Origin of the sequence: Micromonospora sp. NPDC047548 (assembly GCF_040642975.1) — a bacterium.
In the GTDB taxonomy this organism is placed as follows: domain Bacteria; phylum Actinomycetota; class Actinomycetes; order Mycobacteriales; family Micromonosporaceae; genus Micromonospora.
On record NZ_JBEYTI010000041.1, the window covers coordinates 1 to 48,989 of the forward strand.

General features: G+C 70.0%; 33 protein-coding genes and 8 pseudogenes. 21 read left to right on the plus strand and 20 right to left on the minus strand.

Features of this window, described 5'->3' with window-relative positions:
• Positions 1-6: 6 nt before the first annotated feature.
• The 10 genes from ABZ807_RS27320 (at position 7) to ABZ807_RS27365 (ending at position 7,988) form a co-directional block, all read left to right on the plus strand.
• On the plus strand, positions 7-111 hold the full coding sequence (locus ABZ807_RS27320) for an SAM-dependent methyltransferase (protein ID WP_357163944.1): 105 nt from the start codon (positions 7-9) through the stop codon (positions 109-111).
• A gap of 730 nt (positions 112-841) precedes the next feature.
• Entirely contained in the window at positions 842-1,603 is a 762-nt protein-coding gene (locus ABZ807_RS27325) for a DeoR/GlpR family DNA-binding transcription regulator (RefSeq protein WP_357163855.1), read from the plus strand.
• The gene (locus tag ABZ807_RS27330; RefSeq protein ID WP_357163858.1) at positions 1,600-2,568 is read left to right on the plus strand and encodes a 1-phosphofructokinase family hexose kinase; all 969 of its coding nucleotides are present in this window, start codon (positions 1,600-1,602) and stop codon (positions 2,566-2,568) included. Before ABZ807_RS27325 ends, ABZ807_RS27330 begins: the two co-directional genes overlap by 4 nt.
• 40 nt (positions 2,569-2,608) lie before the next feature.
• Entirely contained in the window at positions 2,609-3,829 is a 1,221-nt protein-coding gene (locus tag ABZ807_RS27335; protein WP_357163861.1) for a PTS mannitol transporter subunit IICB, read from the plus strand.
• Between the two features lie 7 nt (positions 3,830-3,836).
• Complete coding sequence (locus ABZ807_RS27340) at positions 3,837-4,145, plus strand: PTS lactose transporter subunit IIB (protein ID WP_357114219.1); 309 nt, start codon at positions 3,837-3,839, stop codon at positions 4,143-4,145.
• On the plus strand, positions 4,138-4,608 hold the full coding sequence (locus ABZ807_RS27345) for a PTS sugar transporter subunit IIA (protein ID WP_357163864.1): 471 nt from the start codon (positions 4,138-4,140) through the stop codon (positions 4,606-4,608). Before ABZ807_RS27340 ends, ABZ807_RS27345 begins: the two co-directional genes overlap by 8 nt.
• Positions 4,605-5,645, plus strand: a complete 1,041-nt coding sequence (locus ABZ807_RS27350) for a zinc-dependent dehydrogenase (protein ID WP_357163867.1) — start codon at positions 4,605-4,607, stop codon at positions 5,643-5,645. The genes ABZ807_RS27345 and ABZ807_RS27350 overlap by 4 nt, the downstream gene beginning before the upstream one ends.
• Positions 5,646-5,676: 31 nt before the next feature.
• Positions 5,677-5,988 carry an HPr family phosphocarrier protein gene (locus tag ABZ807_RS27355; protein ID WP_357163870.1) on the plus strand — a complete coding sequence of 104 codons (312 nt, stop codon included), beginning with the start codon at positions 5,677-5,679 and terminating at the stop codon, positions 5,986-5,988.
• Positions 5,981-7,618 (plus strand): phosphoenolpyruvate--protein phosphotransferase, encoded by a 1,638-nt coding sequence (ptsP, locus tag ABZ807_RS27360; RefSeq protein WP_357163873.1) that lies wholly within the window; start codon positions 5,981-5,983, stop codon positions 7,616-7,618. The genes ABZ807_RS27355 and ptsP overlap by 8 nt, the downstream gene beginning before the upstream one ends.
• Positions 7,619-7,748: 130 nt before the next feature.
• Entirely contained in the window at positions 7,749-7,988 is a 240-nt protein-coding gene (locus ABZ807_RS27365) for a hypothetical protein (RefSeq protein ID WP_357163877.1), read from the plus strand.
• An 83-nt stretch (positions 7,989-8,071) separates the two neighbouring features.
• Here ABZ807_RS27365 and ABZ807_RS27370 read toward each other — a convergent pair whose 3' ends face one another.
• Complete coding sequence (locus tag ABZ807_RS27370) at positions 8,072-8,251, minus strand: hypothetical protein (RefSeq protein ID WP_357163881.1); 180 nt, start codon at positions 8,249-8,251, stop codon at positions 8,072-8,074.
• A 212-nt stretch (positions 8,252-8,463) separates the two neighbouring features.
• Here ABZ807_RS27370 and ABZ807_RS27375 point away from each other — a divergent pair, with 212 nt between their 5' ends.
• Positions 8,464-9,321, plus strand: coding sequence for an MBL fold metallo-hydrolase (locus ABZ807_RS27375; protein ID WP_357163884.1), 858 nt, complete (start codon positions 8,464-8,466; stop codon positions 9,319-9,321).
• A 46-nt stretch (positions 9,322-9,367) separates the two neighbouring features.
• Here the strand turns inward: ABZ807_RS27375 and ABZ807_RS27380 are convergent.
• A pseudogene (locus tag ABZ807_RS27380) lies at positions 9,368-9,583 on the minus strand (serine hydrolase); the annotation flags it as partial.
• 363 nt (positions 9,584-9,946) lie between these two features.
• Here ABZ807_RS27380 and ABZ807_RS27385 point away from each other — a divergent pair.
• From ABZ807_RS27385 to ABZ807_RS27400, 4 genes are all read left to right on the plus strand, one after another.
• Entirely contained in the window at positions 9,947-11,326 is a 1,380-nt protein-coding gene (locus tag ABZ807_RS27385; RefSeq protein WP_357163887.1) for a sugar ABC transporter substrate-binding protein, read from the plus strand.
• Positions 11,327-11,401: 75 nt separating this feature from the next.
• Positions 11,402-12,355, plus strand: coding sequence for a sugar ABC transporter permease (locus ABZ807_RS27390; RefSeq protein ID WP_357163891.1), 954 nt, complete (start codon positions 11,402-11,404; stop codon positions 12,353-12,355).
• A gap of 12 nt (positions 12,356-12,367) precedes the next feature.
• Positions 12,368-13,255: a carbohydrate ABC transporter permease gene (locus tag ABZ807_RS27395; protein ID WP_357163894.1), complete on the plus strand. Its 888-nt coding sequence runs from the start codon at positions 12,368-12,370 to the stop codon at positions 13,253-13,255.
• Positions 13,256-13,349: 94 nt separating this feature from the next.
• A complete protein-coding gene (locus tag ABZ807_RS27400) occupies positions 13,350-15,020 on the plus strand; it encodes a glycoside hydrolase family 13 protein (RefSeq protein ID WP_357163897.1) in 1,671 nt (556 codons plus the stop codon).
• A gap of 51 nt (positions 15,021-15,071) precedes the next feature.
• On the opposite strand, the gene ABZ807_RS27405 is transcribed toward ABZ807_RS27400, so the two are convergent.
• Positions 15,072-17,462, minus strand: a complete 2,391-nt coding sequence (locus ABZ807_RS27405) for a discoidin domain-containing protein (RefSeq protein ID WP_357163900.1) — start codon at positions 17,460-17,462, stop codon at positions 15,072-15,074.
• A gap of 83 nt (positions 17,463-17,545) precedes the next feature.
• Entirely contained in the window at positions 17,546-21,817 is a 4,272-nt protein-coding gene (locus tag ABZ807_RS27410) for a discoidin domain-containing protein (RefSeq protein ID WP_357163903.1), read from the minus strand.
• Positions 21,818-22,160: 343 nt separating this feature from the next.
• Between ABZ807_RS27410 and ABZ807_RS27415 the strand changes: the two genes are divergently transcribed.
• Entirely contained in the window at positions 22,161-23,246 is a 1,086-nt protein-coding gene (locus ABZ807_RS27415; protein ID WP_357163906.1) for a LacI family DNA-binding transcriptional regulator, read from the plus strand.
• Between the two features lie 111 nt (positions 23,247-23,357).
• Here the strand turns inward: ABZ807_RS27415 and ABZ807_RS27420 are convergent, their stop codons facing one another.
• From ABZ807_RS27420 to ABZ807_RS27430, 3 genes and pseudogenes are all read right to left on the minus strand, one after another.
• Entirely contained in the window at positions 23,358-25,400 is a 2,043-nt protein-coding gene (locus ABZ807_RS27420) for a glycosyl hydrolase family 28-related protein (RefSeq protein WP_357163909.1), read from the minus strand.
• Positions 25,401-25,521: 121 nt separating this feature from the next.
• Positions 25,522-26,568, minus strand: a pseudogene (locus ABZ807_RS27425) (transposase); the annotation flags it as partial.
• 73 nt (positions 26,569-26,641) lie between these two features.
• The gene (locus ABZ807_RS27430) at positions 26,642-28,888 is read right to left on the minus strand and encodes a M4 family metallopeptidase (protein ID WP_357163911.1); all 2,247 of its coding nucleotides are present in this window, start codon (positions 28,886-28,888) and stop codon (positions 26,642-26,644) included.
• Positions 28,889-28,980: 92 nt separating this feature from the next.
• On the opposite strand from ABZ807_RS27430, the pseudogene ABZ807_RS27435 reads away from it, so the two are divergent.
• Positions 28,981-29,527, plus strand: a pseudogene (locus ABZ807_RS27435) (IS6 family transposase); the annotation flags it as partial.
• Positions 29,528-29,581: 54 nt separating this feature from the next.
• Here ABZ807_RS27435 and ABZ807_RS27440 read toward each other — a convergent pair.
• The 5 genes and pseudogenes from ABZ807_RS27440 to ABZ807_RS27460 all read right to left on the minus strand — a co-directional run.
• Positions 29,582-29,767 (minus strand): annotated as a pseudogene (locus ABZ807_RS27440) (transposase); the annotation flags it as partial.
• Positions 29,768-29,875: 108 nt separating this feature from the next.
• Positions 29,876-30,322 (minus strand): hypothetical protein, encoded by a 447-nt coding sequence (locus ABZ807_RS27445; RefSeq protein ID WP_357163914.1) that lies wholly within the window; start codon positions 30,320-30,322, stop codon positions 29,876-29,878.
• A 4-nt stretch (positions 30,323-30,326) separates the two neighbouring features.
• Positions 30,327-36,629, minus strand: coding sequence for a DNRLRE domain-containing protein (locus ABZ807_RS27450; RefSeq protein WP_357163917.1), 6,303 nt, complete (start codon positions 36,627-36,629; stop codon positions 30,327-30,329).
• A gap of 530 nt (positions 36,630-37,159) precedes the next feature.
• Positions 37,160-37,636: pseudogene (locus ABZ807_RS27455) on the minus strand (gamma-glutamyltransferase); the annotation flags it as partial.
• A gap of 249 nt (positions 37,637-37,885) precedes the next feature.
• A complete protein-coding gene (locus tag ABZ807_RS27460) occupies positions 37,886-38,476 on the minus strand; it encodes a MauE/DoxX family redox-associated membrane protein (RefSeq protein WP_357163920.1) in 591 nt (196 codons plus the stop codon).
• 157 nt (positions 38,477-38,633) lie between these two features.
• Between ABZ807_RS27460 and ABZ807_RS27465 the strand changes: the two genes are divergently transcribed.
• Complete coding sequence (locus ABZ807_RS27465; RefSeq protein WP_357163923.1) at positions 38,634-39,086, plus strand: S26 family signal peptidase; 453 nt, start codon at positions 38,634-38,636, stop codon at positions 39,084-39,086.
• On the opposite strand, the gene ABZ807_RS27470 is transcribed toward ABZ807_RS27465, so the two are convergent.
• A complete protein-coding gene (locus ABZ807_RS27470) occupies positions 39,039-39,626 on the minus strand; it encodes a TlpA disulfide reductase family protein (RefSeq protein WP_357163926.1) in 588 nt (195 codons plus the stop codon). The two genes, ABZ807_RS27465 and ABZ807_RS27470, sit on opposite strands and share 48 nt — an antisense overlap.
• 80 nt (positions 39,627-39,706) lie before the next feature.
• Positions 39,707-39,892, minus strand: coding sequence for a hypothetical protein (locus ABZ807_RS27475; protein WP_357163929.1), 186 nt, complete (start codon positions 39,890-39,892; stop codon positions 39,707-39,709).
• Positions 39,893-40,056: 164 nt separating this feature from the next.
• Here ABZ807_RS27475 and ABZ807_RS27480 point away from each other — a divergent pair, with 164 nt between their 5' ends.
• Entirely contained in the window at positions 40,057-43,053 is a 2,997-nt protein-coding gene (locus ABZ807_RS27480; RefSeq protein WP_357163932.1) for a BTAD domain-containing putative transcriptional regulator, read from the plus strand.
• Here the strand turns inward: ABZ807_RS27480 and ABZ807_RS27485 are convergent.
• Positions 43,017-44,852, minus strand: coding sequence for an ABC transporter ATP-binding protein (locus tag ABZ807_RS27485; RefSeq protein ID WP_357163935.1), 1,836 nt, complete (start codon positions 44,850-44,852; stop codon positions 43,017-43,019). The two genes, ABZ807_RS27480 and ABZ807_RS27485, sit on opposite strands and share 37 nt — an antisense overlap.
• A gap of 71 nt (positions 44,853-44,923) precedes the next feature.
• On the opposite strand from ABZ807_RS27485, the gene ABZ807_RS27490 reads away from it, so the two are divergent.
• The gene (locus tag ABZ807_RS27490) at positions 44,924-45,385 is read left to right on the plus strand and encodes a hypothetical protein (RefSeq protein ID WP_357163938.1); all 462 of its coding nucleotides are present in this window, start codon (positions 44,924-44,926) and stop codon (positions 45,383-45,385) included.
• 77 nt (positions 45,386-45,462) lie between these two features.
• The gene (locus tag ABZ807_RS27495; RefSeq protein WP_357163947.1) at positions 45,463-46,002 is read left to right on the plus strand and encodes a site-specific integrase; all 540 of its coding nucleotides are present in this window, start codon (positions 45,463-45,465) and stop codon (positions 46,000-46,002) included.
• A 429-nt stretch (positions 46,003-46,431) separates the two neighbouring features.
• On the opposite strand, the gene ABZ807_RS27500 is transcribed toward ABZ807_RS27495, so the two are convergent.
• The 5 genes and pseudogenes from ABZ807_RS27500 to ABZ807_RS27520 form a co-directional block, all read right to left on the minus strand.
• Complete coding sequence (locus ABZ807_RS27500; protein ID WP_357163941.1) at positions 46,432-46,998, minus strand: YceI family protein; 567 nt, start codon at positions 46,996-46,998, stop codon at positions 46,432-46,434.
• 145 nt (positions 46,999-47,143) lie between these two features.
• Positions 47,144-47,626, minus strand: coding sequence for an IS30 family transposase (locus ABZ807_RS27505; protein WP_357163950.1), 483 nt, complete (start codon positions 47,624-47,626; stop codon positions 47,144-47,146).
• Positions 47,627-47,635: 9 nt separating this feature from the next.
• Positions 47,636-47,710: pseudogene (locus tag ABZ807_RS27510) on the minus strand (hypothetical protein); the annotation flags it as partial.
• Positions 47,692-48,297: pseudogene (locus ABZ807_RS27515) on the minus strand (transposase); the annotation flags it as partial. The pseudogenes ABZ807_RS27510 and ABZ807_RS27515, both read right to left, overlap by 19 nt.
• A gap of 85 nt (positions 48,298-48,382) precedes the next feature.
• Positions 48,383-48,652, minus strand: a pseudogene (locus ABZ807_RS27520) (transposase); the annotation flags it as partial.
• Between the last annotated feature and the right edge of the window lie 337 nt (positions 48,653-48,989).

Consider the following 48,989-nt stretch of genomic DNA (forward strand, 5'->3'; position numbering starts at 1 on the left):
CTGGACCTGGTCGAACCGGGGGTCGTGCCGATCAGCGAGTGGCGCCCGGACCGCGACCAGCATCCCGTGCCAGCCGAGGTGTCCATGTACGGCGCCGTCGCCCGGGTGTAGCCGTCCTCGCACAGCGACCCGGCGGCCAGTCCGGGGTGACAGTCGGTGACCCGTCCCTCGAATTCGGTCCGTCGATCGTCAATCCCTTGGCATACAGCGACAACACGACCTCGTCGACCCCCGACAGGCGGCGCTGCTGCTTACGCACGATCTGCGGCTCGAAGGTCCGGGCGCACTTCACCCAGGGCGCCGTGACCTGGGAGTGACGCGTCGTTGATTTTGCGGCCTGCCCGCTACTGCCGTCGATCAAGCCGTCGATCAGGTCAGAAGCTGTACGGACCGTGGTGAAGCGGGCCACATCGGCGGCATCGCCGAGGGTGCCCACGGCGCTGACCGGGCCGGTCGACGACCTCGATGGTCACCGAGTGCCTGCACTGTCCAACGTGTCCCCCCTCGCCAGCGCGCCTACGGTTCGGCGAGGTGGGCACCGCTACTTCGAGCTGGGCAAGCCCCTCTTGAGCCACATCTCGCCAACGGTGCCCGGCCAGAACGCACGCCATGAGTGAGCCACACCCGCAGCTGGGCAGCCACAGACAGAGCGTCCCGCCGGGCACCTGGTCAACACCCCGTCGGGCTTTGACGTGGCTCCATTGATCAAGTAGCCGCAGGCCTGGGTCGTGGCGGCCGCCCCCCCGGTCGAGATTGAGGTTCGTTCATGCGTGACCCTTGACACCTCACATAAACGGGCGTAAACAAAGGAGAAACCAAGTTGAAACGGCGGTGAGCCCACATGTATGCCGAGGAGCGGCAGCAGGAGATCGTCCGGCTGGCTCGGTCCAACGGGCGAGTCGAGGTGGGGACTCTCGCCGACGCCCTCGCCGTGACCGCGGAGACGATCCGGCGGGATCTGACGACTCTGGAGCGGGCCGGCGTCCTGCGCCGGGTGCACGGTGGCGCGATCCCGGTGGAGCGGATCGGCTTCGAACCCGCGCTGGCGGCCAGGGACTCCGTGCTGATCGACGAAAAGGAGCGGATCGCCAAGGCGGCGCTCGCCGAGATCCCCGCAGAGGGCGCGATCATCCTGGACGCCGGCACCACGACGGCCCGCCTGGCCGAGGCGCTGCCCAGCGACCGGGAGTTGACCGTGGTGGTCAACTCCCCGGTGATCGCCACCATTCTCGGCACCCGGGCCAACCTCAACGTGCTGCTGCTCGGCGGCCGGTTGCGCGGCCGCACGCTGGCCACGGTGGACGACTGGGCACTGCGGCCCCTCGCCGACCTGTACGTTGACGTCGCGTTCCTCGGCACCAACGGCTGCTCCGTCGAGCGGGGCCTCACCACCCCCGATCCCGCCGAGGCCGCGGTGAAGGCCGCCATGATCAGGGCGGCCCGCCGGGTCGTCCTACTCGCCGACCACACCAAGCTCGGCAACGATTACCTCGCCCGGTTCGGGTCCGTGTCCGATTTGGACCTGCTCATCACCGACATCGGCGTCGACGACGAGTTGGCCGGCGACGTGGAGGCGGCCGGAGCCCGGGTGGTGCGGGCATGATCGTCACCCTCACCCTCAATCCGAGCCTCGACCGCACGATGGAGATCACCGAGCTGGTCCGCGGCGACGTCATCCGCGCCACAGCGGTCCATCTCGAACCGGGCGGCAAGGGTGTCAACGTATCCCGGGCGCTGCTCGCCAACGGGGTGCCGTCGCGAGCGGTGCTGCCGTGCGGCGGCGACGACGGGGCGGAGCTCGTTCGACTACTCGTCGCGGCGGGCGTTGAGGTCCGGGCGATCCCGATCTCCGGCCGTACCCGTTCCAACATCACCATCGCCGAGCCGGATGGCACCATCACGAAGATTAACGAACCGGGACCGGAACTCACCGCCGACGAGGTCACCGGCCTCACCGACCGGGCGCTCACCGAGGCGGGCCCGGGAGGCTGCGTGGTGCTGTGCGGCAGCGCCCCGCCCGGGCTGCCCATGACGGACCTCACCGCCCTCTACGAGCGGGTGGTCGCCGCAGGTGACCGGCTCGTGGTCGATACGAGCGGGCCGGCGTTGCGGGCGGCCGCGGTGGCCGGAGCGGACCTCGTCAAACCCAACCGCGACGAGGTCGCCGAGGTCGTCGGCCGGTCGATGCGGTCCCTCGACGACGTGGTCGAGGCCGCGCGGGAACTGCGCTCGTGGGGAGCCGGCACGGTGCTGGCCAGCCTCGGAGCCGACGGTGCCGTCCTCGTCGACGACACCGGTGTGCTCGTCGGGTCCGCGCCGGTGCCGCGACCGCGCAGTTCCGTCGGTGCCGGCGACGCGCTGCTCGCCGGCTTCCTCACCCGCTGGGGTGCCGGCCCCGCACGCGGCCGGGATCTCGCCGCTGCGGCCCTGGCCGAGGGACTGGCCTGGGGCGCCGCCGCCGTCAGCCTGCCCGGCAGCCGGATGCCCGGCCCGGCGGACATCGAGCGCGACTCCGTCCGCCTCGACACCCGGCCGGAGGACCTCCGGCGGCTACTGACACCCAACTAATCCCCCATCCCCCACCCGTCTGGCGTTCAAGGAGCGAACCATGACGACCAACTACACACCTCAGGTCCAGGGCACCGGCGTCAAGGCCACCGTCCAGCGGATCGGTGGACACCTCGCCGGCATGGTGATGCCGAACATCGGCGCCTTCATCGCCTGGGGTCTGATCACCGCGCTGTTCATCCCCACCGGCTGGCTGCCGAACGAGAAGTTCGCCGCCCTGGTCGGACCCATGATCTCCGTCCTGCTGCCGGTCCTCATCGGCTACACCGGTGGCCGACTGGTGCACGGTCAGCGGGGCGCCGTCGTCGGCGCGGTCGCCACCGTCGGCATCGTGGTCGGCTCCGAGGTTCCCATGTTCCTCGGTGCGATGATCATCGGCCCGCTGGCCGCGTACGTCGTGAAGCTCGTCGACGGCCTGATCAAGGACCGGATCCGCCCCGGCTTCGAGATGCTTGTCGACAACTTCTCTGCCGGCATCATCGGTGGCGGCATGGCGTTGCTGGGCGTCCTGGGGATCGGGCCAGTGGTCCGCGCGTTGACCAGTGCGGCCGGTAACGGCGTGGACTGGCTGGTATCGAACCACATGCTCGGCGTGGTGTCGGTGATCGTCGAGCCAGCGAAGGTCCTGTTCCTCAACAACGCCATCAACCACGGCGTGTTCGGGCCGCTCGGGGTGGCCGAGGCGGCGGGGCAGGGCAAGTCCATTCTCTTCATGATCGAGACCAACCCCGGTCCCGGTCTCGGTCTGCTGCTGGCCTACTTCCTGTTCGGGCCGCGGGCGCTGCGTCCGACCGCCCCGGCCGCGATGATCATCCATTTCCTCGGCGGCATCCACGAGGTGTACTTCCCGTACGTACTGATGAAGCCCCGGCTGGTCCTCGCAATGATCGCCGGCGGCGCGGCCGGTGTCTCCACCTTCATGATCACCGGCGCCGGTCTCGTCGCCACACCCTCGCCCGGCAGCATCTTCGCCTACGCCGCGGTCACCGCCAAGGGCGGCTGGTTCGGGGTCTTCCTCGGCGTCCTCATCGCGGCCGCGGTCACCTTCGCCGTCGCGGCTCTGCTGCTCAGGATAGGACGTACCGAGCCGGACGACGCCGACGTCGAGACCACCGCGCCCGAGGAGCGGGCCGACGCCGAGCGAGCGGAACTCGAGGCCGCGCAGCGCCGGTCGGCCGCCAACAAGCTGCGTACGCCGGCGGCCCGCGACTCCGCGGAGCGACCGGAGTACGCCGACCCCACCAACACTGGAAAGGCGTGAACCATCCATGGCCACCATCAACGGCACCGCCATCCGCAAGGTCGTCGTCGCCTGTGACGCCGGAATGGGCAGCAGCGTCATGCTCGCCAGCCAGCTGCGCCGCCAGCTCGGCAAGAACTCAGTGACCGTCGAGCACACCCCGGTCGACTCGATCCCCGCCGACGCCGACGTGGTGATCTGCCACCAGGGACTTGTCCAGCGCGCCCGGCTCAGCGCGCCCGGCGTGGTGGTCGTCCCTATCCAGGTATTCATCGGCGACCCAGCCGTGACGAAGGTCGTCAAGGCCGTGCAGGCCGGGGGCGATCTAAGTGGATGACAGCCTGCTGCAGGAACAGGCGATCCGGCTCGCCGAGCGGGCCGCGACCCGCGCGGACGCGGTCCGCCGGTGCGGGGAGGTGCTGGTCGAGATCGGCGCGGTCACCCCGGAGTACGTGACCGCGATGCTGGACCGCGAGGAGTCCATCTCCACCTACGTGGGCGAAGGCGTCGCCATCCCGCACGGGACCGCCGCGGGCAAAGCGGCCATCCACCGCGACGCCCTGGCCGTGCTGCGGTTTCCCGATGGGGTCGACTGGGGCGGCAACCCGGTGCAGCTGTGCATAGCGATCGCCGCCCAGGGCGACGGGCACGTCGACCTGCTCGCCGAACTCGCCGAGATCCTCCTGAGCCCCGACCGCGCGCGGGCGCTGCGCGAGGCGTCCGACCCGACCGAGGTACACCGGCTCCTGGTCCCCACGGCCGGCGCCGACCACGAAAATCGAGAGGAAAAGGTGCGATGAAGGTCGTACGCTTCCACGCCCCCGGCGACGTCCGCATCTCCGACGCGCCAGAGCCCGCGCCGGGGGCGGGCGACGTGAAGATCCGGGTACGCAACTGTTCCACCTGCGGCACCGACGTGAAGATCTTCCGGTTCGGCCACCACCACATCGTGCCGCCCCGCGTCATGGGCCACGAGATCGCTGGCGAGGTCGTCGAGGTCGGCCAGGACGTCGACGGGTGGGCGCCGGGTGACCGCGTACAGGTCATCGCCGCCATCCCGTGCGGCCACTGTGTCGAGTGCCGGCGGGGGTCCCGCACCGTCTGCGAGAACCAGGAGTCAATGGGGTATCACCACGACGGCGGCTTCGCCGAGTACCTCGTGGTGCCGGCCAAGGTGCTGGCCGTCGACGGGCTGAACCGGATCCCCGACGGGCTCGACTACGCCCAGGCGTCGGTGGCCGAGCCGCTGGCCTGCGTCCTCAACGGACAGCAGCTCGCCCGGGTCGGCGCGGGCGACGACGTGGTGATCATCGGCTCCGGCCCGATCGGCTGCCTGCACGTCCGCCTGGCCCGCGCCCGGGGCGCCGCCCGGGTCACCCTCGTCGAACTCAACCCGGAGCGGCTGGCGCAGGCCGCCGCGCTCGTCGCCCCCGACGCCACCATCTGCGCCAGGGACACCGATCCGGTGGACGCCGTGCGCAAACTGACCGACGGGCGGGGAGCCGACGTCGTCGTCACCGCTGCAGCGTCGGGAGCGGCGCAGGAGCAGGCCGTCCAGATGGCCGCCCGGCAGGGCCGCATCAGCCTCTTCGGCGGGCTGCCCAAGGACAACCCGACAATCAGGCTGGACGCCAACCTGGTGCACTACCGCGAGCTGACCGTCGTCGGCGCCAACGGCTCCAGCCCCGCGCACAACGCCGAGGCGCTGCGCCTCATCGCCTCCGGCGCCGTATCGGTGGCCGACCTGATCACCCACCGACTTCCGCTGGACGCCGCGCTCGAGGCGTTCGACCTGGTCGCCAGCGGCACGGCGATCAAGGTGACCATCGAGCCCTGACCCCACACACACCTCTCCGAAGGAGACGGCAATGCCCACCCGAACGGTCACCGTCGGCTCCGCCAGCGGTCTGCACGCCCGACCCGCCGCCATCTTCGTCGCCGCCGCCACCGCGCAACCCGTCGCGGTGACCATCCGGACCGCCGACAAGCCCGCCGTCCCCGCCCGCAGCATGTTGTCCGTGCTGTCGTTGGGCGCCAAGTACGGCACCGAGGTAACCCTGGAGGCCGACGGGCCGGCCGCGGAGAGCAGCCTCGACGCGCTCGCCGCGCTCATCGCCGCAGACCTCGACGCCGAGAAGACCGAAGGTGGCTCCGACCGGGGGCGGGACGGCGATGGCTGAACACCTGCGGGGCATCGGTGTCAGCCCAGGCCGCGCCGCCGGTCCGGCGTACCGGATGACGCCGGCGCCGCGCGTACCGGACCCCAGCCCGGTGGCCGACCCGGAGGCCGAGGCCGAGCAGGTGATAGCAGCACTCGCGGCGGTCGCCGCCGACCTCGACCGGCGCGCGTCCGCCGCCGGTACCGGCCCCGCCGCCGACATCCTGCGCGCGCAGGCGATGATGGCGCAGGACACCGAGCTGGTCGAGGCCGCGGCGGCGAAGGCCCGGGCCGGCTGCACCGCGGCCGCTGCCATCGATGCTGCCCTCGCCGTACACCGGCAGGCGTTCCAGGCCGCCGGCGGGTACCTCGCCGAACGGGTGGCCGACCTGGACGACATCCGAAACCGCGCCGTGGCGACGTGCCTGGGTCTGCCGGCGCCCGGCATCCCGACCCCCGATCACCCGTTCGTGCTGGTCGCCCGGGACCTCGCCCCGGCCGACACCGCCGAACTGGACCCGGAGCGGGTACTCGCACTGGTCACCGAGGAAGGCGGACCCACCAGCCACACCGCGATCCTGGCCCGGGCCCTCGGCCTGCCCGCCGTGGTGATGTGCGGCGGCGCGCTGGACCTCGACCACGGCGTCTCCGTCGTCGTCGACGGCACCACCGGCGAGGTCACGGCCGGCGTGGACGCGGCCAGCGTCGCGGCGACCCGGGTCGCCGAACAGCGCCGCCGGCTGCGGCTGGCCAGCGCCAGCGGTCCCGGCCGCACCGCCGACGGACATCCCGTCGCCCTGTACGGCAACATCGGCTCCGCCAAGGACCTGCACGGGGACCTGGAGGGCGTCGGTCTGTTCCGTACCGAACTGCTCTACCTCAACCGGACCGACCCGCCGGACCGCGACGAGCAGGCCGCCGCTTACGCCGAGGTGTTCGCGGCGATGGCGGGCCGTCGGGTGATCGTGCGGACCCTCGACGCTGGTGCCGACAAGCCACTGCCGTTCCTGCGGCAGGGCGCCGAACCGAACCCGGCGCTGGGAGTCCGCGGGCTGCGCCTGGCGCGGCGGCGACCCAATGTCCTGCGTACCCAACTGGAAGCAATCGCGCAGGCGGCCCGGCAGACCTCGGCGCAGGTGTGGGTAATGGCGCCGATGGTCGCCACGGTCGCCGAGGCCCAGCGGTTCGTCGCGGCCTGCCGCGACGCCGGGCTGCCCACCGCCGGAGCGATGGTGGAGGTCCCGGCGGCCGCGCTGCGGGCCCGCGCGTTGCTCTCGGTCGTCGACTTCCTCAGCATCGGCACCAACGACCTGAGCCAGTACACCTTCGCCGCCGACCGCCAATGCGGGGAGCTGGCCGATCTACTCGACCCGTGGCAGCCCGCCCTCCTCGAACTGGTCGCCGGCTGCGCATCCGCCGGGGTGGCCGCCGGCAAGCCGGTCGGCGTCTGCGGCGAGGCCGCCGCCGACCCTCGGCTCGCGCTAGTGCTCACCGGTCTCGGCGTGACCAGCCTGTCGATGGCGCCGCGCGCCGTGTCCGAGATGCGGGAGGCGCTCGCCGCGCACACCCTCGCCGAGTGTCGGCAACTCGCCACCGAGGCACTCGCCACGGATGAGACGCGGTCTGACCGGAACGGGGCGGCTGTCGGCTGATGCAAACACTGAACGAGATGGGGGATTCCCCGCCCGTCCGGCGTCGACCCGGACCGCAACCCGCACCGCAGCGGAGACGGGTGGACCCTACACATGGTCGCCGCGATCTCGAGTAGCCCCCGCTACAGGTGTGGAATCGGCAACGCACCGCCACAACCCCGTCGACCACCAGCCCGGCGCCGAGGGGCACCGGTGGAACCCGGCCAAACAGTGGGTGGTCTCCAAGGAGATGGCGCACGCCGCGCTGGTCAGCGAGGAGGACTTCGTCGCCGCCCAGGCCATCCGATGTAACCCGACCCCCGAGGACGGCCACGCCCGGACCTTCCTGCTGTCCGGTCCGCCTGCGTTCCGCAGCTCCGCTTCGATATAGTCCGCGAATCTGGGGCTTGAACTGGGCAAACACCGGCAGGCCCGGTGAGATGGCGTGTCACTAGGCCGTGGCGTTCGTGCTGGTCAGACGGTTGCAGGTGTCGCGTTGATGACGCGGGGCGGCTCGGTGATCTTCAGCTTGATGAACAGTGCCTTCTGGGGCTGCGACAGCTCGGTGCGCTGGCAGAAGGCGCCGGCGGGGCCGGTGAACACGCCGACGTGCAGCCGCTCGACATCGGCGCGGATCTCCTTGCACGCCCTCACGGGTCAGAGTTTCAGCAGCTCAGGCCGCCTCCACCAAGGTTGCCACAGAGGGGACCGAGCCGCTGACCACACCGGCTGCCGGCAGCAACGCAGTCAACATGCGGATACTCTGCCACCGTCCCACGGGGCGACCATGAGGCGTGGGACCGTCGACCCGGTGGGGCACAAGGACAAGGCCTGCTGCCCCCGAAGTCAGCACACCGGAGGAAACGATGAGCCTTGACTTTGACGTGTTCGTGGTGGATCCCAAACCGATCCCGAGCGCAGTGCCGGGATTCGAAGAGGCGGTAGGCCCGGCGACCTGGCCGCCGTCCACCTCGACCCTGATCCGCGACGATGGCGATGCCTTACTGGTTGATTGCCTCATCACCGCACAGGAAGGGCGAGAGCTGGCGGCGTGGGTGAAGTCGCACGACTGCGAGCTGCGGTTTGTGTACATCACCCACCCCCACGCCGACCACCTCCTCGGGCTGCCGGAGATCTTGGCAGCGTTCCCGAACGCCCAGCCGGTGGCCCTGGCCGAGTCCATCCCCGCGATGCAGGAGCAGATCTCACCTGGCTACCTACAGATCTGGAGCGGGTTCTTCCCCGACCAGTTGACCGGCAATCCCGTCGCACCGGCGCCGCTGACGGGCACCTCTATTCCGTTCGGACGCTCGGCGGCCACGGTGATCCCGGTCGGGACCTCCGACACCGGGCACTCCACCGTCGTCCATGTCCCCGGCCTGAGCCTGATCGTCTCCGGCGACGTCGTCTACAACCGCACGCACATGTGGCTGTACAAGTCAACGCCCGACTCACGCGCCAGCTGGGCACGGGCCTTGGATGCCGTCGCAGCACTGGAGGCTGACACCCTCATCGCCGGCCACCGCAACCCGCTGGCCCCCGATGACGACGCCCGTCGCCAGATCGACGAAAGCCGCCGCTACCTGGCCGATTTCGAGACAGCGCTGGAACACAGCTCCACCCCCGCCGAGCTGATCGACCGGATGTCCACGGCCTACCCGGAACTGGCAAACCCCTACACGCTCTGGTTCGCGGCCTTCGACCTGCTCGGCACCAGAACCTGACACAGCGCAGACAGACCGCCAAACCATGCCCGCGGAGACCATGATTGCTGGACATGACCGCGATGACGAACGGCGCGGACGCCGGGGGCCACACGATGGCGATGTCGTTGACCGTGCCGTAGTTGCCGGTCCCGGTCTTGTCGGCCACCGTCCATCCCCGAGGCACGCCGGCTCGGATGCGTCGGGCGCCGGCGCTGGTGGCGTTGCGTTCCAACAGGTCACGGAGGAAGGCGCGCTTGCCCGGTGGCAGGGCGTCGCCCAGCACGATCCTCTGGTAGCTCGCGCCCCATCCCCAGGAGAGCGCGGCGAGTGCTGGTCGGTCGCGGTGACGTCATTGACTTCCCTCCGCTGGTGATCACGAAAGTTAGCAAGTCTGCAGGAGACCGACCGTCTCGCGGCCCCGTCAACGGCGCTTGGTTACGTAGTTGCATCGATTCTTTGCACGGATCAGTCGAAACCTTGCGACCATCGGTCGCCGTCGCTACAGTGACGACTCACGCCACGCCTCCACGCCATCGGGGTCGACCTCCTTGTGGGGTGACTCGGGAAGCAGCACCACACCGCCGCGGTGACGGCCGTCGCGGGACCAACCACTACGAACGCCCGCTCCCGAAGGGATGGACAGATGTCGCTACCGCAATACCGAAGGGCCACGGTGGTAGCCCTCGCGGCCGGCCTGGGGCTCAGCCTCGCGGCATGCTCCACCAAGAGCGACGACGGGTCGACCGACGCCAAGGGCAAGGTCACCATCACGGTCGACTGCATGCCGGTCGGCTCGCAGAAGGACCTGGTGAAGAACTGGAACGACGACGTCGCCGAGTTCCAGCGGCAGAACCCGAACATCACCATCAAGAGCGTGAGCGTCGGCGAGCAGTGCAACAACCCGCCGGACTTCACCGCCCGCCTCGCCGGCGGCACCGTGACGGACCTGTTCTACGGATACATGACCGACCTGCAGCAGGTGCTCGACTCCGGCCAGGCGATGGACGTCACCGAGTTCGCCACCAAGAACACGATCCCGACCTGGGACAGCATCGACCCGGCGCTCAAGGGCGTCTTCACCGACAACGGCAAGCTCTACGCCATCCCGACGAAGAACTACTCGATGGGCCTGCTCTACAACAAGGCCCTCTTCCAGCAGGCCGGGCTCGACGTGAACAACCCGCCGAAGACCTGGGCCGACGTCCGGGCGGCGGCCAAGAAGATCGCCGCCCTCGGCAACGGCGTCGCCGGGTACGCCGAGTACAGCGCCGGCAACACCGGCGGCTGGCACTTCACCGCCGAACTGTATGCGCAGGGCGGCCAGATGGTGACGGCCGACGGCAAGAAGGCCGACTTCAACAACGCGATGGGCAAGCAGGTCCTGCAGAACCTCAAGGACATGCGGTACGGCGACAACAGCATGGGCCAGCGGCAGCTGCTCGGCTGGGGGGACCTGTTGACCCTGGCCGGCGCGGGCAAGGTCGGCATGTTCGTCGGCGCACCGGACGCGACCACCGCGATCGTGACCCAGTTCCAGGGCAAGTACCAGGACTGGGCGATGGCCCCGATGCCCGGCCAGGACGGCCCGGCGAAGGGGACGCTCGGCGGCGGCGAGGGCTACTTCTTCAAGAAGGGCCTGACCAAGGAGCAGGTCGAGGCCGGCCTGAAGTGGCTGGCGTACGAGAAGCTGACGCCGGGCAAGGGCCAGTTCGACTACGTTCGCGGCAAGCCGCAGAACCAGCCGGTCGGTCTCCCCCAGCCGACGCTGTTTGCCAACGGCAGCGACGCCCAGAAGCAGGAGCTGGAGCTCCGCAAGGCAAACGCGAACATCCCGGTGGAGAACTTCACCGCCTTCGAGGCGAGCCCGGTGCCGATCAAGGGCGAGCCGCGCAACGCGCAGGCGATCTACGCGGTGCTCGACGCTGCAATGTCCGGGGTGCTGACGAACCCGAACGCCAACGTCGACGCGCTGCTCAAGACGGCCGAATCCAAGGTCAATCAGCTTCTCGCCAGCAACGGATGAGCGTGCGGGCGGGGCCGGCTCCCGGCCCCGCCCGTCGACCGCAGCCAATCGCCCCGACGTCCAGGAGCTTGCCGCATGGCTCTCACCACCGTTCCCGCTACCGGGCGCCAGCCCGGTAGCGGGCAGTCGCTTCCCGGTCGACGATCGCGGGCCCGCCTCGGCCGGAAGGTGCGGGACAACCTCACGGGACATGCGTTCCTGATCGGGGCGATGCTCTGCTTCGCCCTCTTCGCCTGGTACCCGATGATCCGCGGTGTCGTCATGAGCTTCCAGCGGACCCGGCGCGGCGAGACCACCTGGGTGGGCTGGGACAACTACGTCCGCATCGTCAACGACCCCAGCTTCTGGACGGCGTGGAAGAACACGCTCTACTTCACCCTGCTCGCGCTGTTCCTGGGATACGTGGTGCCGTTCGCCGTGGCGATCGTGCTCAACGAGTTTCGCCACGCCAAGGGCTACCTGCGGTTGCTGGTCTACCTGCCGGTGATGTTGCCGCCCGCGTCGGCGCTGTTCCTGTTCAAGTTCTACGTGTACGACCCGAGCGACGCCGGCCTGTTCAACGCCGTCCTCAGGACGCTGCACCTGCCGACGTCGGAGTGGATGCAGTCGGCCACGATGACGATGCCGGCGATGGTGCTCGCGTCGACCTGGATGAACATGGGCGGCGCCGTGCTGATCTACCTGGCGGCCCTGCAGAACATCCCCGGCGAACTCTACGAGGCGGCGGAGCTCGACGGCGCCGGGATCTGGCGGCGGATCACCAACGTGACCATCCCGCAGACCCGGCTGATCCTCACCCTGATGGCGATGCTGCAGGTCGTCGCCACGATGCAGCTCTTCATCGAGCCGCTGATCCTCGCCAACGGCGCGGGCACCCAGGACGCCGCGACCTCGGTGGCGTACCTCATTTACCAGCACGGCTTCTTCCAGAACGACCTCAACGGCGCCGCGGCGCTCGGCGTGATCATGCTCGTGGCGTTGGGCGGCTTCTCCGCCGTCTACGCGCGGCTGGCCGCCCGACAGGACTAGGACGGGGTGACCATGGCACAGGATTCCGGGGGCCGGACCCTCATCTCCTCTGCCCAGCTGCGGCGGGGCCGCGGCAGGGTCGTCTACTGGATCGTGCTGCTCACCGTCGTCGTGGGCTTCACGCTCGTCTTCCTCGGGCCGCTGTACTGGATGGTGACGGGCGCGCTGAAGTCGGGCCAGGAGATCGCCCAGACTCCCCCGACGCTCTTCCCGAAGGATCCCCGGCCGCAGAACTACGCCGACGCGTGGACCAACCTGAACCTCGCCAAGCTGCTGTTCAACACCTTCTACTACGCCACCGGGGCGCTGCTGTTCCAACTCGTACTCGACACCGCGGCGGCGTACGCCCTGTCGAAGCTGCGACCGGTGCTCGGCAACCTGATCCTCGGCCTGATGCTGGCCACCCTGATGATCCCGGCGATGGTGCTCATCGTCCCGCAGTACGTGACCGTGATCGACCTGCCGATCCTGCACCTGAACCTGCTCGACTCGCCCTTCGCGATCTGGTTGCCGGCGGTGGCGAACGCCTTCAACATCTTCCTGCTGAAGCGGTTCTTCGACGCCATCCCCGAGGACCTGATGGCGGCGGCCACCATCGACGGCGCGGGTCCGCTGCGGACGCTGTGGTCGATCGTCCTGCCGATCTCCCGCCCGATCCTGGGCGTGGTCTCCATCTTCGCGGTGACCGCGGTCTGGAAGGACTTCCTGTGGCCGAAGCTGGTCATGCCCTCGCCCGAGACCCGGACGGTCAGCGTCGGCATCTACGTGTTTTCCGGGGGCACCCCGATGAACGTGGTGGTCGCCGCCGCGGTCATCGCCGCCGTCCCCACGATCGTGTTCTTCCTGATCTTCCAGAAGAACATCATGTCCGGCCTGACCAGCGGCAGCCTCAAGGGCTGACCGAGGTCCGCGTCCCCTCGACGTGATGCGCGGTCACCTCCGCCAGGCGCGGCGGCGGCCGGCAGCACCGTACGCACGAGAAAGCAGGTAGTCCGTGGCGGAAATCCAGGCCCTTCAGGCCACCAGGGCACGCGCACTTCCCACCGATTGGTGGCGTTCTGCCGTCATCTACCAGATCTACCCCCGCAGCTTCGCCGACAGCAACGGCGACGGCATCGGTGACCTCGGCGGCGTACGCGCGCACCTGGACCACCTCGAGGCGCTCGGAATCGACGCCGTGTGGTTCAACCCCTGGTACGCGTCGCCGCAGGCGGATGCCGGCTACGACGTGTCCGACTACCGGGCCATCGACCCGGTCTTCGGCACTCTGACCGAGGCCGAAGAGCTGATCCGGGAGGCGCACGAGCGGGACATCCGGATCATCGTCGACGTGGTGCCCAACCACTGCTCGGACGCGCATCCGTGGTTTGTCGAGGCGCTGCGCACCGGCCCGGGATCCGCCGCCCGCGACCTCTTCTGCTTCCGGCCGGGCCGGGGCGCGAACGGCGAGCTGCCGCCGAACGACTGGCAGTCCATCTTCGGTGGCCCGGCGTGGACCAGGACCAGCAACCCGGACGGCGCACCGGGCGAGTGGTACCTGCACCTGTTCGCCGCCGAGCAACCCGACCTCAACTGGGAGAACCCCAAGGTCCGTGAGGAGTTCGAGGACGTCCTGCGGTTCTGGTTCGACCGGGGCGCGGACGGCGTCCGCATCGACTCCGCCGCGCTGCTGATGAAGGACCCAGCGCTGACCGATTTCGATCCGGCCGACCCGCCGTTCCCCCACCCCTACACGGACCGCGACGAGGTGCACGTGGTGTACCGGACGTGGCGGGCGATCGCGGACAGCTACCCGGAGCCGCGCGCGCTGATCGGTGAGGTGTGGCTGCCGGACGCGGAGCGGTTCGCCGCCTACCTGCGCCCCGACGAGCTGCACACGGCCTTCAACTTCGCCTTCCTCGGCTGCGCGTGGGAACCGGACGCGCTGCGCCGAATCATCGACGAGACGATGTCGGTGCACGCGCCGGTCGACGCGCCGCCGACGTGGGTGCTGTCCAACCACGACGTGCCCCGGCATGTGACCCGCTACGGTCGCGCCGACACGTCGTTCAACCTCGAATACCGACAGCTCGGCGCGCCCACCGACCGGACGCTGGGCGTGCGCCGGGCCCGCGCCGCCATCCTGCTCACCCTCGCCCTGCCCGGCTCGGCCTACCTCTACCAGGGCGAGGAACTCGGGCTGGAGGAGATTGAGGACATTCCCGAGGCGATGCGGCAGGATCCGATGTTCCTGCGTACGCAGGGCGAGAACCTCGGCCGCGACGGCTGCCGGGTGCCGATGCCCTGGTCAGGCCAGGCGCCACCGTTCGGTTTCAGCCCAACCGGCGCCCGGCGGGAGCCCTGGCTGCCGCAACCGCGGGCCTGGCGGGACCGCACGGTCGAGGCGCAGACCGGTGATCCTGACTCGATGCTGGAGCTGTACCGCCGGGCGCTGGCCTGCCGGCGCGGCGAGCCGGCGCTCGGGGATGGCCCGTTCGCCTGGTTGCCGGCGCCTGAGTCCGTCCTCGCCTTCAGCCGAGGCCCGCAGAGCCGCTTCGTCTGCGTGGTGAACATGTCGGACCGGGCCACCGAACTCCCCGTGGCCGGGGCGGTGCTGCTCAGCAGCGGTCCGCTGGACGGAGCGCTGCTGCCACCAGACACCTCCGCCTGGGTGTCGGCGCACTGAACTGCCATGAGGGATTCCGAGAACATCCTGGCGGCACCCCTCATGAACCCACTAAGCGGAGTAGATTTCGACCTCGGACAGCTGGCCGGCGGGCCAGCCGCTGTTGGCCGTCACGTTCAGCCGCACGTACCGGACGATGGTGTTGGCGAAGGTCACGGTGACGGTGTTGCCGGTGGCCGGGTTGAACGTGTAACCGGTCGAGCCGACGATCGTGTCGAAGGCCGAGCCGTCGGTGCTGCCGAGGATCGAGAGCGTCTCGGTGCGCGTCGCCCAGGCGGACGGGGGCGGTAGCTTCATGACGAGCCGGCTGATCCCCGTCGCGGAACCGAGATCGACCTGCCACCACTGTGGAAATGCGCTGTTCACGCTTTCCCAATAGGTGTTGGCGTCGCCGTCGACCGCCTTCCCGGATTCGTAGACCTGATTGTGGCCGCTCTCCGAGGTCGGCTTCCCGCGAGCCAGGTTCGTGTTGGCCGCCGGGTCGGTTGTCTGCGTTACGGCGTTGGACGCGGGCGATACGTTGCCCGCGGCATCCTGCGCGGTGACCGTGAATGTGTACGCCGTGCCGGGGTTGAGTCCGCTCACCGTGTACGACGTCGCCGAGGTCGTCGCGACAACCGCTCCACTCTGGCGCACCTGGTAGCCGGCCACACCGACGTTGTCCGTCGATGCGGACCAGGCCAACGACACGCTGGTCGAGGTGTGACCCGTGGCGGTCAGGTTACCCGGGGTAGTCGGTGCCTGCGTGTCCCCGCCGCTGCTCGTGCCGTACACCTCGACCTGAGAGAGTTGCCCGGCGGGCCAACCGGTGTTGGTGGTGAAGTTGAGCCGCACGTACCGGGTCGTCGTGGTCGGAAGTGTGACGGTGACGGTGTTCCCGGTCGCCGGGTCGAAGCGGTAGTCGGCCGGCCCGACGATCGTGGTGAAGGTGGCGCCATCGCCGCTGCCGAGGATCGACAGCGTCTGGGTGCGGGCGGCCCAGGCCGTCGCCGGCGGCAGCCGCAGCACCAGGCGACTGATCGTCGCCGTTGTTCCCAGGTCGACCTGCCACCACTGTGGGAAGGCGTTGTTCGGGCTCTCCCAGTAGGAGTTGGGGTCACCGTCGACGGCGTTCGCCGAGGCGAGGGCCTGGGTGTGCCCGCTCTCCGCCGTCGGTTTGCCTCGTGCCAGGTCAGTGGGGCCGTTTCCGGTCAGCAGCGGTGGCGTGGGGCGCACGGGCGTCAGGGCGAGCTGCCCCTTGAGCATCCGGCCGCCGTCTGCGCTGAGGCGAAGATAGTAGTCGGAGGAGCAGGGGGTGCCATCCTCGTCAAGAGCGAGGAGTCCGGAGTTCGCCGGGACCATGGCCTGCGTCTCGGCCGTCTTCGCGATCTGGTTGCCTTCGTTGAACTCGTCGAACATCGAGATGTAGATGCCCTGCGCGCCGAGGCGCACCATGTTGTAGAACTGGCGCCACATGAAGTCACCGTGCGCCCGCTGCCGGGCGGACACGTCGCCGGGCAATACGCACGGCTGATAGTCGATGCCGTTCGCGGTGCAGTCCGCCTGGTCGCCGGTGTTGACGTTCGTGTAGAACCAGTCCGAACCGGCCGCGTCGCCGATCCGACCCACCATCCACGGCGAAATCATGTTGAAGGCATGGTAGACGTCGAGGTATCCCGGGCGGGAGTCGTTGACGCCGGTGCGCCAGTAGGTCGGCACGCCGCCCATCACGTAGCAGCCCTGGCTCTTGAACCAGTTCACGACGTCGAGGCAGGCGGCGGGGCTCCACGGGTGATTGTCGTCGTTGAATCCGAATCCCCAGATCCCCACGACCGGTTTACCGTTCTGCCGGGCATACGCCGGCGACGCCGTGTGGGCGGACATCTTGTTGGCCCAGTCGGTCTTGATCTCCGACTGCATGCTCGTCCAGCCGGTGACGTCGTACATGATGTAGTACTTGCGGCCGAGCGACTCGGCGGCGGCGCGGACCTTCGCCGCCATCGCGTCGCGCGTCGGGCCCTCGCTGCTGTACGGGTTGAACCGCTGCAGCGCGGCGGTGTCGCACCCGTGCTGCTGCATCCACTGGAAGTGCGTGTCCACGGTCTGCTGGTCGTACGACGAAAACAGGGTGGCCGGCTGGCCGTTCCCGAAGTTGGCGTACCCGGTCGGGTAGGTGCGGGTGAAGTCCCGCACGTCCGGCCAGGCCACGATGGCGGTGTTGCTCGGCGATGGCAACTGGGACCAGTTGGCACTCCAGTGCCACCAGCCGCCGATCGGGGCGCCGTCGCCCGCGCACGCGAACCAGCCCTGATACCCAACGGTGATCTTGCCGACGACGTCGCCGGGCGGGCTCGCCGCGGCGGCCGGTCGAGTCGGCGTCTGCAGCACCTCCGCGGTGGACACCGCGCCGAGCGCCGCCCCCCACAGTGCCGACGTCACCAGCGTGCGGCGGGAGATCGCCATGTCTGCTCCTTTCTGAGCAGCGGGAACCCGGGGTCCCCGGCGGCGGTCGGAGCCACCGCCGGGCACCGCGGTCGAACTGGTGGTCAGGGGTTGACCGTGATGGTGAATGTGGAGGTCGTGTTCCTGATGTTCTGGTAGTTGCTCCGGAAGGTCAGGTTGTTGAAGGTCGCCGACCCGACCGCCGGTCCCTGTCCCGACTCCGGCAGCTCATTGGCCCAGATCCCGAACCCGGACTTGGCGTCGAACGCGTCACCGCTGCGCTGGGCGCCGGAGATGGTGATGTTCGTGAGGACGGTGTCGGTGACCGGGGTCTGCTCCGGGTATTTGGTCTGGAACATGATCCCGTGGTAGGTCGGGTCGACGATGTCGACGTCGCTGATTCGGATGCCGCGGAACTCCTTCGAGGCGGCGAAGAGCCAGATACCGGGGAAGGTCTGTGCCCCCCAGAAATGGCCGCCCGCCCGGACGATCGAGGCGTTCTCTATCCGGGTCGGTGTGGTGCCGAACCCGACGAACGGATAACCGAAGTCCAGCGAGCTGATGGTGATGCCGGCGTACGTCAGCGTGTCCGCGATGTAGAGGTTGCGGAAGGTGTTGTTGGCGCCGCCGTAGACCGCGATGCCGGCCGCCCGCCAGGTGAGCGTGGCGGTCAGGTTCTCGAAGATGTTGTTGTTGTTGCCGACCGCGGCGCCCTGGTCGGTGGCGGAGAACAGCGCGAACGCGTCGTCGCCGTTGCCTCGGCCCTCGTTGTTGCTGACCAGGACGTTGGTGGTGCCGTTGGTGAAGTTCACCGCGTCGGCGAAGGTGTTGCGGAACCGGGAGTTCTTGATCGTGACGTTGTCGTTGTGCACGCCCCAGTACGCGCAGACGGTGTGCTCGACCCAGACGTCGTCGATGGTCAGGTTCGAGACGTTCATCAGTTCGCCCCACACCTTGCCCGGGCCGTCGATGCGGGAGGTGTAGTTGCCGAAGAACGCCAGGTGCTTGAACGAGGAGCCGTTGGCCGTGCCCTGGACCGCGAAGCCGGCGTCGGTGTTCTCCTGCCCCTGCGGGGTCTGGAATCTCGTGTACCAGACGCCGGCGCCGAGCACCTGGACCGGCTTGCCGTACACCTGGAGCTTCTGGGCGGTGTCGTAGGTGCCCGGCGGCAGGTAGATGCCCACCTTGGTGCCGGTGGTGTCCATGCGTACGGCGTCGAGGGCGTTCTGCAGGTCCTGGTGGCTGAAGCCGGCCGGGACGACGTACCTGCTCGGGTCCGGGTTGACGATCGGCGACACCTGCTCCAGATTGACGAAGTCGATCGCGTACTGGGACGTGTTCGCCGCGTCCTTCTGCAGCCGGATGGTGCTGCCCTGCGGGACGCTGCTGTCGAGCAGGATGTTGGCCTCGTCGTAGATGTGGCGCGGGCTGCCCGCCCCCGGCGAGTTGCCCGGGGAGGCTTCGGCGCCGTAGAGCCACATGTACTTGGAGCTGAGCGGAATGGCCTTGTGGAAGGCGCCGTTGACGTAGATGTTCAGCGTGGTGTTGATCCCGCCGCCGCCGGCCGCGTCCGGGATGGAGAATCGGACCACCAACGTGTTGGTGGGCACCCGGGTGGTCCATTGCACGTAGCTTCCGGTGCTGTTCAGCGTGACCGCCTTCCGGCCGGACGCCTCGCCGGCCAGGTCGCCGATCGTCCGGTTCGGCCCGACGACCTGGGCACCGCCGCCGACCGTGCCGTCCTCGGCCTCGTACATGTCGTACGGCAGGTTGGCCCCGCGGCCGACAAACAGCGACGTGGTGCTGGTGTTGTTGGCCTGCTTGACGGGCAGCTCGTTCGGGTCGACGGCGAGTACCACCTGCACGGTGTACCGGCCGTTGACGGCCGTCCAGGTGCCCAGCGACACCGGCGTGGCCGTCGCGCCGGCTGCGACCGTCCCGGCGACGGCACCGCTCAGGGTCGCCACCGTGGTGTTGTTCGCGTCGATGATCCGCAGCGTGATGCCATGCGAGCCGGAGCCGGACGCGATGGTGCCCTGGTTCTTGACGGCGACGGAGAAGGTGACCGCGTTGCCGGCCGACGGTGTGCTCGGCGACCAGGTCACCGACGCCGCCACCAGGTCGGAGCTCTGCACCGGGCTGACCACGAGGTTGGTGCTGCTGGTGAAGCTGTTGTTGGCGTCGTTGAGTTCGATGACGGTGTTGGCCTCGTCGACCTTGGCGGTGAGCTGGTAGCTGCCGGCGTCACGGGTGCCGATGCCCGTCGACACCGTGGTGGAGGCGCCGGCGGCCAGCCCAGCGACAGCCGCGGTGCCCACCTTGGCGGTGCCGAGGTAGAGGTTGACCTCGGTGGCGCCGGACGCGGCGGTGCCGGTGTTCGCCACGGTCGCCGACACGGTCACCGGATCCGTCTCCACCGGCGCGGACGGGCTCCACGACAGGCTGGTCACCTGCAGGTCCGGGTTGGGCGCCGGCGTGCCGATCACCTGGAACTCGGCCACCTGGCCGCCGGGGGCACCGGTGTTGCTGGCGATCTGCAGCCGCACGTCGGCGACGCGTCCGGTCACCGGGATCGTCACGGTGTTGGCCGACGACGGGTTGAAGGTGTGGTCCTGGGCGGCGGCAAGCGTCGTGAAGGCGTCGGAACTCTGCTCCCGCCCGAGGACCTGGATGTTCTGGGTGCGGGTCGCCCAGCTCGGGTCCGGGTTGAGCTTGACCACGACGGAGGTGACGTCGGCGTTGGCGCCCAGACTGACGGTGAGGGTGCTCGGGAAGCCGGCGCCCTCGAAGTACGTGGTGACGTCGTTGTCGTTGGCGTTGGTCGGCACGTAGATGTAGGTGTTGGCGGAACCGGTGATCGGCTTGCCGACCGCCAGGTTGGCGCCACCGCCGCTGCCGACGCGGGTGACCGTGTTGCTGGCGGCGGAGATGTTGCTGGCGGCGTCCTTCGCCTTGACGTGGTAGGACACGGTCGCCGTGTCGGGCTGGCTGTCGGTGTACGAGAGGGTCGAGCCGTTGACGCTGGCGCGCAGGGTGCCGTTGGCGTAGATGTCGTAGTCGGTCACGCCGACGTTGTCGGTGGCGGCACCCCAGGCGAGCCGGATCTGGCCGGAGCCGGGCTGGGTGTAGGTGAGGTTTGTCGGTTCCGTGGGGGCGGTGGTGTCACCGCCATGGCCGCTCCGCGTCACCGTGTTGCTGTTGCCGGACTGGTTCCCGGCCGCGTCCCGGGCCCGCACGTAGTAGCTCACCGTGGCGCTGTCCGGCTGGTTGTCGGTGTAGCTCGACGCCGTTCCGGGCACGCTGGTGAGCAGGTTGCCGTTGAGGTAGATGTCGTAGTTGGTCACGCCGACGTTGTCGCTCGACGCGTTCCAGGTCAGCCGGATCTGCCCGCTGGTCGGCTCGGTGTAGGCGAGGTTGGTGGGCGCGGAGGGGGCCTGGGTGTCGCCGGTGCCCGGCCCGTAGACCTCCAGCTCGCCCAGTTGCGCGGCCGGCCAGCCGGTGTTCGCGGTGAAGTTCAGCCGCACGTACCGGGTGGTGGTGGCGTTGACGTTGATGGTCACCGTGCTGCCGCTGGCCGGGTCGAAGGTGTACGCGGCGGAGCCCACGATGTCGGCGAAGGTCGACCCGTTGGTGCTGCCCTGGACGCTGAGCGTCTGCGTCCGCGTCGGCCAGCCCGAGGTGGGCAGCTTGAGCACCAGCCGGTTGACGCTGACCGAGGCGGCGAGATCGACCTGGATCCACTGCGGGAACGCGTTGTTGGCGCTCTCCCAGTAGGTGGCCGGGTTGCCGTCGTTGGCGCGGCTCGCCGCGTAGACGTCGGAGTGGCTGCTCTCCGTCATGGTCCTGCCCTGGGCGAGGTTGCCGGTCGAGGTCGCGGTGCCGTACACCTCGAGCTCGGAGAGCTGTCCGGCCGGCCAGCCGGTGTTGGCGGTGATGTTGAGCCGGACGAAGCGGGTGTTGGTTGCCGGGAAGTTGATGGTGACGGCGTTGCCCGACGCCGGGTTGAACGTGTAGGTGGCGGAGGTGACGATCGTCGCGTAGCCGGTGCCGTCGAGGCTGCCCTGGACGGCCAGGGTCTGGGTCCGGCTGCCCCAGCCGGTGGGCAGCCGCAACACGGCCTGGTCGATGCTGGTGGCCGGCCCGAGGTCGACCTGGACCCACTGCGGGAAGGCGTTGTTGGCACTCTCCCAGTAGGTCGCCGGGTTGCCGTCGGTGATGTTGCTCGAGGAGTAGACGTCGGTGGAGCTGCTGGCCGAGGTGGCCTTACCGGCGGCGAGGTTCGGCCCGCCGGCCCCCTGGGCCGGCAGGGCCGGCGCGGATGCCACGGTCAGGGCTGTGACGGCGACTGCCGTGAGCAGTCGGTGCAGCGTTCTCATGTGCGACCTCAATCTTCCGCGGGGACGCGTTCGCGGCGTGGCGGGGGCGGCGCCGCGAGAGGCAGGGCAGGGGTCGCTCACTCGGTACCGTGCGAGGCGGCCCGATCGGCCCTGCCGAAGCCGCACCGGTCGAGCCTCCTCCCGTGGGGAACGAGAGGAGCGACGGTAGGAACGGACGTAACGCCGGCAAGAATCGTAGAGATCGTTGCAAATCCTTGCGGTGTCAGGAAGGCTACCGAGGTGCTACGCGACGGTCAATGGGGCCGGACAGCTATTATTGACGGATTTCGCTGCCAACCCGATCGTGCAAGCGGTTGCATTGGTATGCACTATGATTGCGCTCGTGACACGCAGGTTGGCGGAAGTGGCCAGGTACGTCGGAGTCAGCGAGGCGACCGTGAGCCGGGTGCTGAATGGCAAACCCGGCATCTCGGATGCCACCCGGGCCTCGGTGCTGACGGCCCTCGACGTGCTCGGGTACGAGCGGCCCTCGAAACTACGCGGCGAACGGGCCCGGCTGGTCGGGCTCGTGCTGCCCGAGCTGCAGAACCCGATCTTCCCGGCGTTCGCCGAGGTCGTTGGCGAGGCACTGGCCAAACGAGGGCTCACCCCGGTCCTCTGCACCCGTACCGTGGACGGCCTGTCCGAAGCGGACTACATCGACATGCTGCTCGACCAGCAGGTGTCCGGGGTGATCTTCGCAGGCGGCAACTACGCCCAGGCCGCCGCCGACCACGGCCACTACCAGCGGCTGCTCGACCGCCGACTGCCGGTCGTGCTGGTCAACGCCGGCATCAGCGACCTCAAGTTCCCCACCGTGGCGACGGACGACGCCCACGCCGTCGACCAGGCGTACGCACACCTGACCACGCTCGGCCACAAGCGGATCGGGCTCATCCTCGGCCCGCGTGACCACGTGCCCTCGTCACGCAAGCTGACCGCGTTCCAGCAGTTGACCGGGGCGGTCGACGACCGGGACGACGACGTGGACGACTCCCCCGCCGGTGGCCTCATCAAGCGGACGATCTTCTCCATGGAAGGTGGGCACGCGGCCGCGACCCGCCTGATCAAGCGCGGCGCCACCGGCCTCATCTGCGCGTCCGACGTCATCGCGCTGGGCGCCATCCGGGCCGTCCGACGACTCGGCATGAGCGTCCCCGGGGACGTGTCCGTGGTGGGTTACGACGATTCGGCGTTCATGGCCTGCACCGACCCGCCGCTGACCACCATCCGGCAACCGATCGACGCGATGGGCCAGGCCGCGGTGAAACTGCTGGTCAGCGAGATCGCCGGCAACGCCGTCCCGACCGACGAGCTGGTGTTCGAGCCCGAACTCGTCGTACGCGGGTCCACCGGAGCGGCGCCCAGTGCGCCCTCCGCCCCGCCGGCGAAGCGGCGGACCCGCCGCACCGCGACCGCCCGGTCCTAGTCCGGGACCGGCCCCGTGGGCCGGTTCGGCTGTCCCGCCGCGGACGAGCCGGGCGCGGGCGGACGGTCCAGTCACGCGGACCGCACCGCCCGCCGGCGAGTGCCCCGGGCATCACCACGCGGACGGCGGCGGTGGCGGGACCACCGGGGGACGGTCGTCGCAGGTAATGGTGTTCGGCAGCTCCCAGGGGGCGAGCCACGGGCCGGTCGTGCCGCCGCCGTCGTTGCCGCCGAGGTCCGTCAGCGCAAACTCGGAGCCGGCCGGGGTGAAGTGGAACGAGCCGCAGTTGTTGACGCCGACCGCGCCCACGTTGCGCGCGTCGGCGTTCTCGAAGGACGCCGAACCGGCGACCCGGGCGCTCACCACCGAGGTTCCCGTACCGTCGATCCTGATGTCCTTGAAGTGCACCCCGGTGATCGAGTACAGGTCCTTCACCGACCACTCGCTGACCAGCATGATCGCGTTGTACGTGCTGTCGAGGTAGTGGTCACCGGTCACCCGGATGTCCGCGTCGATGCTCCGGTCGAGCGCGTAGAGCCAGATCGCGCCCAGCCCGATGCTCCAGTTCAGCTCGTACGTGCCGGCCCGGACCACCGTGTTGTTCGTGATCCGCAGGTGGCCGGCGAAGGGCTCGGCGCCGAATCGGGACCCGGCGTGGATACCGCTGCCCTCCCGGATCGGGTCGGCAAGCAGGTTGTTCGAGACCGTGTTGTCCGTGCCACCGTAGATCGCGATGCCGTTGGCCAGCGTCGGGGTCTGCACGGTGTTGTGGTCGAACATGTTGTTGGCGTTGGTGGTCTGCTCCGCCCACATGGCGAGGGCGTCGTCGCCCGTGTTGCGGATGAAATTGTTCGCCACGACGGAGTTCGTCACACCGGTGTGGAAATTGATCCCGTCGGCGATCTGGTCGACGATGACGTTGTTGGTGATCCGCAGGTTCGTCATCGGGCCGTCGAACCACATGCCGACCTTGGTGTGGCGGATGTAGAGGCCGTCGATGGTCGAGTGGCTCATCGCCCCACCGACGCCGTTCACCTGGTCGGTGTCGATCCGCTCGCGGACGTCGCCCTCGATCGCGAAGCCGGAGAGGTGGACATTGCGGCTACCGCCCGCCGCGGCGTCCCTGCCGTAGAAGCCGACACCGGTGTGCACTGAGCCGTCGGGGGCCGGCGGGTCGAGGGCCACCTCCCTACCCTTGATGATCGTGTACCAGCTGCCCGCCCCCTCGATCGTGACGTCGTCGACGACGATGTGGCGGTTCACCTGGTAGGTGCCCGGCGGGAGGTAGACCGGACGGTGTGCCCGCCGGGCGAAGGCAATGGCCTTGTCGATCGCGCCGGCGGAGTCGCGCCGGCCGGTCGGGTCGGCGCCGAACGCCAGCACGTCCGCGGCGGCGGGCCGCCGCCGCGGCGGCCCGACCAGCTCCGAGTCGAGCAGGTCGATGACCGTCCACGCGGCGCCGCCGGCCGGCGCCGTGAGCCGCACCCGGTCACCCGCACGGTAGGTGCCGCCGAGGAGCAGCCGCTGCTCGTCGTAGAAGTGCATCGGGCGGAACGGCTTGGGGATGGCCGGGAACGGCGTCGTGGCCGACGGCACGCAGGAGCACTCGGTGATCCACCAGTCGGGGTGCAGCAGCCCGGCGGTCGGGTCGTTGGTGAACGGATACTGGTTGTAGAGCCAGGCGTACTGCGACGTGAGCGCCATCGTCCGCTTCGGCCCACGGTTCACGGAGACGTCGAGCGGCGAGGTGATGCCGCCGCCGCCCGGCGCGTCCGGGATGCTGTACCGCACCGTGATCGCATTGGCCGCGCTGGGGAGGGTGAACTCGACGTACTGGCCCGCGGTCAGCTTCACCGCCCGGCGGCCGGACGCCTCCGCCGGCAGCGTGTACGCGGACCGGTCCGGCCCGATGACCGTGCCGTTGGTCGCGGCGTACTCGGCCTCCTGCTCGACGAAGCCCACGCTCGCGCCGCGGCCGGCGACCAACGACGGGTCCAGGGCGGCGCGGGTCACGACCGGCGCCGGCGCGGCGGAGACGACGACGGCCAGCGCGGGGGCACCGGCGACGCCGACGCCCGCGGCGGTCGCCAGCGCGACCCAGCGCGATCGCCGCCTGGACCACCCCGCCGCAACTGCGATGATGCTCCGTGCCATGGATGACTCGTTTCTCTCGGGATGGTTGCGGGTCACGGAACGCACGGGACGGAGTGCTGGGCGTCCGGTGACCGCATCCGTCACTGATTGACCGGTGCGAAACAAGCTGAGCGCGGTCATGCTATGGCAGGTTCCTGCCGTGCTCAAGCAGGCTTTTGCGATTCCCCATAGATTTTTTGCGGGGCACCGATGCGGCCTGTCCGGCCCGCCACCCAATCCGAAACCGCGACTGAACTGGGCCGACCGTGCGGTGCTCGCCGCCCTGATCCGGCCGCTGCCCCGAGTACTGCGCGCGCACCGTCTGGTCACCCCGGCCACCATGCTCGGCTGGCATCGGCGGCTGGTCGCACGTCACTGAAGCTACCCTCGCCGGCTGGGCCGCCCGCCGATCAACGTCGCGGTCGCCCGGCCCGTTCTTTCGGTCGCCGACGAGGACCAGCCGGACCGGTTGGGGTCCGAACACTCCGTACCAGAGGCAGTCGAGCACGGCGATCCGCGTGGTGTCGGTCCGCCCGTAGCGGGCGGCGTCCACCGTCTGCCACACCGCGTTGACGGCGGCCTGCGATGGGGTGCCGATCCGGTTGCCTTTCAACCGTGGCCGCCCGCAATTGCCGGTGGGTGGCGGTGCCCGGTGATACAGCACGGCCTTGCGGGGCAGCCGGGTGGTCCGAGTGATCTGGACGGGCAGGTCCCGCAGGACTTTGCCGTGGCATGCGGCGTCGGCGACCATGTGGATGCGTCGGCCCGGCAGCCGTCCAGCGATGATCGTGACCATCTCATAGGACAGTTCGACCGTCGAGGGGTTACCCTTGCCCTGCCACCGTCGGCACCACACCGGCAGGCACAACGGCCGGGACATGAACGACACCCGCACGATGACCTCGACCACCACCCACCGGTGACCGAACGCCAGCTTGTTGCGGCTGGGGGCGGACCCGTCATGGATCCACCCGGCCCCGTGGACCTGCTTGCCCCTGCGGCGGTGCGCGGTGTCGTCGACCTCCAGCAGCAGATCCGCATCCGGGTCCACCAGATGGGCCAGGTCCAGGTCCAGGACGGTCAGGCCGAACCGGTCGACCTGCCAGCGGGCCGCGGAGAACAACCGATGCGCCCGATCATGCGACCAGGACTGGGCCAACCCGGCCCCGGCAAGCATGCCACAGACCGTGCATCGCCCCGGTCTGGGCGAAAGGCGCCACCGTGACCGTTACGTCCGGTGGCGCCTTTCTGGAACGGGACTGTCAGAGGGTCAGGGTCCAGCTGTTGATGAAGCCACTGTCACCCGATGCGACGTCCTGCACACGCAGCGTCCAGGTGCCGTTGGCGGTCTCGGAATGCAGGTTCTTGGTGTAGACGGTGTCGATGTTGTCGGTGCCGGCGCCGGTGCGGTTGTGCAGGTTGTAGACCGTTCCATCAGGCGCGATGAGGTCGACGATCAGATCACCGATGTAGGTGTGGACGATGTGTACCTCGATCTTCGACTTCCTAGACGGGGCGGTCGCGCAGCCGTTGACGGTGATGGTGCTCTCTGCCGTGGACAGGTCCGGGATGGCCACGTCGTTGCCGTTGGTCTGGCTGCATCCGGGCGGGCCGTTGACGGTGAGGTTGTAGGTGGTGGAGCGGGTGGAGAACGGTCCGGTGCCGGTGACGGTGACCGGGTAGGTGCCCGGCGGCGTCGACGCCGACGTGGCGATGGTCAGGGTGGAGGTGCCGCCGGCGGAGTTGACCGAGCCGGGGTTGAACGACGCGGTCGCACCCGACGGCAGGCCGGACGCGGACAGGGTGACCGTCTGCGCCGACCCGTTGGTCAGGGTGCTGGTGATCGTCGACGTGACCGACCCGCCCGGGTTCACCGAACCCGCGGACGGGGCCGCGGCCAGCGAGAAGTCGTTACCCACCGGGCAGGACGCGTCGCTGCCGGCCACGTTGACCGCGGTCCAGGCGGCCTGGACGGCCTTGTATTCGGCGGAGCACAGCCCGTACAGGTCGGTCGCGGCGGACAGGCTGTACGCGCGTGACGTGTTGCCCGGGTTCGTGGTGTTCACGTACGACGTGTTGGAGGTGAAGTAGACGTCCAGGGCCCGGAACCAGATCTTCTCGGCCTTGGCGCGGCCGATGCCGGTCATCGCCGGTGCGGTGCCGCACAGGGGGCTGGTGCCGAACGGGGTGGCGCCGGTGCCTTCGGCCAGGTTGAAGTAGAAGTGGTTCGCGGGGCCGGAGGAGTAGTGCACGTCGACGTTCTTGGTCGAGGTGGACCAGCAGGTGTGGCTGGATCCGTCGAGGCCGGGGTTGTACATGTAGCGCAGCGGGGTCCCGTTGCCGTTGATGTCGATCTTCTCGCCGACCTGGTAGTCACCGGGGTCGGAGGCGGTGTTGGCGAAGAACTCGACCATGTTGCCGAAAATGTCCGAGGTGGCTTCGTTGAGGCCGCCGGACTCCCCGGAGTAGGTCAGGCCACCGGCGACCACGGCATCGGTCACACCATGGCTCATTTCGTGGCCGGCCACGTCCAGGGAGACCAGAGGTTTGGCGTTGGCGGAGCCGTCGCCGTAGGTCATCTGCGCGCCGTCCCAGAACGCGTTCACATAGGCGCTGCCGTAGTGCACCCGCGACGGGACACCGGTGCCGTTGCCGAAGATGCCGTTACGGGCGTGCACGTTCTTGTAGTAGTCGAACGTGACCGCGGCACCGAAATGCGCGTCGACGCCGGCCGACTGCCGGTTGGAGTTCGTGCCGTTGCCCCACACGTTGTCCGCGTCGGTGAAGTTCGTGCACGTCGTCGTCCCGTTGTTCATGTCGCACGTGTTGCCGTTGCCGTGCGACGGGTCGATCATCGTGTACGTCGCCCCGTTCAACGTCGTGTCGACCGCGACGCTGCCCGAGTAGATGCTGTTACCGGTACCCGCGACGGTTTCGATCTCGTCGAATGCACCCACGTACGAGCCGGTCACCGCGTCGCTGATCACATGCAGCACCGACGGGGTCTGCCGGTCCGGCGCCCAACCCCGCACCACCGTCTCCCACGCCAGGTGCCCGCGCCCGGACGAGGCGTCCACGAACAGCTCCGGCGCACCCACCGAGGTCGACGTACCCGTGAAGTGCGCCTTGGCGACCTTGGCCGCCGCGGCAGCGGTGACCTTGGGCGTCGTCGACAGGGCCAGGGGCGCGATCAGGCCGTTCGACGCGCCCGCGTACGAACCGTCCGCCTTCGTGTGGATCACGAAATCGCCGCCGTACACCCGCAGACCCGCAAACGACCGCGTGTACCGCACATGCCCGGCACCACTCGCATCCGTCTTCGAGCTGTACACCGTGTACGCATCCCCGCCGGCCGCACGCACATCAGCCTTATGCTGAACAAGCGCCTGACCAGCAGCAGCCACAACCGACACCGGACCAGCCGGCGCCGCCTGCCCGGCCGGCGCCGTACTCACCAGGAAACCACCCACCAGAAGGGCAGCCCCAGCGATCCCGAAGGATCTTTTCATTCAGTCCTCCTCGACTAAATTTTCATTACGTGGCGGTAGCCATCCAGGCATTTATATATCGAAATTTGTTCGATGAACATACCCCTGCGTCCTTCCGGTGGGTGCAACGGTTTACCCCGCTGCTGGCCGACGCCGCCCGGTTCTGCCGCCACGAGCCAGGTGACAGGTGACAGGTGGCATGTGGACGACACTTACGTGAAGGTCAACGGGGTTTGGCGGTATGTGTACCGGGCCGTCGACCAGCACGGCCAGGTCATCGACGTGCTCGTGTCGGCACGCCGGGACGCAGCCGCCGCCCGGAGGTTCTTCCGCCGGGCGCTGGCCACGTTGGAGGTGACTCCGTCCGAGGTCGTGACGGACGCGGCGGCAGTCCACCCCGGCGTGCTCGACGAACTGATTCCCTCAGCGTGGCACCACGTCGAGCGGTACGCCAACAACCCGATCGAAGCCGACCACAGCCGGCTCAAGCACCGGCTCAGACCGATGCGCGGACTTCGCAACGACAGGACAGCTCAAGTGATCATCGCCGGACATGCCTTCGTGCAGAACCTTCGCCACGGACACTACGAACTCGGACTCGACGCCCCGCCCGCGATGCGCATCGCCGAGGCGTTCACCAAACTCGCCCAGGTGATCTGACCGGCGTACCCGGCACAGTTCACCGCGTCTGCCGATCCGTCAACGCAACGGCGCCTTCTGGATCCGTTGGCATTCGCTGGTGTGGGCCTGAATGAGCCGCTTGCGGTACCGGGTCAGGTCCCGCAACTCGCGGACCGGTGGCGGCGGCACGAAACTACCCCGCAGCAGTCCGTGTTCCAGCAGCTCCGCCAGCCACTCGGCGTCGAGAACGTCGCTCTTGCGGCCGGGCAGGATCTTCACGTGGTGGGCGTTGACCAGCTTCAACCCGCACGTCCACCGCCGGCCTCCTCATCCTCCTCAACACCCCGGGGCGGGATCGGCAGGGCCAACCGGGTAGGCCATGGAATCTCAGAAGAAGACGGTGAGCAGGACGACGGCGTCCAGCACACCGACCACCACCAGCCAACCGGCGGTGAACAGCGGGTGCCGGGCCAGCCGGGCGGTTCCGCGCTCGCTCAGGTAACCCAGCGCGGCGTTGACGACACCGACGCAGGCACCGAGGGTGAGCACGCCGACGGCCAGCATGCCACTGCTGCTCAACGGTGACCGGAACGGCAGCGTGGCCACCGCCAGCAGCACCGCGAGCACCAGCCAGAGCGCGTGCAGGAACCGGGCGGCCAGCACCGGCGCGCTCTCCTCGTCCAACCGCGGCGGCCGGGGCCCGAGCACCGCCGCCAGCCAGCGCCGGTACTCGGCCGCCAGACCCCAGGACCAGCGGCGGGTCAGCCGATCCAACCCGCCCGCCAGTCCCAGTGTCATGGCGTACGGCAGCGGTGGCCGCCCGGGACCCGGCACGCCGTCACCTCCTACGCTTCGTGCGCCAGCTGCGGTAGTCACGGTATCCGTCCCGGCCCGCCGTGTAGGACGACCACACACCCCAGCCGGTGTCGATCCGGTCTGCCCGGCGGACCACCTTCCGTTGGTACCTGCGGTTCTTGGCGGCAGCCTGCTTCCGCTTCTTCTTGTAGTACTTGCTGCGACCCGGGACTCCCTTCGGCGCACTCTTGATCCGCCGGTTCTTGACGAACTTGCCGCCGTAGCGCAGCGCCTTGGCGGCGCCGAAGGTGCCCACTCCGACGAGGTCGACCCACCCGCTGCGGTCGCCCTTGCGGATCTTGTAGATGCCCCGGCCCAGCGAGATCCCGGCGGAGATCACCGCGCACGGGCCGCAGCCGAACATCGCCGCGAAGCCGAGCACCGCGCCGGTGCGGTCGAGCCACTTGCCCCAGCCGAACCGTCCGTCCAGGTCGAAGCAGTTGACCGGGTCGCCGGAGCAGTAGTCGTACGGGTTGGCGTTGCCGCCGTACACCGGGTCGGTCTGGAGGAACCGGCCCGTGGTCGGGTTGTAGAGCCGTACCCCCATCAGGACGATGCCGGCCGGGGTGTCCGCTGCCCGCTGGTTCGCGCCCAGCCACCCGTAGCGCTGCGTCCCCGCGTTGTCCGGGTTGCGCGGTGCGCCGTACTCGGTGCTCTCCGACGTGGCGGAGAGCCCCTGGTCGCCGGGGCGGATGCTGGCCACCAGATCGCCGTGCAGGTTGCGCAGCTGCCACTCGGCCTGGCCACTGTCGCTGTCCCAGCTGGCGGCCAGCGCCGACAGGCCGGTCACCGCCCGCGTCCAGTGGCCCGCCGACTCCTGGGTCCAGGCCGGGTTGTCGCTGTCGTCGTCGTAGTGGTGGACCGCCTGCACGGCCACCCCGGAGGCGTTGTCCGTCCAGGACCGGATCCGGTTGCCCGTCACGTCGAGGGTGTAGTCGGTGGTCCGCGCGCCCTGGGTGATCCGGTCCACCAGGTCCGTGACGTGGTAGGCCACGGTCAGGTCCCCGCTCGCCGACACGGCGGTGTCGGCCGCCGGCACGGTGGTCGTCCGGCCCAGCGCGTCGTACCCGTACCCGGTGCTGGTCACCCGGTCGGCCGTGTCGTAGCTCCAGCTCCGCGTGCCGGCCGCGGTGGTGCTCTGGCAGGCACCGTCGGCCCCGGGGGCGTACGTCGTGGTCGAGGCGCGGTTGCTGGCCGTGCTGAACGCGTACGTGCGGGTGGTGCACTGCTCGCCGACGGTGTCCTCGACGCTGGTCAGTCGGCCGACGGCGTCGTAGCCGTAGGTCTGGTCCGACAGGGTCGAGACGTGCCGCCGCCACTGGCCGTGGCCCGACTCGGTGACCGCCTCGCTGAACAGGGTGCAGTCGGCCTGTGCACAGCCCGGGCGGGTGTAGGTGAGGCCCACCGGGGTACCGGTCTCGTCGTATTCGGTGCTGACCACCACGCCGTTGGGCCAGGTCTCCGACACCAGGGTGCCGTCGGCGTCGTAGCCGCCGCTGAAGGTGCCGACCTGCCCGTCGTCGACCGCGGTGAGCAGGTCACGGCGACCATCCACGCCGTCGTAGTGGTAGGTCCGGGTGGCCTTTCCGTCCGAACTGGTCGACACCCGCCCGAGCAGGTCGTACCCGGTGGTCGAGGTGTTGCCGTCGGCGTCGGTGTAGGAGACCTGCCGCCCGAGCCGGTCGTAGCCGCGCACGACCTCGGCGGTGACCGTGTCGCCGGTCACCGACTGGACCCGGGCCAGCGTCCCGGTGGCCGGGTCGTAGTCGCTGCGCTGCACGGGGATCGCCGCGCCCAGCCCGGTCGCCGCGGTCACCGCCGTCTCCCGGACCCGGCCAGCGCCGTCGTACGTGGTCGTGGTGGTCCGCAGGACACCGGCGCCGGTCTTCTCGGTGATCGTCCGCAGCTGGTGGTAGAGGTCGTAGGTGGTGACGGAGTACGGCACCTCCGGCCCGGTCGCCGGCTGCCCGCCGGGCTGGGTACGGCAGGTGAGGCCGGCCCACTCCGGCCGCAGGTCACACTCGGCGTGGCCCGAGCCGGACGTCGCCCGGTAGGCGACCGTCTGCCGGGTGTACGGGGTGGTGGTCGAGGTGCCGCCGGCCGGCAGGGTGGTGGAGTTCGGCAGCCCGGTCTCCGCGTCGTAGCCGATCCGGGTGGCCAGGGCCTTGCCACCAGGGTCGACGGTCAGCACGGTCGGCTGCCGCAGCGTCCAGTTGTACGCCTTCGTGGTGCGGCGCAGGTCGGTCTCCGTGACCACGCCCCCGGCACCCCAGTACTGGACCAGCTCGTCCTGCGTGGTAACCAGGTGGTACGGAGCGCCCGTGGTGGGTGCCCCCTCGTCGTGGGTGTACCGGGTGACCGACCGGCCGCGAACGGTGGCACCGCTGCCGATCACCACGTCGTGCTCCGGTCCGGTCTCGGCGAGCAGCAGCTGGCCGTCGGCGGAGTAGCTGTTGACCGAGGAGAGCTTCTCGGCCAACGTCGCCTCCTCGATGGAGGTGTCCGACGCGGAGGCGTCCAGGGCCCGGGCCCGGTTGGCGGCGGTCAGCGACCGCACGCTGTTCCCCCACTGGTCGTACCAGGTGGCGGTGGTGTGCCCGCCCGGGTCGACCTCGTTGACCGCACGGGCGTTGGCGTCGAGGTAGGTCACCTCGGCGTGCTCCCAGGACGCCGGCAGCGTCCCCGCGGCCGGGTCGCCGCCGGGCACCTGGTCGGGCGGGAAGACGGCGGTGGCGTCGGTCGGCGCCTCGGTCTGCCCCCAGCGCGCCGTCTGGCTGGGGGAAAGGTCGTACGGGGCGCCGGTGCCGCTGGTCGGCACCTGGTAGACGACGGTGGTGGTGGCGGTGCCGGCGGCCAGCGCGGACCGGGTCACCCGGTGCAGCCGCCCGGTGCCCGGGTCGCCGGGGACGGTGGTGTAGCTGAACTGCCACGGTTCCTGACCGGCCGGGGTGGTCCCGGAGAGGACGCCGTCGGCCCCGTAGGTGTAGGTGTTCGCGACGTGCCGGACGGTGCCGGCGTCGTTCCAGTCCAGCCGCGGGTCCCAGGAGGCCCGCAGCCGGCCGGAGTTGTCGTAGGCGTACCGCGCCATCGGCACGGTACGCATCGCCGGGGTGGACAGGTCCGGATCCCAGGCGGTGAACGAGATCTCCCGGACCCGGCCGAGGTAGTCGCCCCAGCCCGGCTCGCCTGCGCCGGTCGCGGTGGTGGCCGTCGCGTAGCTGAAGGTCAGGGCGCGGCACCCGCGGGCCAGCGTGGTGCAGGCGACGCCGTCGGCGACCGGGGCGAGCATCCGGGTCGGCCGGACGATCTCCTTGCCCGCGACGGTGACCCGCTCCCAGCTGTAGCTGACCGTCTGGTTGTCGCCAGGCACCGTGACCGAGGTCGGGAAGTACTTCCCGGCGGTGGTACCGGTGACCCGGGTGAAGACCGCCACCTGCCCGTCGAGGTCCCGCAGCGTGTACGCGTCGGCCGCGGCGTCGTACGACAGCGTCAGCGCCTCCATCCCGATCTCCGGGTCGAAGGCGGTGGTGCTGCGCCGGGTGAAGCCGATGGTGTCACCGTCCGGCAGCCCGACCTGGACCAGCGAGCCGTAGACGGAGAGCGAGGTGTAGCCGGCGTCGGCCTCGTCGACCACCGCGCCGGAGACCCAGCCGGGCCCGAACATCTCCGCCGTGTCGGCCTGCGCCACCCGACGGGTGTTGTAGGAGCGGGTGACGGTCAGGTCGCTCCCGGGCGCGTCGACCGAGACGTCGGTGTCGGCGAGGGTGTAGTTGCCGGTGAGCAGGTTGACCGAACCGGGGCCGATCTGCTCGGACTCCGCCGACGCCTGCGCCCGGTCAAAGGTGATCTTCACAGCGCTGGAGTAGCCGCCGGCGTCGCCGGTGAAGCTGCCCCGCACCTGCACCGGCCCGTCCCGGGGCACCGACTCGGCGTCCACCGCGGCCAGGGTGGCCTCGACGTCCCAGTTCAGCTTCGGGAAGGCGCCGGAGCCGCTGGTCGGCAGCGGCCAGGCCACGGCGCCGCCGCCTGCGGCCACGGTGACGTCGGCGGCCGGGACGGTGACCCACGGGTCGCTGTCGCCCCGCCGCCACTGGTAGGTGACGCCGGTCGCCGTCGACCGGCCGACCCCGGTGACCGCGACCTTCGCGGCGGTGACGTCGCCCGTCTTCGGGCCGGTGACCGCACCCGCCCCCACCGAGAACGAGTAGCTGCGGATCGCCGACTGGTTGCCGGCCCGGTCCCGGCTGCGCACGTAGAGGGTCTGCGGCCCGTCCGCGCTCGGGGTGATCGAGACGCTGGCGCCCGCGCCGAGGCTGGGCGCGTTGACGCTCAGGTTCGGCGGGTTGACGTTGAGGCCGTACTCGTACGCCGCCACGTCGGTGACGCCCGACGCGCCGAAGGTGAAGGTGCCGGCGGTGCCCGCCGCGCCACCCCACTGACCCGCCGGGTACGACGTCGAGGAGACCGCCGGCGCCGCCGACGGCGCGGTGGTGTCCACGGTGAACTCGCAGGTGGCCGACCACGAGCCGTCCACGGTGCCGTCGTTGCCCTGGGCCCGCCACTTGTAGGTGCCGCCCTCGGCGAAGGCGCCGGAGGGCACGGTGGCCGCGAGCCAGGAGCCGGAGGCGCCGGGACCGACCACGCTGGAGCCGAGCAGCGCGCCGGCGCTGGTCTGCCACTCGAACCTGGCCTTGACCGGCGACGCCTCCCCGTCGGTGATCTTGGCACGGAGCTGCGGCGTCCGGCTGTTGACGTACGGCCGGCCGGTGCCGGTGGCGCAGACCGTCGTCGGCACCGTCGCCAGCGCGCTGACCACCGGCTTCGACTGGTAGGTGATGCTCAATTTCGGCGGGTTGGCCGCCGCCTCCCGGGAGTTGAACCGCTTCCAGGAGTAGTTGTCCGTCTCCGAGGTCGCCCGGATGCCGATGTTCACCGACGTCGAGTGGGCGTCGGCGGCGTGCTGGAAGGCGTCGGCCACCGTCACGTTCACCCAGCCGTCGCCGCAGGTGGTGCTGTAGCCCTTCGTCTCGGTGGAGGTACCGACCTTGGCGTCCCACGTCGGCTGGGCGGTCCAGCGGGTCGCCGTGCTGACCGCGCCGACCCGCCACGCCTCCCAGGACCTGGCAGTGCAGGAGTACGAGTGGAACTCCCACAGGCTCAGCGTCGCCGACTGCACCTGCTTGTCCCAGAGCCAGGTGTTGACGCTGTCGAAGCGGAGAAAGGACCGGGCCTTCGTGGTGCCGCCGTCGTACGTGCCGAGCTTCAGCTCGGTCGCCGCGGACTGGTCGGAGGTGTAGCTGGACTGCACGAACGCGTCGAAGTTGACACCGATGCTCTGGGACGGGTCGATGGTCACCGGGTAGCTGGTGGCCGGGTCGGCAAGGAAGTCCCGGTCCGGCTCCAGCACCAGCCCGGTCCGGTCGCCCTGGCCGTCGAGGCTGAGCCCGACCGGCGCGCGCCGGCGATGCTCTCCGGAGGCGGGGTCGACCGCGGCGTCCCACATCAACGGGGCGCCGACACTTCCGATCCGCTTGCCCGAGCGGTTGCGGATCTCGAGCCCGCCGGCGCCGTCGCTCCGCGCCGTCGCACCCTCGGTACGCCAGGGCAGCCGGATCCGGCGTACCTGGGCCGCCGCCGCCCGGTCCTTCACGATGAGCAGCTGCTGGTAGCCGGTGCGGGTGGCGGTGACCTCCAGGTCCACCCCGGGACGGACGTCCGGGTAGGTGGCCCGGTTGCCGTCGAGCACGGGCTCGGGCAGCGCGCCGGTCCAGCCGAGCGTGGCGCGGTTCCCGGTCGCGCCCAGCGTGACCAGGGCGTGCTCACCGGCTCCGGCGGCGCCCGAGAACGTCAACCCGTACGGGTGGGCAATCGGTGCGACCGATCCGTCCCCGCGCCGGTGCAGCGTCAGGTCCACGTCGGTCCAGCCGCCGGTCCCGTTCCGCATCCGGACCGGGCCGGCCGCGATCTCCGCGGTCACGGCGCCGGACGGCAGCGCCCAGAACTGGGAGGTCTCCGAGGTGAGACCGGTGATCAGTACCCGCTCGCCGGTCATCCGGGCGGTGATCAACGCCGCCGTCTCGTCCGGCCGCTCCAGCACCGTCGTGGTGGCCTGCGTGGCCTGCGTGGCCGACGGGGGTGCCGCGACCGCGGGTCGCGGCGCCCTCCACTCGGCCAGCGTCGCCGCGAGCACGACCGTGAGGAACACGATCAGCGCCTGGCCGTACCGCCCGCGCACCAGATCGGCGATCCGTCGAATGACGACGGACGACTCCGGACCAGCGTGCACCGCTGCCTCCCTGTCTGATCAACAAAAGTGAAGGCAACGTACTGATCGGAGTCGAAGAACGGTACGGCATCGTTGATCTTCAAACCGGTCAGACGGATCGGGGTGGCCGATAAGATGATCTACAAACGTATGCAAATTAGGAAGATCGTGTGAACTTGTCCCGTTCAGGCGTCGATCAGGCGGAAGAGTTCCGGTGACTGATCAGGCGCTCGTCGGCGGGTCGGCTTGACCTGCGGGGTTCGGGTTGGATCATGGTTGGGTGTCCGGAACGCCGTCCATCGTGGAGCCGCTTGAGCGGCTTGCCCGTTTGGAGGCCCGGATCGCTGAGCTTGAGCGGGACAACGCCGGGCTGCGGCAGGAGAACGAGCTTGTAGCGAGATCTGTGTAACAGACCGAGGTGAAGATCCGTTATGGATGGTGAAAGCCGTTCGGCACAGATAGGACAAGTTTGATGAGTATGTCGATGGTTGACCCGCCGGTTCAGGACCTGGTGGTCGGTGAGGGCGAGCTGCAGGGGTTGCGGGAGCGGATTCGGCGACTCGCGCGGCGGGCTTGAGCAGCTGCGCCAGCGACCGGGTGCCCCAGTGGTCCAGCGCGTCCTGCCAGGTGAGCAGGGCGCCGGGGACGCCGACCGACAGCCCGCTGATGCGAGCCTCGTCGAACCGGTACGGCGGCCCGGTGGCCGGGTCGATCAAGCTGGTCTCGCCCATCGACGCCAGCCCCGACTCGCGGCCGTCGATCGTGTGCACCCGCCGGCTCTTCGCGTCGTAGTAGACGAAGAAGCCGCCGCCGATTCCGGCGGAGAACGGTTCGGTGACGCCGAGCGTCGCCGCCGCGTCGACCACGTTGCCGCCGCTCCGCAGCACGTCCAGGCCGACGGCTGTGGCAGTGGCATCCACCGTGGACACCGCTCCCCCATACCCGACGGCTACCGGCTCCTTCGGCGACCCGGCCGACGTCGCCTGAGCGGAAACGGCGGTCCCGGCCGCGAGCGTGGCCAGTGCGATGGTCGCGGTGACGAGGCCCGAGTCTGGTGGGCCTGCGGGACCGTTCGGTGCGCGCCAGCCTCTCTCATCTGGCCTCCCCAGATCGACATGAGTAGACCTACTGCCTACTCCCCGGCCAGGAGCAGGCAACCCGACAAGCTGGCCAGGCTCAGCCCGGGCAGGGCTCACAGCGCGGAAATCGCCGGAGGCAGGGAGCTTCCGCGCGGCCCCGGCCACCTCCGTGGGTGACCGCCGTGGCGGCCCGTGTGGTCAGCCGCCCGACCGGCCGTCCCGCAGGGCGGTACCCCGATGGGCCGCGCCTCCTGGCGGGGTGACCGGCAAGAACAGGGCGGCGAGATCGTCGAAACGGACGACGATGAGCGCGCCGACCACGCCCAGCGGTACGGCCAGCACCGCGGTCCGGACGGTCACCCCGGAGTCGCCGAGTGAGGCGTACGCGCCGATCCCGGCGACCACGGTCAGCACGACGTTGCGGGCGAGATGGTGCCGACCGAACGGGGCCGCCGCGGCTTCGCCGAAGCACCGGCAGGACACCCGCGTACCGCGGTGGAGAACCGCCGCGACCGCCACCGTAAACGCCGCCAACAGCGCCGCCGCCACCGTGAACCCGACCGTGGTCACCGCAGCACCGGGCAGCGGCACCAGCAGGAGGGGCACCATCGCCTCGGCCACCGCCACCGCGCCCGCGACCGGGACGACCACCCGCGCCGGCAGCAGATTCATGGTCCGCAGCGAGTCGGCAAACGCCCGGAACGCAGGCCGCCCGCGTAGCTTGCTGGCGGCCGACGCCAGGAAGACCAGCGCGAGCAGGCACCGGCTGAACACCAACAGGTACGACATGCTCTCCTGCTTCCTTTCTTTGCTCGCCCGGGAGAGAGGGGAGCGTGGTTGGATGATTCGCTCTCCGCCGGCAACAACCCGGTGTCCCGGCAGGACGTTGATCGCGGCGGCGTGGTCCGACGCCTGCCACACGACCGCGCACCGCTACCGTGGTGCGATGGATCGACCCACTCTGCTGATCACCGCCGGCTCGTTCGTGGCGCTCGGGGTCGCCGTGCTGGTTGCCCGCGCCCTGCTCCAGGTGGTCGGAGTCAACGGCGACAGCATGACCCCGACATACCAGGATGGCGACCAGATCCTCGTGCTCCGGCGGGGATTCCGGCGCCGACTGCGGGTCGGCGCCGTCGTCGTCTGTCTGCCGCCCGCGGGCATCAGAATCACCGCGGGCGATGTCGACGCCGCCACCCAGTTGATGGTCAAGCGGGTGGCGGCACTGCCGTCAGGACAGGTCTACGTCCTCGGTGACGCGCCGCGGCACAGCCTCGACTCGCGGGCCTTCGGCGCGCTCCCGCCGGACCTGGTGCGGGGCGTGGTCATCCGACGACTGCGGGCCGCCCTGGGGTCATCGCCCGGCGGGCACGACGTCGCGCCCCGGGGACAGGTCGGGTAGCTGGGTGGCGTTGTTGGTGACGCCGGCCACCCGGCCGTCGGTGTCGACCAGGTAGAACGCGGGGAACGCGGCGACCTGGAAGGCCGACTGGAGCGCCCCGTCGAGCGGCTCGTGGACGATGGCTGCCCGACTGCCGCGCACGCCCAACGCCGCCACCAGCTCGGTGCGCTCGCGGTCGTCACGGTCCGGCGCCGGGCGCAGCCGGGTGAGCACGATGAGCACCGCCGTCGGGGTGTCGAGCGCTTCGGCGAGCGCCGACCGTACCGAGGGCAGTTGCTCCTGGCACCCCGAACAGTCGGGGGCGAGGAACGCCACCAGGCCGCCCGACGCGCGCAGCGAGGCGATGGATACCACGTCCCCGTCGGCGGTCGGGGCGGTGAAGTCCGGCACCTGCGCGCCGACCGAGAGGGTCACCGGCGGGCGGACGGCAGCCAGCTCCTGCGTGTGCTCACGCAGCTTCCGGATGACGCCGAAGGTGAGCAGCAGGTTCAGCAGCGTGAGTGTGGTGAGTACAACGAGGACGGCGACGACAATGGGCATGGGTTTGCTCCTGACGGGAAGGGGCATGAGCGCGTCGCGGCCGGTTGGGGACCGGCCGCGACGCTCTCACGGGGCGTTACTCAGCAGTCCGTGCTCCACCAGCACTCGCACGAGCTGTTACAGGTGCGCCACTTGAACCGGGTGTAGCCGTACCGGCAGCACATCGGTGTGTTGGTACAGGACGGCTGGCAGACGGCCGAGGCGGTGGTCTTGGGCAGCACCAGCGCCAAGAACCGGTCCGCCATTGCGCCGACGTGACGGGTCATCGTGTTCCTCCAATCTGGATCTAGACTGATCGCGGACGGTAGGCGGACCTGCTACACGGCGACCTACAGCATCGATACAAACTGTTACGCGCGACATGTTGCGGATCTTCGTACCTCGTTTCTAGGGTGCTGGCCGTGGTGGACCGAATCAGAACCGAGGTACCTTGAGCCTGCGATTCCAGCTGCTCGGCCCACTCCGGATCACCGCCGCCGGTCGGGCTGTCCCGGTCGGCCCGCAGAAGCAGCGGGCGATGCTGGCCGCTCTGTTGCTGTCGGCCCACGAGCGGGTGTCGCTGGACCGCCTCATCGGCGAGCTGTGGGACCAGCCGCCACGCTCGGCCGTGGCGAACCTGCGCACCTACGCCAGTGGGCTGCGCCGGTTGCTGAGCGAGCTGGACGGCGGACCCGCCGGCGGCGACCGGTTGGTCGCCAGCGCCGCCGGATACCAGCTGCGGGTCGACCCGGACGAGCTGGACCTGCACCGCTTCCAGACCGCGAGCGAGCTGGGCCGCGCGGCCCTCGCCCGCGGTGACCACGCCGCCGCCACCGCGCGGTTCCGTGAGGCGCTGGACCTGTGGCGGGGCCGACCGGCCGAAGACGTACGCCCGGGGCCGGAACTCGCCGCCCGGATCACCCTGCTCGAGGAGCAACACCTGTCGCTGGTCGAGGACCTGATCCAGGCGCGCCTCGCGCTCGGCGAGCACGCCTCGGTGACCGGCAGGCTGCGGCTGCTGATCACCGCCCACCCGTACCGGGAGCGGCTGCGTCACCAGCTCATGCTGGCGCTGTACCGGTCCGGCGACGCACCGGCGGCCCTCTCGGCGTACGCGGAGACCCGCGCGGTCTTCGCCGACCAGCTCGGCCTCGAACCCGGAGCGGAACTGTCCCAGCTGCACCAGGCCATCCTGCGCCGGGACCCGGAGCTGTCCGCACCCGACGCTGCAGCGGAGTCCGTCGACCCGCAACCGGCCCTCGGGCCCGGTAACCCGCCCAGCCCAGCCGAACCGCCACGCCAGCTGCCGCCGGACCCGGCGGCGTTCGTGGGCCGTGTCGATGAATTGCACGCCATCGAGCGGGCCGGCACGGCCGCGAACAGGCCGCGGACGGGTCCGTCGGTGGTCGTGCTGCACGGTCCGGGTGGGATGGGCAAGACCACCCTGGCGGTACGCGCCGCGCACCGGCTCGCGAGCCACTATCCCGACGGGCAGCTCTACCTCGACCTGCAGGGCGGCGCCCCCGGCATGCCCAGCGTCGACCCGCTGCCGGCGCTCGGTCAGCTGCTGCGCGCGCTCGGCGTACCGGCCAGGGACGTGCCGCTCGAACTGGCCGAGGCGGCCGCGCGGTTCCGGTCGGAGACCGCCGCCCGGCGGCTGCTCATCGTCCTGGACGGCGCGGCCGGCGCGCAGCAGATCCGGCCCCTGCTCCCGGCTGGCCAGGACTGTGCGGTGATCATCACCTGCCGGCGGCCGACGAGCACCCTCGACGCGCTCCGGCTCCGGCTGGACCGGCTCAGCGACGCCGAAGCGCGCCAGCTCCTCGACACCCTCTGCGGCGACGGGCGGGCGGCGGCCGACCTCGACGGGGCGAACCGCCTGGCGATGCTGTGCGACGGGCACCCGCTGGCACTGCGCATCGCCGGAGCCCGGCTTGCGGCCCGCCCCGACTGGTCCGTCGCGGTACTGGCGGATCGGCTGGACAACGAGCGGGAACGCCTCGACGAACTGCGCGCGGACGACCTCGCCATCCGGTCCAGCTTCTGGAACACCTACCGCCAGCTGCTCGACAGCGCCGATCAGGACGACCGGGCGGCCGCGGCCGCCTTCCGGTCGCTGGCACTGCTGCGGGTGCCGGAGATACCGGCGCCGCTCGCCGCGGTCACGATCGGTGTCCCGGAACGGCGCGCCCTGACGCTACTGGACCGGCTCACCGAGACGCACCTGCTGGACGCGATCGGGCCGACCCGGTTCCGGCTCCACGACCTGCTCCGGCTCTACGGCGCGGAGCTGGCCGCGGAGACGGATCCGGCCGCCGAGCGCCAGCGCGCGGTACGCCGCGGGCTCACCGCATACCTGACCACGGTGCTGCGCGCGGGCCAGCTGTTGCGCCCGCACCGGGTGGCCGAACTCGCCACCGGACCCACCGTGGTCGAGCTGGGCACGCTCGACGACGCCGTACGCTGGGTCGACGGTGAGCTGGCCGGGATCATTGCGGCCGCACGCCAGGCGTGTGACGCGGCCCCGCAGCTGAGCCGGCTGTGTATGGAGGTGATTCCGTCCGTGGTCGGGTGGCTGCAGAAGCGCAGCCGGTGGGCGGAGGCCGATGCCCTGGTCGCCGTCTGTGAGCAGGCGGCGGCGCTCATCGATGACGGCGCCGCCCGGGCCACGGTGCTCGCGCTGCGGGCGACGCTGCACTGGCGTACCGGATCGCTGGAGGCGGCATGCCGCGCGTTGGAGTCGGCACTGGAGCTGTGGCGCCGGCTGGGTGATCGCGAAGGCGAGGGGCGGGCGCTGCAGAACCTCGGCTGGTTCCACCACCGTACGGGCTCCCCGCGTCGGGCGGCAGACCTCGTCCGGGCGGCGGTCGGGCTACTCGCCGGCGCGAACCCGGTGTGGCTCGCGATGGCCCTGCACAACCTGGCCGAGATCGAGTTCGAGCTGGGTAACTTCCCGGCCGCCGGCGAACACCTGACCCGCTGCCTGGCGATGCGGCGCGAACACGATGATGCCGCCGGCGAGGCGATGACGCTGGTCGCTCTCGGCCGGGCGCACAGCCAACTCGGGCGGCACCTGGACGCGCTGGCGGCACTCACCGCCGGCCTGCGGCTGTGCCGGCGGACCGGCAACCGGGAGGACGAGTGGGAGGCGCTGCTCAGCCGTTCGGAGGTGCACCATCGGATCGGCGACGTGGCGCTGGCCCACCGGGACGGCGGGGAGGCGCTGACCCTGGCCCGTGCGGCCGGCGATCGGTACGGCGAGGCGGCCGCGCTCCGCCAGCTCGGCCGGGTGCAGGAACGCCGTGGCGAGCGCGCGGCGGCGGACGGGTACGCGCGGCGGGCCAACCGGATCTTCGCCGACCTGGCCGGCCGGCGGGACGGCGTGCTCGAAACGTTCCTCGTCCGCGCGGATCAACCGGCCGACGTTCCTGCCTCGGCCGGGACATAGCCCGCCGCCTGCATCCGGAACAGCGCGGCGTAGGTGCCGTTGGTCGCCAGCAGCTCATCGTGCCGGCCCGCCTCGACGACCCGCCCGCCCGACAGCGCCACGATCAGGTCGGCGTCCCGCAGCGTACCCAGCCGGTGCGAGATCAAGACACTGGTCCGGCTGGCCCGGTATTGGCGCAGCCGGAGCTGGATGTCGCGCTCGGCCTCGGCGTCCAGGCCGGCACTCGGCTCGTCGAGGATCAGCAGGTCCCGCGCCGCGGGCAGCACCGACCGGGCGATCGCCACCCGCTGCCACTGCCCGCCGGAGAGCAGCACGCCCGCATCCGCCGGATCGCCGTCCAGTTCGAACACCCGGGACAGCATCGTCTCGTACCCCCGAGGCAGGCCCTCGATGGTCTCATGGATGCCGGCCCGGCGGGCGGCGTCCGCGATCCGGACGCCGTCCTCGGCGCGTACGTGGTCCGGGCCGGCCGGGTCGACATCGCCGAGCCAGATGTTCTCCGCGGCCGTCAGGTCGTACGTCATGTAGTCCTGGAACACCGCGCCGATCCGGGCCCGCAGGCCGTCCACGGACAGCTCGCGGAGGTCGACGCCGTCCCACCGGATCGCGCCCCGGGTCGGGTCGTAGAACCGGCACAGCAGCTTGACCAGGGTGCTCTTGCCGGCGCCGTTGTGGCCGACCAGGGCCACCGCCTGTCCACACGGGATGAACAGGTCCACGCCCCGCAGCACCCACGGGTGGTCCGGACCGTAGCGGAACCAGACGTCACGGAACTCGATGCCCCGCTTGAGCGGGGGCACCGGCAGTGGTCGGGTCGGCTCCGGTAGATCCGGTGGGCAGGTGACAATCTGCTCGTAGTGCGCGAGCAGCAGCATCGCCTGGTGGATGCCGGCGAGGTGGTCGATCAGGGTGGCCAGGCTGCTCTGCACCCCGGCGACGGCGGTGATGAAGACGGCCACGTCGCCCACCGTGAGCCCGCCGGATCGGGCGGTGGCGACGGCCCATACCAGGCCGCCCCCGGACAGCGCCGCGCTCAGTACCGCGAGTAGTGCCTGGGCGCGTACCTCCCGGCGCTCGTGGACCCGACGTGCGGCATTTGCTGTGCCCAACTCGGCGAGCATCCGGCGGCGGAACAGCCCGCCCAGCCGCAGCAGACGTACCTCCTTGGCCGCGGACAGGCTGGTCAGCAGGCTGGCGTAGAACATCTCGCGCCGCCCGGCCGGCCCGATCTCCCATAGCATGTTCGCCCGTCGCCGGCTCAGCCGGAGCTCGGCAACCAGCGCTGGTACGCCGCCGGCTGCCACCAGCACGGCCATCACCGGGCTGATCACCACGAGGGTGCCGAGGAATCCGGTCAGCAGCACCGCGCACTGCACCAGGCCGAGCAGGCCGTCAACGCAGCGGCTGGGCCCGTCCCGCCCGGCCTGCTCGGCCAGCCGGAGCGTGTTCTGGAACGCCGGCTCCTCCAGCCGGCGCAGGCCGGAGAGGCGGTCGGTCGCCGCGTACAGCTGGTCGAGCGCGACGACGGCGGCCGAGCGCCCGAGGTCCGCCCGCAGATAGTTCGTCAGGTGCGGCACGACGGCGAGGCAGACGGAGACCACCGCCAGCGCGGTCGCCACCCCGAGGATCGCGCCGCCGGACGCGTTCGCGACCCGGTCGAGGACGAGTTTGGTGAGCCAGGCCGCCAGCACCGGAAGCGCGCCCGCGATCGGCGCGAGCACGACGTACGCCGTCAGGTTGGCCCGCCCGGCCCGCCAGACCACCGCGACGGCCCGTGCGGTCCGGGCAATGCTGATCATCGTGCGAGGGTACGGACGCCACCTCCAAGAGCAGCTACAGCGCCGGTACAGGGCTAATCGCTGTCGGGGAGGTGCTCGGCGGCTTCTTGGTACGCCTGCGCGGCACGGGTGAAGCAGTCGAAGAGAACGTCGAGCTGATCGGCGGAGTATCCGGCGAGGATCGTGCCGATCTTCTGTCGAGCGGGAGCCATGACCTGGTCGAGCTGGGCCGGCTGCCGATTGGTTCGAAGGCCACCGCCGCCAACTACCGGGACGCGCTCCTGCCGGTCGGGGCACGCCTCGGCGAGAAGCCGCTTCAAGACGTCACCGAGGTCGACATCGAGGCCCTGGTCGACTGGATGCTGACGGAGGGCCGGCGACGCGGCGGCAAGCCCGGATCGGGGCTGGGTGTCCGATCGGTGCGCCTGACGCTCGGCCGGCTCCGGACCGCGCTGAACGTAGCGGTTCGCCGTCAACTCGTGGTCCGCAACGTCGCAGCGTTCGTCACCATCCCCAGAGCGGCGGCGAAGGCCGCTGCCGACGCACGGGCGTAGCGGAGGCCCTGGACCCAGGAGGAGGTGAAGGCTTCCTGACGGGCATCACCGGCGAACGCCTGTACGCCGTCTGCCTGCTGTCGCTGATGGGTCTTCGACCGGCTGAGGTATGCGGGCTGCGCAGGTCCGATGTCGACTTCGAGGCCGGCACGATCGCGGCCGGGGACAACACCCGGACGCTCGTCGACGGCGAGATCGAGGAGAAGGAGGCCAAGTCGGCGGCTGGCAAACGCGGCCTTCCGATGCCGGGGACGGTCGCGAAGGCGCTGAAGGCGTTCCACACCCTGCAGAAGCAGGAGCGCCTGAAGGCGGGCGACGTGTACGTCGACAGTGGGTACCTGCTGGTCGACGAACTCGGCCAGCCGCAGCGCACCGACTGGCTCCGCCGCCGGGTGTACGAGCTGATGGCCAAGGTGGGGGTTCGCAAGGTCCGGCCGTACGACGCCCGGCACGCGTGCCTGACCTACCTCGCCGGCGTCGGGGTGCCTGACGTCGTGCTGGCGGCTTGGGCCGGTCACGCGGACGGTGGCACGCTCGCCAAGCGGGTCTACGTCCACCCGGACAGCAGCCACCTGAAAGTGGCGGCTGAGCACCTCGAATCAGGGCTGTTCGGGTGACTCCAGCGCCCGAAATTCAGCAGTACGCGCGTACGTGAAGAATTGTGAGACGGAACAACAAGAAGGCCTCGACTCACCGAGGTGAATCAAGGCTTTGACCTGCTGTTTTGCTGTCGGGACGGCCGGATTCGAACCGACGACCCCTTGACCCCCCAGTTTTCCAACGATTCTGTCACGCCGTGCCAGAACAGCTCGATACGTCCGCATATCCGGACAGAACGGCATCGTGCATCACGTCCAAATGCCATCCCATGTCAGCCACTCCCCCGCCGGCGGGCCTTCGCTGTTACCGGGTCCGTTACAGCGAGCGGTCAAGGACCCGTCCTGCAGCCCCATCCAGCCGGCGGTGCCCGAGTGCTGGCGCTGCACCCCCACGGTGTGATGGCCATTCTTCACGCCAGCCAACGCCCGTTTGTTGAACTGGTCAGCTCACATCGACTCAGTTCCGCGTCCGAGGTCGACCTCGATCTCCACCTCGACGTCGTCGCGGACCTTGAGCGCGCCGAGGAAAGCCGAGTACGGCTTGATTCCGTACGCCGACTGGGTGACCACCGTGGTGGCGCGGTACCGGTCGGGTGTCACCTCGCGTACCTGGACGTCGATGGGGGCGTCGACCCCGTGCAGGGTGAGCATTCCGCTGATGGTGGCGGAGTCGTCGCCGGTGACGACTCGGGCGGACTCGAAGATGGCCGTCGGGTGGCGATCGACGTCCAGCGTCCGCCGGGCGTTGTTCTCGATCTCGCCGCGGTCCTTGTCGGTCAGCGGGCGCGCACCGCCGGTGCCGGCCCGCACGGCCAGCGACCCCAGCTCGACACGAGCCGTCACGGTGGCATCCGCCGGCCTGGTCTCGGAAACGTTCACCTGCACCGACCAGTCGGTCACCTCGATGGTCAGGTCGTGGCCGACGGCCGACCCTGCGCCCTTGCGGCCGGTGCGCAGCAGCATGCGCCCACTGTCCGGGCCGAACCGCAACCGGCCGCCGGTCCTGATCTCCACCCGCCAAGCGTAGGAGGATTCATCACCACTCGTGCCGCGCTCAGCCATTCCCTGCCGATCGGCGTTGCCCGAGGGTCTGCGACGTCGACCCGGACTGGCGGCTGTCCGCCCGCTGTCCGTGGCCGCCGAGTCCGCCGCGATCCGGTCAGCGAGTGGCCAGCGCACGGACAGCCCGGCCCAGGACCCTTATGAGGTTACCCTCCCAATGTCCCGGCACCGCCCGATCCGCGACCTCAGCCGGGCGCTCGCTGATGTTGACCATCCCCGCGATCCGGGCCGCCTTGACACGCGACGACCCTGCCGGCATCCGCCGATACCGGCCACGCCGCAACGCCAGCTTCAACTCAGTGCGTAGCCCGCCCCTGGCCTGCACGTAAAGGGTTTCATAGATGGTCTCGTGGGACACCCGCATCGCCTCATCACCGGGATGATCCATCTCTAAACGGGCACTGATCTGCTGCGGTGACCACCGCGCCGCCAACCCAGCGTTGACCTCGTCGTGCAACCGCCGGTCAGCCTCCAACTTGCGCCGCTTCGGTCGAGCCCGCAACGACTCGAACCGCTCCTGAGCGGCGTGAACCCGGTAACCGTCACGGCCACCGTTGCGGGCGATCTCCCGCGAGACCACCGACGCATCCCGCCCCAGCCCGACCGCTATCGCCCGAGCGGACAGACCCGCACGCGGCCTTTGCCGCCGCGGGCGGTGTTCCACACCACCCGGCGCACCTCGTCGAGGGCGTCGGTGACCCATGCGACCAGGTGATAGGGATCCAGGCAGCGCACCGCCCGCGGCGCGCGTTCTGCCACGACGTCGCCGATCCAACCGGCGGCGTCGGCTGACACGTGCGTCAGCATCGCGGCCCGCTCAGGGCCCAGCTCGTCGAAGAACGTGTGCACGGTCGCCTTGTCCCGCCCGTCGGCGGCCCAGACGAGACGGCCGGTGTCGTGATCTACGACCAGGGTCAGGTAGCGCTGGCCCTTGCGATAGGCGACCTCGTCGATACCGATACGGGTCAGCCCGGCCAGCCGGTCGGTGCCGGCCAGGGCCTCGTCGACGACCCGGTTGACGATGCCGATCACGCTGCGCCAAGCGATACGCAGCAACCCGGTAACCGCCGAGGCGCTGGTGCGTGCGGCCAGCCACGCCGCGGTGTCCTCGAACGCGGCCGTGAACCGGGTGCCGTGACTCGCCCACGGCACGCTGATGACCGTCGGCCCGTGCACCGGGAAGTCGACCCTGGGCACAGCCGCCTCGATGACCACCCGCAGAGTGCCGAAGTCCAGCGGCGATCGCGGTCTCGTCGACCTCGGTGATCGTCCACCCGACGGTGAACCTCACCGTGCGCCACAGCCTGTTCATCTGCTGCAGATGCTCGAGAAGTTCGTGGGTGGCGCCGGCGCCATCGACCCGGATGAGCAGTTTCCTGCGGTACTGGGCCGGGAGTTGAGCGATCGCGTCACCCCACACTCAAATATGGTCACTGACCGTGTTCGATCAGGCGTTACCGGATCGCAGCAGCATGGCCAGGCACTCGGCGGTGTTCGCGCACCACGCGCCCAACGGGTGGAACCCGAACCCACGCTTGAACGTCGCGGCCGCACCCTGCTTATCCGAGTGGGCGGTGATCAGGGTGGCGTCCAGGTCGATGACCACCCACCCGGTCAGCAGCTTGCCCGCCACCGCCAGCCACGGGAAACCACTCGGCCGCAGAGCGAGCAGCTCCCACACCCGGGCGCGAACCTTCGCCCGGGTCTTACGCTCGCCTTTCCGATCCCCACCTGACACGTCAAGCGTGCCTTTTCCTCAACGCTCACCACGACGGTCTTCAGCCAACGCAGCTTGAGGCGGTTTGACATCTCCCTCCACAGGGCGATGCCGAAGGGCCACAAAACCTTGGCGGATTCAAGTGATCATGGCGACACTGCGTTCCTTACCAAATCGCTGAACACTTCGATCGGTTTGAGCCAGTTCAACGTTTCACGCGGTCTGC

What these genes read in the sequence shown, in the direction of transcription:
- ABZ807_RS27385 (WP_357163887.1), top strand. Translation starts at nt 9,947, where the DNA reads ATGTCGCTACCGCAATACCGAAGGGCCACGGTGGTAGCCCTCGCGGCC.
- ABZ807_RS27460 (WP_357163920.1), bottom strand. Translation starts at nt 38,476, where the DNA reads ATGTCGTACCTGTTGGTGTTCAGCCGGTGCCTGCTCGCGCTGGTCTTC.
- ABZ807_RS27375 (WP_357163884.1), top strand. Translation starts at nt 8,464, where the DNA reads ATGAGCCTTGACTTTGACGTGTTCGTGGTGGATCCCAAACCGATCCCG.
- ABZ807_RS27330 (WP_357163858.1), top strand. Translation starts at nt 1,600, where the DNA reads ATGATCGTCACCCTCACCCTCAATCCGAGCCTCGACCGCACGATGGAG.
- ptsP (WP_357163873.1), top strand. Translation starts at nt 5,981, where the DNA reads ATGGCTGAACACCTGCGGGGCATCGGTGTCAGCCCAGGCCGCGCCGCC.
- ABZ807_RS27465 (WP_357163923.1), top strand. Translation starts at nt 38,634, where the DNA reads ATGGATCGACCCACTCTGCTGATCACCGCCGGCTCGTTCGTGGCGCTC.
- ABZ807_RS27430 (WP_357163911.1), bottom strand. Translation starts at nt 28,888, where the DNA reads ATGAAAAGATCCTTCGGGATCGCTGGGGCTGCCCTTCTGGTGGGTGGT.
- ABZ807_RS27470 (WP_357163926.1), bottom strand. Translation starts at nt 39,626, where the DNA reads ATGCCCATTGTCGTCGCCGTCCTCGTTGTACTCACCACACTCACGCTG.
- ABZ807_RS27475 (WP_357163929.1), bottom strand. Translation starts at nt 39,892, where the DNA reads ATGACCCGTCACGTCGGCGCAATGGCGGACCGGTTCTTGGCGCTGGTG.
- ABZ807_RS27485 (WP_357163935.1), bottom strand. Translation starts at nt 44,852, where the DNA reads ATGATCAGCATTGCCCGGACCGCACGGGCCGTCGCGGTGGTCTGGCGG.
- ABZ807_RS27350 (WP_357163867.1), top strand. Translation starts at nt 4,605, where the DNA reads ATGAAGGTCGTACGCTTCCACGCCCCCGGCGACGTCCGCATCTCCGAC.
- ABZ807_RS27325 (WP_357163855.1), top strand. Translation starts at nt 842, where the DNA reads ATGTATGCCGAGGAGCGGCAGCAGGAGATCGTCCGGCTGGCTCGGTCC.
- ABZ807_RS27340 (WP_357114219.1), top strand. Translation starts at nt 3,837, where the DNA reads ATGGCCACCATCAACGGCACCGCCATCCGCAAGGTCGTCGTCGCCTGT.
- ABZ807_RS27410 (WP_357163903.1), bottom strand. Translation starts at nt 21,817, where the DNA reads ATGAGAACGCTGCACCGACTGCTCACGGCAGTCGCCGTCACAGCCCTG.
- ABZ807_RS27420 (WP_357163909.1), bottom strand. Translation starts at nt 25,400, where the DNA reads ATGGCACGGAGCATCATCGCAGTTGCGGCGGGGTGGTCCAGGCGGCGA.
- ABZ807_RS27355 (WP_357163870.1), top strand. Translation starts at nt 5,677, where the DNA reads ATGCCCACCCGAACGGTCACCGTCGGCTCCGCCAGCGGTCTGCACGCC.
- ABZ807_RS27405 (WP_357163900.1), bottom strand. Translation starts at nt 17,462, where the DNA reads ATGGCGATCTCCCGCCGCACGCTGGTGACGTCGGCACTGTGGGGGGCG.
- ABZ807_RS27335 (WP_357163861.1), top strand. Translation starts at nt 2,609, where the DNA reads ATGACGACCAACTACACACCTCAGGTCCAGGGCACCGGCGTCAAGGCC.
- ABZ807_RS27395 (WP_357163894.1), top strand. Translation starts at nt 12,368, where the DNA reads ATGGCACAGGATTCCGGGGGCCGGACCCTCATCTCCTCTGCCCAGCTG.
- ABZ807_RS27390 (WP_357163891.1), top strand. Translation starts at nt 11,402, where the DNA reads ATGGCTCTCACCACCGTTCCCGCTACCGGGCGCCAGCCCGGTAGCGGG.